Source organism: Stenotrophomonas geniculata, from assembly GCF_034508895.1.
Lineage (GTDB): Bacteria > Pseudomonadota > Gammaproteobacteria > Xanthomonadales > Xanthomonadaceae > Stenotrophomonas > Stenotrophomonas geniculata.
In genome coordinates this window covers 4,354,200-4,411,337 of record NZ_CP140571.1, presented here as the reverse complement: position 1 = coordinate 4,411,337, position 57,138 = coordinate 4,354,200, and the positions used below count along the sequence as shown (strand labels likewise).

The window sequence follows — 57,138 nt, the reverse complement described above, 5'->3', positions numbered from 1 at the left end:
TCTATTGAAGTGAGGCCATCGCTGGATGCGCTGCAGGCGCTGGACTGGGGCAAGGGCGACGGCCTGCTGCCGGCCGTGGTGCAGGATGCCGATACCCTGCAGGTGCTGATGCTGGGCTATGTCAGCGCCGAATCGCTGGCCGCCACGCTGGCCATCGGCCACATGACCTTCTTCAGCCGCAGCAAGCAGCGGTTGTGGACCAAGGGCGAGCAGTCCGGCAACGTCCTGGTGGTGCAGTCGATCCGTGTCGACTGCGATGCCGATACGCTGCTGGTGATGGCACGCCCGGCAGGACCAACCTGCCACACCGGTGCCGAGAGCTGTTTCGACCAGGCGCCGAAGGACTTCCTGGGCGGGCTGGGCCAGCTGGTGGCGATGCGTGAGGCGCAGCGCCCGCCGGGCAGCTACACCACCAGCCTGTTCGAGGGCGGCATCCGCCGCATCGCACAGAAGGTGGGCGAGGAGGGCGTGGAGACCGCCCTGGCGGCGGTGGCGCAGGATGACGAGGCGTTGCTGGGCGAGGCCTCGGACCTGCTGTACCACCTGCTGGTGCTGCTTCGCGCGCGCGGTCTGTCGCTGGATGATGCGCGGGCGGTGCTGGAAAAGCGCCATCGTTGAGGTGCGGTAGTGCCGGCCGTTGGCCAGCAACCACCCGACGTCCGACGAATGTGAGGTTGCCGGCCAGCGGCCGGTACTACCATCTTGAAATGCAGCCGAGCATGGCTCGGCTCTACAATACCGCGTCTCTTTCTGCTGGATCTCTCCCATGAAACTGCCTGCCGCGTGGCTGTGCTGCCTGTTGCTGACCTCGCCGGCCTGGGCCGCGGACACCGTGGTCACCGGCAAGGTCTATCTGGAGCGCGACGGCCGGCCGGGGCGCGGCGCGACCGATCCGGGCCTGGCCGGGGTGCAGGTCTCCAATGGCGAGGCCATCGTCAAGACCGCCGCCGACGGCAGCTACAGCCTGCCGGTGCGCGATGGCCAGACCGTGTTCGTGATCAAGCCCGATGCGTATTCGTTCCCGAAGGCGGCTGATGGCCTGCCCTCGTTCTGGCGCCATTACCGCCCGAATGGCTCGCCGGCGCTGAAGTACGGTGGCATCGCCGCCACCAGCGATGTCACCCGCAACTGGGATTTCGCGCTGCAGTCGGATCGCCATGACAGCCGCCGTGGTTTCCAGATGCTGGTGTTCACCGATTCGCAGACCGCCAGCCTGAAGGACATCGGCTACTACCAGCAGTCGATCGTGGCGCCGCTGGTCGGTCAGACGAGGGCGCGCATGGGCACCACCCTGGGTGACATCGTCAACGACGACCTGACCTTGTATCCGGCGATCAACAAGGTCACCACCGAACTTGGCGTGCCGTGGTTCCATGTGCCGGGCAACCACGACCTCGATTTCGATGCCGCCAGCGATGAGCACTCGCTGGACAGCTGGCGCAACATCTACGGCCCGGACACCTACGCGGTGGAAGAAGGCGGCGCCAGCTTCGTGTTCCTGGACGACGTGGTGTACGACCCCAAGGCCAAGCCGAAGTATGTCGGTGGACTGCGCGAAGACCAGTTCGCCTTCCTTGCCAGCTACCTGAAGGGCCTGCACAAGGACCGCCTGCTGGTGCTGGGCATGCACATCCCGCTGTTCGACGCCGCGCCGGGACGCGAGACCTTCCGCCATGCTGACCGTCAGCGCCTGTTCGACCTGTTGAAGGACTTCCGCAACGTGCTGGTGCTCAGCGGCCACAGCCACACCCAGCAGCACGTCTACCACGGCAAGGCCGACGGCTGGAACGGCGACAAGCCGCTGCACGAATACAACGTGGGTGCCAACTGCGGCGCGTTCTGGTCGGGCGTGAAGAATGCCGCCGGCGTGCCGGACAGCACCATGAGCGATGGCACGCCGAAGGGCTATGCATTGCTCGACGTGGCCGGCAATGGCAGCTACAAACTGCAGTACCGCGTGGCGGGCAAGCCGGCCAGCGAGCAGATCGGCCTGCATGCGCCGAAGGTGCTGCGCCAGGGGGCCTACCCGGCGTGGGGCATCTATGCCAACGTCTACATGGGTGAGGATGCCAGCGTGGTCGAGTACCGCGTCGATGGCGGCGCCTGGCAGCCGATGAAGCAGGTCAGCCAGCCCGATCCGCGTCTGATGGTGGAGAACGTGGCCGACGATCTGACTGACAGCCTGCGTGGCTACGACCGCTCGCCGGAGGCCACCGCATCGCCGCACCTGTGGCGTGGCGCGCTGCCGACCGATCTGGCGGTGGGCAGCCACAAGGTCGAAGTACGCTCCACCCAGCCTGACGGTGCGGTGTTCACCGCCACCACCCGCTACAGCCTGCAGACTGCCCAGCCCTGACCTCCGCATCACGGCCCCAGCGAAAGGACCCCGCATGGATATCCGCTTCATGGCCGGCACCACGCCGGTGACCCTCAGCCGCCACTGGTTCACCGGCGCGATGCTGCTGCAGAGCGCCACCGAGAAGGTCTGGGTGCAGCACCCGCTGCATCCGGGCACGCACTTCTCCTTCTCGCTGGTACAGTCGTGGCTGCGCCACATTGCTGGCCATGAAGTGCTGGTAGAACGCACCCGGCCGCTGCTGTTCGCCGGCTTCCGCCCGCAGCGCCTGCGCGTGCTGGTGGATGGCGTGCAGGTGGCCGAACAGGAAGGCATGTAGGCCAACCTGTCATCGGCGTGCTAGGCAAAGCCGCCCCGATGCCTGAGAATCGGGGCGATTCAATCGATCCAAGCAGGCCAGCGTGACCATCGCAGCAGCGTCCCCGGTTTCCTCCGACTCCGCCCGCGGCGGTCCTCCGCGCAGTCTGGTGGTCGCCGATGTCGGCGGCACCTTCGCCCGCCTTGCGCTGGCTGAAACCCAACCTGGCCAGGCGCCGCTGCTGGGCAGCCATCGCACCTACGCCTGCGCCGAGCACCCCAGCCTGGCAGCGATCCTGGCCGATTTCACCGCAGGCGTTGGCCAGCCGGTGCAGACTGCGGTGGTGGCCATCGCCGGCCTGCTCGATGGCGATGTACTGATCAATTCCAACCTGCCGTGGACGGTCTCGCTGTCGGCCACCCGCGCGCAGTCCGGGCTGCACGAACTGCAGCTGATCAATGATTTCGAAGCGGTGGCGCTGGCCATCCCGTACCTGCAGCCGGAAACCCTGGTGCCACTGAACGGCGACGCCGATCCGGCACAGGCGTTCCCGGCGCTGGTGCTGGGCGCGGGCACCGGCCTGGGCGCCGCACTGCGCTTTGCCGATGGCGAGCGCCCGGTGCTGGCCAGCGAGATCGGCCACGCCGCGCTTGGCGCCGGCAACGCGCTGGAACTGCAGGTGCTGGGCAAGTTGCTGCAGCGCTGGGCGCACGTGGACAACGAGCGCGTGCTGTCCGGTAGTGGCCTGATGAACCTGTATCCGTGCCTGTGCGAGCTGCGCGGCGTCACCCCGGTGTGGACCAGTACCGAAGCACTGATCGGTGCCGCCCGCAGCGGTGAAGACGCGCTGGCGGTGGAGACGCTGCAGGTGTTCTGCGCCTGGCTGGGCAGCCTGGCCGGCGACGCAGCGATCGCCGTCGGTGCACGCTCGGTGTACCTGGCCGGAGGCATTTCCGCGCACGTGCAGGATTTCCTGGCCGATGGCCGCTTCCGTGAGCGCTTCCTCAACAAGGGCGTGCTGACCGAGGTGCTGCGCCAGGTGCCGGTATGGCGCGTGGAGCACGGCCAGCTGGGCGTACTCGGTGCAGCGGTCTGGCACGCCGCACGACAGCCCACGCACGACTGATCGGCACGACCGGCATCGGGCCGGCCGTGCATTGCAGACTGGGAGGGGAAGATGGTGGATCGCAGGCAATTCCTGCAGGCCGGCGCACTGGCCGCAGGCATGGCGGCTTTGCCGGGCGTGCAGGCGCGCACGCAGGGTGGGGCCAAGGTGGTTTCGACCTGGGACTTCGGCGTGCCGGCCAACCAGGCCGCATGGAAGGTGCTGGCGCAGGGCGGCAGCGCACTGGATGCGGTGGAAGCGGGCGCACGCTGGGCCGAGAGCGAGCTGTGCAACCCCACCGTCGGTCATTGCGGCAACCCGGATCGCGACGGCGTGCTGAGCCTGGACGCGAGCATCATGGATGGCGATGGCCGTTGTGGTGCGGTGGCCGCGCTGGTCGACATCCCGCATCCGGTGTCGGTGGCCCGCAAAGTGATGGAGAACAGCCCGCATGTGCTGCTGGTAGGCGAGGGCGCGCAGCAGTTCGCGGTGCAGCAGGGTTTCGAGCGCAAGCACCTGCTGACGCCGCAGGCCGAGGCGGCCTGGCGCGAGTGGCTGAAGACCGAGAAGTACCAGCCGCAGATCAATGCCGAGCGCCGGGGTATTCCCGGCAACAGCGACAACCACGACACCATCGGCATGCTGGCACTGGACGCCAAGGGCCATCTGGCCGGTGCCTGCACCACCAGTGGGATGGCCTGGAAACTGCACGGACGCGTGGGCGACAGCCCGATCATCGGTGCCGGCCTGTATGTCGACAACGAAGTGGGTGCGGCCACCGCCTCGGGCGTGGGTGAGGAGATGATCCGCAACGCCGCTTCGTTCCTGGTGGTCGAGCTGATGCGCCAGGGGCGCTCGCCGGCACAGGCCTGCCGCGAGGCAATCGACCGTGTGGTGCGCAAGCGGCCGGAGGCGAGCAGGACCCTGCAGGTGTGCTTCCTGGCCATGAACAAGCAGGGTGAGGTGGGCGCCTACGCGTTGCATCGCGGCTTCGTCTACGCCGTGTGCGATGCGCAGCGCCAGGATGACCTGCGCGATTCGCCGTCGATCTATGCGAGCACCCAGGCGTGAGCACGCGGCTGACCCTGGAGATCGCCAGCAACTCGCTGGCCTCGGCGTTGGCGGCGCAGGCCGGCGGGGCCGACCGCATCGAGCTGTTCGACAACCTGGCCGAGGGTGGCACCACGCCGTCGTTTGCCACCATCGCAATTGCCCGCGAACGCCTGTCGATTCCGCTGTTCGTGCTGGTGCGGCCACGCCCGGGCGACTTCCACTACGACGCGCTGGAAACCGAACTGATGCTGCGTGACATCGCGCAGTGCCGCGCGCTGGGCTGCGATGGCGTGGTGATAGGCGCACTGGACGTGCAGGGCGGCGTTGACGTGGCGTTGTGCCGTGAACTGATGCAGGCGGCCGGGCCGTTGCAGGTGACCTTCCACCGCGCCTTTGATGCTGCCCGCGACCTGCCGGTGGCGCTGGAGCAGGTGATCGGGCTGGGCTGCCAGCGCGTGCTGACCTCCGGCGGCCAGGTCAGCGCCGAGGCCGGTGCCGATGTGCTGGCGGCGCTGGTCACCCAAGCGGCCGGGCGTATCACGGTGATGGCAGGTGCCGGATTGGCCCCGGGCAACATCGCAACCGTCGCGCGGCAGACGGGCTGTACCGAACTGCACGCGTCCGCAAAAGGCCTGCGCCGCTCGGCCATGCAGTTCCAGAACCCGGCCCTGCGCGGCCTGGACCCGGACTGGAGCCAGACCGCCACCGCGACCGTGGCCGCGCTGCGGCAGGCGCTGGACGGCGCAAGGTAGCCCGCCTCTTCTGTAGAGCCGAGCCCACGCTCGGCTGCTCTTTGGGCCCGGGGTCGGATCCCTTCGCAGAAGGGCTCCGACCCCGGGCCTGCCCATCGTTGCGGCCGAAGAAGTGACGCTTACAGCACGTTCGAACGGCTAGGGCGGCAGGCCAAGTCGTTGAAATGGATACGCTGGTGGGCCGTCGCATGGCGGCGCAGTCGGTGATTGCCGATAGTGGTTCATACCGTCGTTCGCCAACGAATTCCCGCATGTTTCGACTGTTCCTGCTGCTTGTCTGCGCGGTGCCAGCCATTGCAATCGGCGCACGTGAAGGGCATGCACCGGAGTGGGTGCGGGAGGTGGCTGCCGACAAGGACCTGCAGGTTGACCCCGAAATGGTTGGTGTGAGGCTTGAGCCCACCGCGCGGGGCGCGTTCCTCGACACGCGTGCACATCGAATCGGGGCGAGGCGTTTTCGCGCGCTGTATCAGGTATTCGATTCCAACGCGGACAACCCGATGGGCCTTTGCGGCGCTGGGCGCGAGATCCATCTCTTCGTCTATGAAGTGATGCCGCTGGAGCCCGTGGAGCGGGGCAGGATACGGATCAGCAGCTGCCTTGAGGCCCTGTCTCTGGCCAGCCAGAACTCAGGGCGACCCCACAGTGAATCCGACTTTTCCTCGGTCATCTGGCAGGGCGACGGGATCACCATCGAGTGGTGGGGTATCGGACCCGGAGGCGATGCGTCGAGCCACTACACCCTCCGAAATGACCACTTCGTCCCGACTCAATCGGGTGAGGGGAATCGCTGAGGGCGGACAAAACCGTTCCGCGCGCGATTGTCGCGATCGTGTCATTGACGTGTGTGCCGTTCTCTCAGCAATGTTTCGCAACCCTTTGATTGTTAGGGATGACGGCGGCCGGTAGCGGCATTCCGCGGGCTGTTGCTGCGTCGCCGCATGCCGGGTGTGATTCAGCTGTGCTTTAGTTTGGATCGATCCACAGGGGAGGGTGCTGCGACGGTCCTGAACCGATCCAGGCGCCCGGATCACTGGTAGTGCCGCACCACCACCCGTCCATGCGTCCACACTTTCGAGAGCAACCACCCATGGCTCAGATCGTCCGCAAGCGTCGTCACCTGCTGTCCCAGGCCCTGGTCCTGGCCCTGCTTCCCCTGGCTGCCAATGCGCAGGAAGCCTCAAGCTCGTCCACCAAGGATCTCGATGCGGTCACCGTCACCGGCTCGCGCATCAAGCGCGCCAGTGTCGAAGGCCCGGCACCGGTCAATGTGATCACCGCCGCGCAGATCCAGAAGGAAGGCTTCGTCAGCGTGTACGACGCGCTGAAGACCCTCACCGAAGCGACCGGCACTGTTGAAGCCGCCTCGCAGTGGGGCTCGCATACGCCCAATGCCAGCGGCCTGAACCTGCGCGGGATGGGCCCGAACCGCTCGCTGTTGCTGGTCAACGGCCGTCGCGTGGCGGACTACCCGCTGCCGTATGGCGGTGAAACCAACTTCTCCAACTACGGCAACATTCCGGCCGCGGCGGTGGAGCGCATCGAAGTGCTGACCGGTGGCGCCTCGGCCATCTATGGCTCCGATGCGATCGCCGGCGTGGTCAACGTCATCCTCAAGACCAACTACGACGGCGACGAAGTGCGCGTGCGCGGCGGTACCTCCACCGAAGGCGGCCGCGATACGTGGGATCTGTCCTGGGCCGGCGGCAAGACCGGCGACAACTGGAGCGTGACCTACGCGCTGCAGTACACCAAGCGCGACCCGCTGTTTGGCCGTGACCGCCCGCAGATGGACGACGCCGATGATGCACCGTATCCATCCTGGAACATGGAACAACGCAAAGTCGGCTTCCGTCCCACCGCCGGCCTGGCGCTGATCGATCCGACCACCGGCCAGCGCCTGGCGCCGCCCACCGGCACCTGCGAGAAGTTCGATGGCGAGTACTACACCGCGGATCGATTGGTCTACAACTACGCCGCCAACACCATCACCAACACCGGCCGCCTGTGCGGCATGCGTGCGGACTATGCGAACTGGCTGCTTACGGGCGGTGCCGAGAACGTGTCCGGCAACCTGTATGCCACCTTCGACTTCAGCAATGACCTGCAGGCCTGGACCAACCTGGCCGTCTACCGCTCCGAAGCGATCTGGGGCACCAATCCGCCGAGCGTGTCGCTGATCGACGACGACAACGGCTACTACTGGGATGCCAACCGCAACCGCCCGATCCTGGGCGTGCGCCAGTTCACGCCAAATGAAGTCGGTGGCCTGGATACGCTGCGCAACACCAACCGCGAACTGTCCTGGGACTGGAGCGCCGGCCTGCGTGGCCGCCTCGCTGACCGCTTCGACTGGAGCGCCACAGTGGGGCGTTCCTACTACCGCGTGGAAGAACGGCAGAACGTGGTCGACAAGCAGAAGTCGTATGACTACTTCCTGGGTCCGAAGCTGGGCACCACCGCCGATGGCGAGGCGATCTACGCACTGAACGAATCGCGCTGGTGGAATCCGCTGACGCCGGACCAGTACTGGCAGATGGGCACGGTGGCGAGGAACCGCGCGTCATCGTGGGTCAACCAGGCTTCGGCGGACATCACCGGCGAGCTGTTCCAAGGGTGGGCGGGTCCGATTTCGTTCGCGGCAGTGGCCGAAGTCGCGCAGCAGGGCTATCACCTCAGCCCCGATCCGCGTGCAGGTATCGACTTCGACCTGCAGAACGTTGATCGCGGCGGCGGCGAGCGCACCCGCTATTCGGCCGGCGTCGAGTTCAAGATCCCCCTGCTGGAGAGCGTGACCGCCACTGCGGCCGCGCGCTATGACCGTTATGGCAACTACAAGGCTGACAACAGCGGCGAAGCGCTGGACATCGGCAGCCAGAAGGAAACCACCTGGAACGTCGGCCTGGAATGGCGCCCGGTGGAGTCGCTGCTGGTGCGTGGCTCCTACGCCACCAGTTTCCATGCGCCGGACATGCACTACCTGCTGGGCCAGCCGAGCAGCTCCGAAGTGCAGACCTATGACCGCCTGCGCTGCATCCAGAGCGGCGCTTACCTGGTCAACAACTGCGGCGTGGGCAACACCGACGTCTGGTACACCTTCGACGTGAACCGCCGCGGCACGCCACTGCTGCGTTCGGAAACCGGCGATTCGTGGACGGTCGGTTTCGTCTGGGATGTGATGCCCAATCTGTCGGTCAGTGCCGACTACTGGGCGATCAAGCTGGAAGACATGATCGTCGACGTCGGCGCCGACGAGGTGCTGGCCAGCGAAGCCGGCTGCCTGACCGGCAAGAACATCGACGGTACACCGTGGGCCAATCCGGCCGGTGGCGAATACTGCGCCGGCATCCTGGCCCGCGTGAACCGCGACAGCAACGGCCGTCTGGTATCGATCGAGCGCGGGCCGTTCAACCTGGCCAGCCGCGAAGTGCGTGGTATCGACCTGACCGCGCGCTATCGCCTGGAAACCGCGCAGTGGGGCAGCTTCCAGCTGGGCCTGAACTACACCAACCAGATCTCGACCAAGGAACAGCGCTACGCCAACGACCCGAACCCGGAGCGTCGTGACCGCGACCTGCGCAGCAAGCTGCGCGCGAGCCTGGCCTGGCAGCGCGGCAACTGGAACGCCAATGTCTATGCCGACCGCATCGGTTCGGTGCCGGGCGTGCGCTACCACTGGGGCACCGATCGCCTGAACAACCCGGGTGGCTGCCTGCCGTTCGCTGATGGCTATGTGCCCAGCGACAGCCCGTCGCTGAACTGCCTGGAACCGGCAACACGTCCGGATGGGTCGCCCAACCCGAACCCGAACGCCGGCCAGCAGACCACGCGCTACTACGGGCGGGTCGGGCCGTTCATCACCTGGAACTTCAACATCGGCTACCAGGTGACCGAACGCGCCAAGGTCAACGTCTACGTCAACAACGTGTTCAATTCGGCCAGCTGGAACCACAAGGATCCGTACAAGCTGGACTATGACTTCGCCCCGACCCGCCTGCTCGGCGCGGTGGGCCGCGAGTTCGCGCTGGAGTACGTGTTCACCTTCTGAGGCGGACTGCGGGCGGTACGCCGGGCCTGGCCCGGCGATACCGGCTGGACGTGGCGGCTGGATTTGACCTTCCCACGATGGCAAGGTTTAGCCTGTCCGCATCCAGAAGGAACCCCGGGAATCCGATCATGAGCACGCCCCGCGCCATTGCAGCCCCCGCAAGCCCCGCCACCATCAGCCTGCCCATCGAGGGCATGACCTGCGCCAGCTGTGTCGGCCGGGTCGAGGCCGCGCTGTCCAAGGTCGAAGGTGTGGGCAGTGTTTCGGTCAATCTGGCCACCGAGCGCGCGGATATCCGCCCGTCGGGCCCGGTCGATCGGGCCGCGCTGATCCAGGCGGTGGAGCGGGTGGGCTATGACGTGCCCGCCGCTACCGTTGAACTGGCCGTGGAAGGCATGACCTGCGCTTCCTGCGTGGGCCGCGTGGAGCGTGCGCTGCTGGCGGTGCCGGGCGTCAGCCAGGCCAGCGTGAACCTGGCCACGGAGCGTGCGACCGTGCGCGGCGTGGCGGGCGTGGACGCGCTGGTGGCGGCCATCGACAAGGTCGGCTACGCCGCACACCTGATCGAGGCCGGCGTGCAGTCCGACGATGAGGCTGCAGAAAAGAAGGATGCCGAGCGCGCCGGACTGAAACGCGACCTGATCGTGGCGTCCGCGCTGGCGCTACCGGTGTTCGTGCTGGAGATGGGTTCGCACCTGATTCCCGGCATGCACGAGTGGGTGATGGCCACCATCGGCATGCAGGCCAGCTGGTACCTGCAGTTCGTGCTGACCCTCCTGGTGCTGGCCATTCCCGGCCGCCGTTTCTACCAGAAGGGCTTCCCGGCACTGCTGCGGCTGGCGCCGGACATGAATTCACTGGTGGCGGTGGGCACCGCCGCGGCGTTCGGTTATTCGGTGGTAGCGACCTTTGCACCGCGGCTGTTGCCACCGGGCACGGTGAACGTCTACTACGAGGCGGCGGCGGTGATCGTCGCGCTGATCCTGCTCGGCCGCTTCCTTGAAGCTCGGGCCAAGGGCCGTACCTCCGAGGCGATCAAGCGCCTGGTCAACCTGCAGGCCAAGGTCGCCCATGTGATCCGTGACGGCCGCACCGTCGACATCCCGGTCAATGAAGTGCAGAGCGGCGACGTGGTGGAAGTGCGCCCGGGCGAGCGCGTGCCGGTCGACGGCGAGGTGGTCGAGGGTCGCAGCTACATCGACGAGTCGATGATCAGCGGCGAGCCGATTCCGGTCGAGAAGCAGCCGGGAAGCAGCGTTGTCGGTGGCACGGTCAACCAGAAGGGCGCACTGACGGTGCGAGCCACGGCGGTGGGCGCGCAGACGATGCTGGCGCAGATCATCCGCATGGTCGAACAGGCGCAGGGCTCGAAGCTGCCGATCCAGGCGGTGGTCGACAAGGTCACGTTGTGGTTCGTGCCGGCGGTGATGCTGGCCGCGCTGGCGACCTTCGCGGTCTGGCTGATCTTCGGTCCATCGCCGGCGCTGAGCTTCGCGCTGGTCAATGCGGTGGCGGTGCTGATCATTGCCTGCCCCTGCGCGATGGGCTTGGCCACACCGACCTCGATCATGGTCGGTACTGGCCGTGGCGCTGAAATGGGTGTGCTTTTCCGCAAGGGTGAAGCGCTGCAGCTGCTGAAGGACGCGCAGGTGGTGGCGGTGGACAAGACCGGCACGCTGACCGAAGGCCGCCCGCGCCTGACCGACCTGGAGATCGCCGACGGTTTTGATCGCAGTACGGTACTGGGAGCGGTGGCGGCAGTGGAGTCGCGCTCGGAGCATCCGATTGCCCGCGCCATCGTGGATGCGGCCACCGAGCAGGGCATCGCGTTGCCGGCGATGGCCGATTTCGAATCGGTCACCGGCATGGGCGTGCGTGCCAGCGTTGATGGCGCGCGCGTGGAGGTGGGGGCGGATCGTTTCATGCGCGATCTGAGGGTGGATATCACGCCGTTCGCGGCGCTGGCCACCCAGCTTGGAACGCAGGGCAAGTCGCCGCTGTATGCCGCCATCGACGGTCGCCTGGCCGCGATCATCGCGGTATCCGATCCGATCAAGCCGAGCACGTCGGCCGCGATCGCGGCACTGCACCAGCTCGGCCTGAAGGTGGCGATGATCACCGGTGACAACGCCGGTACCGCGCAGGCGATCGCGCGCGAGCTGGGCATCGATGAGGTGGTGGCCGAGGTGCTGCCGGAAGGCAAGGTCGAGGCCGTGCGCCGCCTGAAGGCCACGCATGGCCACGTCGCCTTCGTCGGCGATGGCATCAATGATGCGCCGGCACTGGCCGAAGCCGATGTCGGCCTGGCCATCGGTACCGGCACCGATATCGCGGTGGAGTCGGCCGATGTGGTGCTGATGTCGGGCAACCTGCAGGGCGTGCCCAATGCCATCGCGCTGTCCAAGGCGACGCTGGGCAACATCCGGCAGAACCTGTTCTGGGCGTTCGCCTACAACACCGCGTTGATTCCGGTAGCGGCCGGCGTGCTGTACCCGGTGTGGGGCGTGCTGCTGTCGCCGGTGTTCGCGGCCGGTGCGATGGCATTGTCCAGCGTGTTCGTGCTGGGCAACGCGCTGCGACTGCGCCGCTTCCAGCCGCCGATGGCGGATGCTGCCGCTGCCACCCACTGAAGGAGATCCGCATGAACATCGGTGAAGCTGCCAAGGCCTCCAGCGTGTCGGCGAAGATGATCCGCTACTACGAGCAGATCGGCCTGATTCCCGCAGCTGATAGAACCGAGTCGGGCTACCGGGCGTATTCGCAGGCGGACATCCACCGCCTGCGTTTCATCCGCCGTGCGCGCGATCTCGGCTTCCAGGTGGCCGAGATCACCGATCTTCTGGGCCTCTGGAATGACACCTCGCGGCACAGTGCCGACGTGAAGCATCTGGCCGAACAGCACATCGCCGATCTGGAACAGCGCATCGAGCACATGCGGCAGATGGCCGACACGCTGAAGTCGCTGATCAGCTGTTGTGCGGGAGACGAGCGCCCTGAGTGCCCGATCCTGCAGCGGCTGGGTGAGGACGATGAGACACCGGTGCCGGTTGATACCGCGAAGACCGGTGCAGTGCGGCGACGCGCACAGAAGCATTGAATCGATATCGCGTGAACCAAAAAGCCCGCCCTGTGACAGTGCACGGGGCGGGCTTCGTTGTGGACGCAGGGCAGGGGTCAGACGGTACGCGGCGGGAAACCGGCATCGTTCACCGCGGCGAACACCTGTTCCTGCGACGCGGTGGTCTGCACCTTGACCAGGCCGGTCGGCGGGTCGGCAACCACGCTGGCGTTCGGATCGATCTGCTGGATCGCGCGGGTCACGCTGCGCGCGCAACCACCGCAGGTCATGCCTTCAACATGGAATTCCATCTGTAGCTCCTTCGGTGCTCTTGGGGTGGAGTCAGTGTGCACCTTCCAACGATGGCAGGGTCAAGCGCCGGGCTGAACGACAGGCAAGGCGCCGACAAAAAACGGCAGCCACCTGTACCAGCGTGGCTGCCGTGGAGGAACGTCCCCGCCGGAGCAGGGCGTGGGCTGCGCCGGGCGTACCCGCGCAACCCGTGGTGCTTCAGAACTTCCAGGTGGCGCCGAAGTACAGCTGGCGGCCTGCGTAGGTGTTGGAGACGAGGCGGGCCTTGGTGTCATTGCCCAGGTGCACGCGCTGCTCGGACTTGGTGGCATTGATCACCGAGGCGGTCAGGGTCCAGTCCGGGGTCAGGTTGTAGGCAACATTCAGGTCCAGCTGGTCATACGGTTCGGTGTAGACGGTGAGGCCATTGTTGAGCCCGCCGACCACCTGGCCGCGACGGTTGAACGAAGCGCGCGCGAGGAACTTCTCGTTCTCGTAGAACACCGTGACGTTGGCCTGGTTCTTGGCGCTGCCAACCAGCGGCGAGGAGCCGATTTCCTGGCCGTCCAGAACAATCGAGGCCAGGTTGGTGTCGTTGTAGGTGTAGTTGGCCTGCACGCCGAAGCCGAAATCGAAGGTGTACTGGCCATACAGCTCGACGCCCTGCGACACACCATCGCGGCCATTGGCCTGGGTCTCGTAGCGCTGCACGTTCACCGCTTCACCGTTGATGACCATCGGCGTGTCGCGCACCACCGGCAAAGTGAAGTTGTCCACGTTCTTGCGGAACAGGCCGACGCCGGCGACTGCGCCCGGCTGGAAGTACCACTCCAGGCCCAGGTCGAACTGGGTGGCCTTGAACGGTTCCAGCTGCTTGTTGCTGCCCTGGCCCACCCAGCCTGCGGTCGAAGCGCCACCGGCAACGCGGCGATCATTGACGTACTCTTCGCTGTAATAGCTCAGTGCGCCCGGTGCTGCGATGTCGGTGTAGCCGGGGCGGGCGATCACCTTCGATGCGGCGCCACGCAGCACCAGCGTGTCGGTGATGTCCCAGGCGATATTGAAACTCGGCAGCACGTCGGTGTACGTGCGATCCACGCCGATCAGGCTGTAGGTCTTGCTCTGCGCCAGGTCGTGCGGCAGGCGCACGAAGCCGCTCTCGCAGCTGTAGGTCGGGTAGGCTGCAGCGGCCGGATCGGTACACGCCATCGGCGCGCCGGACGCGTTGTCCAGGAAGTAGTCGTTGAACTTCTCGATCGAGTCGGAGGACTGCGCGAACTGCTTGGTGCGCACCACGCGCACGCCAACGTTGCCGCGCAGACGCTCGGTGCGGAAGTTGGCCTGGAAGTAGCCCGAATAGATCTTCTCGTTGACGTTGTAGACGAAGTCTTCCTCGGTACGGTTGTGCGAACCGCCGTAGGTCTTGTTCAGGTAGTCGATGTAGGCCGGGTAGTTGATGCCCGGGAACACGTTGGCATTGAAGCCACCAGCGATGTTGCTGATCGGGTTGGACAGGAAGAAGCCAGGCTGCGCATCGCCGGCAGTCGGATCGCAGCCGCTCTGGTAGCGGCTGTTGTCATAGTCGGCCGGGTCACGGCCCGGGCACACCCAGTAGGTGTTGCCGGTGTTGCGGTGGACCTTGCCATCACGGTACTTGGCACCGAACTGGATGGAGTCCAGCCAGCCGGATTCAAACAGCTTGGTGACGTCGGCCTGGAAGTAGTTCTGCTTGACCTCGGTGCGCTTCCACGACGAATCGGTCGAGCCGGTGTCGACTTCGGCGATGCCGTTCATCAGCTGCTGCTGCAGGTCGGGCGAGAAGGTGGCCGAAGGCGTGCCGGTCAGATCCCAGGCGCTGTACAGATTGCCCGACAGGTAATCGTTGCCGACCTTGCGGCGCGGCTTGGCCGACATCCGGAAGTTCATCGACGGACCACCTTCGGACCAGGTGCGGCCGCCGGTGAACGAGGCCTTCCACAGCGGGCTGATGTCCCAGTCGATGGTCAGGTCAGCGGTCTGCGACAGCGCCTTTTCCTTGCTGTAGCCACCGGTCAGCTGCGGCGTCGGAACCGTGCAGTCGTCCGGGCCCCAGCCACCGGGCTTGAGGCCGGCGGCCTTGGCCTGGTCTTCATTGCAGTAGTAGGTTTTCCCCGCCAGCTTTTCGAACTGGGCGCCGGTAACGGTGTTGCCGCTGGGATCGAAGTCCAGGCCGTTGAGCAGGCGTCCACCGGCCCAGTTGCCATCGCCATTGAAGCGGGCCATGCTCCATTCCGGAATCTTCAGCATGTTCTGGGTGTAATCACCCTGCAGTTCGAAGCGGAAGTAGTTGGCCGTCATCGTGACGTTGTCGACCGGCTTGAACTGGAAGGTCAGCTGGCCGCCTTTGCGCTCGCGCTTTTCTTCCTTCACCGCGAAGTTGACCGACGTCGGCATGAAGAAATCGCTGTAGTTGCCGCCGGTCTGGTTGTTGAAACCGGACTTGCCCCACCAGTAGTGGATGCCATCCTGCGCCTGCACGTTGCCATAGGCATCGCGCGCCTTGCCGGCGCCATACCACTGGTAGTCCTCGGTGCTGGCTTCCATGGTACGGGTGGTGCGCTTCTGCTGCGTCACGCCGATCAGCACGCCGAAACGCTCATCCTTGCTGTGCCACGAATACAGGGCCGAGGCTTGCGGGTCGATATCGTGGTGGGTATCGGAGGAGGTGCCCTCAAGCGTGACGAAGCCCGAGTTGGACTCCATGTCGAGCGGACGACGGGTGTGCAGAATCACCGTGCCGCCGATGCCGCCTTCGTCGATGCGTGCTTCCGGCGACTTGAACAGCTCCGCGCTGGACAGCATGTTCGACGGCAGCAGGGTGTAGTTGAACGAACGGGTCGCTTCGTCGTTGGTTTCCGACGTGGCGACGTAGTTGCCGTTCAACTGGGTCAGGGTCAGGTCTGGTGCCAGGCCACGCACGCTGACGGTCTTGCCTTCGCCGCCACTGCGGGTGATGACCACGCCGGGCACGCGCTGCAGTGCGTCGGCCACGTTCTTGTCGGGGAACTTGCCGACGTCTTCGGCGGTGATCACTTCGACCACGGCGTTGGCGTCGCGCTTCTGCTCAAGGCTCTTTTCAATGGCGTAGCGGTAGCCGGTGACCTGGACGCTGTCCAGGTTGGTGGCGTCCTGCGCGCCGGTGGAAGCGGCCTGCTGCGCGGCGGCGCCAGCCGGAATGACGGCGGCGGCCAAGGCCAGCGCGATGGCCAACGCCAGTGCGTCCTGGCCATGCGTACGTGTTGAATGCTTCATTCCCATCTCTCCCTCTCTCCTGGATTGATCCGGTGACGTGGCACGGACAACTTGAATCGATCTAATTTGAAGTGACATTGTCGCTATTGCCATGCAGTGGCAGTAGCACCGTGCGCGTGGCCTGGTACGTCCTGTTGCTGCTCCCCCAACTCCCGGCCATCGCAGCGTCGTTCTTGGATCGATCTAAGCGATGGGCGGGCGTTTTTTAGCATGGGTCGCGCGCGGGCGCATGCTGCTCCGCAATATGGTACTGGCGTGGCGAAGGGATGACGGTTTGCTGAAAACAGTGAAATCGTTTTCGTGCGCAGGGGAAGGGTGGGTCGGCAGGGCTGCGCCCTGCACCTGCTTCAAGCCAGGGCGTCGTCTACAGCCAAAGCCAAAGCCAAAGCCAAAGCCAAAGCGGCTCTGGGTTGTCTGTGGCTTGGCGGGGCGGTGTCGGATTGCGGGGACGCCGTAAACCCGTCCATGGGGGCTTGGCCGCAGCATCCATGCCGCGGACACCCCGCAATCCGACACCGCCCCACCTTCGACAGTTTCCCGGTGACGGTTGGATGGGTATTGGTAGACCCGAGCCATGCGTGGATGAACGTCAATCGAAATCGAATATTTCGACATCGGAACGAATTGAGCCGAGCACGGCTCGGCTCTACAAAAATGCAGGCAGATCGCGGAAATCTGTCGAAGGCGGGGTGGGTCCGGTTGCGGGGGTGTCCGCGGCATGGATGCCGCGGCCAAGCCCCCAGGGACGGGTTTACGGCGTCCCCCGCAACCGGACCCAGCCCGACTCCCCGCAGGAAACCAGCTTCTGCTGTTGCTGTTGCTGTTGCTCCAGCTCGGAGCAGGTGCAGGGCGCAGCCCTGCCGAACACCCCCTCTCATGCTGCGCCGCAGAATGCATTCGGCTGAACCAGCATGCTCTACTTGAATCGATCTAAATTCACGGTCGCGTGGGTCGGGCGTCATTCCAGGGGGAGCTCTCTGCCGGTCACGGCGAAGCTCAGCGGAACGGTGCAGGACGACCCCGGCCGTCTGCCTCCGTGTCATCGACTACAGGAACCCGACATGCGTCCAGTGCCGTCCGCTCCCGCCGTCCCATTGTCTTCGCGCCCGCTGGCGCGGCTGGCCTGCCTGCTCGCACTGTCGGCGTCGCCGATGCTGCTGCAGGCCGCGCCGGCAGCACTGGAGCGCGAGGTCAACACCTTCATCGGCAGCAAGGACGACGGCAACACGTTCCCGGGCGCGTCGGCACCGTTCGGCCTGATCCAGGTCAGCCCGATCGGCAGCCACTACTCGGGCTGGCGCTATGACGACGAGAAGATCCGCGGTTTCGGCCACTCCTTCATCTCCGGCGCAGGTTGCTGGGAGCAGGGCGGCCAGGTGTCGGTGCTGCCGGTGACCGGTTCGATCGGCCCGGGCGGCGATTTCGATACCGGCAACGCCAAGCAGTTTGACCACAAGGCGTATGCCTCGTCGTACACCCATGACGGCGAGGTCGGCCAGGCCGGCTATTACAAAGTGCGGCTGACCAGCTACGGCGGAATCGACGCAGAATCGACCGCACGTACGCGCGCCGCAGCCGAGCGCTACACCTTCAGCCAGCGCCAGGGCGATGGCCACGTGCTGGTCAATGTCGGCCAGGCCAACGAGCGCCATTCGGTGATCGGCAGCGTGGTCGATGTGGTCGGCGACCGCGTGGTGGAAGGCAAGCTGGTCACCAAGAGTTTCTGTGGCGGCCACCAGTACACCACCTGGTTCCGCATCGAGTTCGATCGCCCGTTCAAGGCGCATGGCACTTGGGGCGAGGGTGGTGGCCTGCCGGGCGCACGCCACAGCATGGAAGGCGAACAGAAGCCGAATGGGGCCTGGCTCAGCTTTGATCTGGCCAAGGGCCAGTCGGTGACGGCGGTCAGCGCGATCTCGCACGTGGATGCCGAAGGCGCGCGCATCAACCTGCGCGCGGACGGCATGCAGGATGGGGCGCTGCTCGGTTTCGACCGCATGCGTGCGTTGTCCCAGCAATCCTGGCGCGAGCAGCTGGGCCGGGTGCGCGTGCAGGGTGGCAACGCCGACGACCGCGCGGTGTTCTACAGCGCGGTCTACCACGCGCTGCTGCAGCCGATGACCGGCAACGACGCCGACGGCCGCTACCGCGGCTATGACGATGGTATCCACCGTGCCGACGGCTGGACCTACTACGAGTACTTCTCGCTGTGGGATACCTACCGCGCGCAGAACCAGTGGCTGGCGCTGACCCGCCCGGACGTGGCACGCGATATCGGCCGTACCCTGCTGGCGATCGACGAGCAGGGTGGTTGGCTGCCGCGCTGGGGCTATGCCAACTTCGAGACCAACATCATGACCGGCGACCCGGTCACCCCGTTCATGGTCGACCTGTGGCGCTTCGGCGCCCTCAAGGGCCGTGAATCGCAGGCCTGGGATGCGCTGCGCCGCAACGCCTTCGGCACGCCGCCGTTGAACTCGCGCATGGCCGGCCGTTCCGGCAACCCGACCTATCTGGACAAGGGCTACGTGGTCTACGACCGCGCGTTCCCGTCCAAGGGCATGGACGTCGATCCGCACCATGGCGGTTCGGCCACCTTGGAATACGCGCTGGCCGACTGTGCGCTTTCGCAGATGGCCGATGGCCTCGGCCACGCGCAAGACGCGGCGACGCTGCGTGAGCGCGGCCGCAACTGGCGCAAGGTGTGGGACCCGCAGGTGCGTGACGCCGAGACCGGCTTCACCGGTTTTCCGCGCCCGCGCACTGAAGATGGCCAGTGGTACACGCCGGCCGATGGCCACTACAGCCCGCGCTCGCATCACGGTTTCCATGAAGGCACAGCGTGGCAGTACCAATGGCTGGCGCAGCAGGACGTGCCGGGCCTGGTCGAGGCGATGGACGGCCGCGAACAGGCCGGCCGCCGCCTCGATGCCTTCTTCGCGATGGACGCGCTGCAGGCCGACCCGCTCAATGCCGCCCGCAAAGAGTGGGTGGTCGGGCCGTACAGCTATTACAACCAGTTCCGCTACAACCCGAACAACGAGCCCGACCTGCACTCGCCGTGGCTGTACACGCTGATCGGCCAGCCGTGGAAGACCGCTGCCGTGGTGCGCGCTGCGCAGCAGCTGTTCACCAACGCCCCGAACGGCGTGACCGGCAATGACGACCTCGGCACGATGTCGGCCTGGTACCTGTTCAGTGCCATCGGCGTGTACCCGGCGGTGCCGGGCAGCGGCCAGTTCCTGCTGCACACCCCGCGCTTCAGCAAGGTGGAAGTGGACATGGGCAATGGCCGCACGCTGCGCATCGACGCGCCGGGTGCCGATGGCCGCCGCCTGCAGTACGTCCAGGGCGTGAAGGTCGATGGCCAGGCACATGCGCCGGTGTGGCTGGACTGGAACCAGCTGCAGCAGGGCCCGCGCCTGCAGTTCGCGCTCGACGCGAAGGCGCCGGAGCAGGGCTGGGGTACGGCGGTGAAGGACCTGCCGGTGTCCTGGTGCGCGGCACCGGGCAGCCAGCTGCGCTGAGCCGGACTGTGCCGTTCGCGGTCACCCAGCGAACGGCACGGCACGACACGGCCCTGATCCATTAGGCTTGAGCCTCCAGCGGAGTCCGGGAAGACGATGAACGACAACGGCAGCAGTCCCAGCAAGCGCGCCGGCAAGGCGGTGACGGTGACCGACATCGCGCGTGCCATCGGCGTGTCACGGGCAACCGTGTCGCTGGTGCTGCGTGGCAGCCCACTGGTCAACGTCGATACCCGCGCCAAGGTCGAGGCCGAACTGCGTCGCCAGCGCTATGTCTACAACCGCGCGGCGGCCAACCTGCGTCGTCGTACGTCGTCAAGCATCGCGCTGGTGATCAACGATCTGTCCAACCCGTTCTTCGCCGAATTTGCCTCCGGCGTGGACGAGGCGTTGGGCGGGCGCGGCTACGTGACCCTGCTGGGCAGTACCGGTGAATCGCCGGAGCGCCAGCAGGCGGTGCTGTCCACGCTGATGGAACACACCCCGGCCGGCTTGATCCTGTCGCCGGCCGAGGGCAGCGATACCGCGCAGTTGCGGCAGGCGTTGGGTGCCAATGCCAACGTGCTGCTGTTCAATCGTGAACTGGACGGCGCCGACTGGGACTTCCTGACCCTGGACAACCAGCACGGTGCCTATCTGGCCACGCGCCACCTGATCGAGCGCGGCCATCGCCAGATTGCCTTCTTCGGCGGCCATGCTGCATCGAGCTCGTGCCACCAGCGCCGCGCCGGTTTCCAGCAGGCGCTGGCCGAAGCCGGCCTGTCACTGCCCCCGGGTTGGATGATCGAGTCGGCGCCGAACCGCCTGGAAGCCGCGGCGCGTACCGATGAATTGTTTGCCGACGGCCATCGCCCGAGTGCGGCGGTCTGCTACAACGACACCGTCGCGCTGGGCCTGATGCTGGGCTTGAATTCACGTGGCATCCGTCCGGGCGGTGATTTTGCCGTTACCGGTTTCGATGATATTTCCGAGGCGTCGGTCGCGGTACCGCCACTGACCACGCTCACCGCCGATCCGCGCGAGCGGGGTCGGCAAGCTGCCGCGCTGCTGCTGCAACGATTGGACGAACCGGACGCGCCGCCACGGCGCACGGTCGCGCCGGTGCAGCTGCGCATCCGCGAAAGCAGCGCCGCACGACCGAACTGATTTCTTCCATATATCCCTTCCACGCAACAACGACCTTCCGCGCATCGAGGCGCGTACCGCATGCCGATCTCCGCAACGCCCCGTCCAACGGGATCTTCGGGCAACGCACCCGCCGTCACCAACGGCAAGGCGCTGGCTGTCGTCACCACGATCTTCTTCATGTGGGGCTTCCTGACCTGCCTCAATGACATCCTGATCCCGCACCTGAAGGCGGTGTTCGAGCTGAACTACGCCAAGGCGATGCTGGTGCAGTTCACCTTCTTCGGCACCTATTTCCTGATGTCGCTGCCGGCGGGTCGCCTGGTGGCGGCGCTGGGCTACAAGAAGGGCATCGTGGCCGGCCTGGTGATCGCCGGTATCGGTGCGCTGGGCTTCTGGCCCGCGGCCGAGCTGCGCGTGTACGGCGCCTTCCTTGGTGCGCTGTTCGTGCTGGCTACCGGCATCACCGTGCTGCAGGTGGCTGCCAATCCCTACGTCGCGCTGCTGGGCCCGGAGCAGACCAGTTCCAGCCGCCTGACCCTGGCGCAGGCACTGAACTCGCTGGGCACGGCCATCGCCCCGATCTTCGGCGGCATGCTGATCCTGTCCAACACGGTCAAGAGCGCTGACGACATCGCGGCGCTGCCGGCCGCCGAACAGCTGGCCTACCGCGCCGCCGAGGCGCAGGCGGTGCAGGGCCCGTACGTGGGCCTGGCGGTTGCGCTGGTGCTGCTGGCAATGTTCGTGTTCCTGTTCCGCCTGCCGGCGCTGAGCGACGCCACCGAGCAGGCCGACCAGGGCCACCATCACAGCTACCTGGATGCGCTGCGCAAGCGCCACCTGCTGCTGGGCGTGCTCGGCATCTTCTTCTACGTCGGTGCCGAAGTATCGATCGGCAGCTTCCTGGTCAATTACCTGTCGATGCCGAACATCGGTGGCTTCAGCGAACAGGAGGCCACCCATTACGTGTCGGCCTACTGGACGATGGCGATGATCGGCCGCTTCGCGGGCTCCGCGCTGCTGGCGCGCTTCTCGCCGAGCCGCCTGCTGGCGATCTTCGCGCTGGTCAACGTGGCCCTGCTGGTCACGACCATACTGAGCTCCGGCAACATCGCGCTGTACTCGGTGGTGGCGATCGGCCTGTTCAATTCGATCATGTTCCCGACCATCTTCGCACTGAGCATCGAGCGCTTGGGCCCGCTGACAAACAAGGGCTCCAGCCTGCTGATCATGGCCATCGTCGGTGGCGCCGTGGTGCCGTACCTGCAGGGCGTGCTGGCCGACCACATCGGCGTGCAGGCCAGCTTCATCCTGCCGCTGCTGTGCTACGGCTACATCATCTTCTACGGACTGGTCGGCGCACGTACGCCGGCTTCCGCAACGCAGGGAGGCTGAGTCCGGAATGGGTTCCATCGTTTGCTTCGGCGAAATTTTGATCGATCTACTAGCGCAGCCGCCGGCTTCGACCGACACCCCGCGCGCGTTCCTGCAGTACGCCGGCGGCGCGCCGGCCAATGTTGCGGTGGCGGCAGCGCGCCTTGGTGCGAAGACCCAGTTCGTCGGCATGCTGGGCCGCGACATGTTCGGTGACTTCCTGGCCGAAAGCCTGGTCGAACACGGCGTCGGCACGGATTACATCGTGCGCACCGATGCGGCCAAGACCGCACTGGCCTTCGTCGCGCTGGATGCCAGCGGCGAGCGCAGCTTCAGTTTCTACCGCCCGCCGGCGGCCGATCTGCTGTTCCGTGACAGCGACTTCCAGGCCGCGTGCTTCGACAGCGCGCAGTGCTTCCATGTCTGCTCCAACAGCCTGACCGAGCCGGCCATCGCCGAAGCGACCTTCGCCGGCATGGATCGTGCGCGTGCAGCCGGCGCGGTGGTCAGCCTGGACCTCAACCTGCGTCCCGCCTTGTGGCCGGCCAACGAGGACCCGACGCCGCGCCTGTGGCAGGCGCTGGAACGCGCCGACCTGGTCAAGCTGTCGCGCGAGGAGCTGGATTACCTGGCGGCACCGCTAGGTGCCGATGGCGAGGCAGTGGTGCTGAAGCGCCTGCTGGCCGCGCAGGCGCGCTGGGTAATCGTTACCGATGGTGCGGCCACGCTGCACTGGTATACGCGCGACGACCACGGCACGGTCACCAGCTTCCGTGTGGCCACCGTCGATACCACGGCCGCCGGCGATGCCTTCGTCGGTGGCGTGCTGGTCGGACTGCTGGAGCGTGGCGGGGCCGGTGCAGGCTTTGCAGCGTTCTGCCAGGACCCGGAGGCGATCACCGCCACGCTGCGCTTCGGTGCCGCGGTCGGCGCTCTGGCTGTTACCCGCAAGGGCGCGTTCGCCGCGATGCCCTCGCTCGATGAAGTGCAGCAGCTGCTGCAGGCCCAGGACATTGCCGCATGAGCACCTCGCCCGATTTCCGTTCACCCGCGTTCCTGCGTGCGCATATCGCCGACACGATGGCGTTCTACCACCCGCGCTGCATCGATCCGAACGGCGGCTTCTTCCACTACTTCCGTGATGACGGCAGCATCTACGATGCCAGCCACCGCCACCTGGTGAGCAGCACCCGTTTCGTCTTCAACTACGCGATGGCATACCGCGAGTTCGGCAACGCCGAGTACCGCGACGCGGTCGAGCATGGCGTGCGCTATCTGCGCGAGGTGCATCGCAATCCGGCCACCGGTGGCTACGCCTGGACCCTGCGCGACGGCAAGGTCGAGGACGACATGAACCACTGCTATGGCGTGGCGTTCGTGCTGCTGGCCTACAGCTGTGCGCTGAAGGCCGGCATCGAGCAGGCGCGCGCCTGGATGGACGAGACCTGGCAACTGCTGGAAGCGCGCTTCTGGGAGCCGCAGCACGGCCTGTACAAGGACGAGGCCGACGGCCAGTGGAACTTCACCGGCTATCGCGGCCAGAACGCCAACATGCACATGTGCGAGGCGATGCTGGCGGCGTTCGAGGCCAGTGGCGAACCGCGTTACGTCGAGCGTGCGCTGCAGCTGGCCGACAACATGACCCGCCGCCAGGCCGCCAAGGCTGGCGGCCTGGTCTGGGAGCACTACGATTCCAACTGGGAGATCGACTGGGACTACAACCTGGACGATCCCAAGCACCTGTTCCGCCCGTGGGGCTTCCAGCCGGGGCATCAGACCGAGTGGGCCAAGCTGCTGCTGATCCTCGATCGCCACGTGCAGGCCGACTGGCTGGTGCCGACCGCGCAGCATCTGTTCGACGTGGCCGTGGCGCGCAGCTGGGACGACGCGCGAGGCGGCCTGTACTACGGCTTCGCACCGGAATCGCGCCGGCAGCCGGGCATGGAGGGCGCGCCGATCGGTGGCGACAGCTTCGTCTGCGACGACGACAAGTACTTCTGGGTGCAGGCCGAAACGCTGGCCACCGCCGCACTGATGGCCAAGCGCACCGGTGATGACCGCTACTGGCAGTGGTACGAGCGCATCTGGGCGTACGCGTGGGAGCACTTCGTCGACCATCAGTACGGCGCCTGGTTCCGCATCCTCGATGCCGACAACCGCAAGTACAGCGACGAGAAGAGCCCGGCCGGCAAGGTGGATTACCACACCATGGGTGCGTGCTACGAAGTGTTGAACGTCGTGCGTTGAGGTCTGCCGCGCTGCGCGCTCGCCGGACGTGGTCCGGCGCTACCGTGGCGTGTTGAATCGGTAGCGCCGGGCCATGCCCGGCGGAAAAACAGGAGCATCCCGTGCATCGCCTTCCCCTCGTTGTCCGCCTGCTCCTGCTGCTGATCGCGGCTTCCGCCTTCCCGGCAACTGCGGCGCCACTACAGGCACAGTGGGAATTCCGCATGCTGCCCGGCGACGCGCAGGGCGCGGCCCATCCCGGTCTGCAGCAGTGGCGTGCGGCCCAGGTGCCCGGCAGCGTGCACACCGACCTGCTGGCCCACGCGCTGATCCGCGATCCGTACGTTGGCGCGCCGGAGGCCGAACTACAGTGGATCGGCCTGGCGGCCTGGGAGTACCGCGCGCGCTTCGACGTGGATGCGGCGACGCTGGCCAAGCCCAATGCCGAACTGCGCTTCGACGGGCTGGACACTTATGCCGAAGTCAGCCTCAACGGCAAGCCGCTGCTGCGTGCGGACAACGCGCACCGCACGTGGCGTGCGCGCGTGGATGGGCGCCTGCGCGCGAACGGCAATGAACTGCAGATCGTGTTCCGTTCGCCGATCCGCACGCTGCTTCCGGGCGTACAGGCGATGCCGCACAAGATCGCCGGCAACTATCCTTCGCCGTATGGCGACGAGCCGAAGGACGCGATGGTCGGCAACTTCGCGCGCAAGCCGGCTTACCACTTCGGCTGGGACTGGGGCCCGCGCTATGTCACCGCCGGCGTCTGGCGCGGTGTCGACCTGCAGGCCTGGGATACGCATCGATTGGCTGATCTGGCGGTGCGCACTGATGCATTGAGCGCGCAGCAGGCGAAGCTGACGGTGCTGCTGCAGGTGGAGCAGGGCGCGGCGGCGGGCTCGGCCGTGGTGAATGTGGATGTGCAGGATCCGCAGGGCCGCAGCGTGGCCCAGGCGAAGCGCACGGTGCTGCTGAAGCCCGGCCAGAACGCCGTCGAAGTACCGGTCGAACTGGTCAAGCCGCAGCGCTGGTGGCCGGTCGGCCACGGTGCACAGGACCGCTACACCGTGCAGGCCCGCCTGGATGATGGCGCCGATGCAACGCGGGCGCGCGAGCAGCGCATCGGCCTGCGCACGGTTGAGCTGCGCCGCGAAGAGGACGGCAAGGGCGGGCAGGGCTTCGCCCTCGTCATCAACGGCGTGCCGATCTTTGCCAAGGGCGCCAACGTGATTCCGTTCGATGCCTTCCCCGCACGCGTCGATGCCGCACGCCTGCGCCAGGTGCTGACCGCCGCGCGCGATGCCAACATGAACATGCTGCGCAACTGGGGCGGCGGCTACTACGAGGATGATGCGTTCTTCGACATCGCCGATGAGCTGGGCCTGCTGGTCTGGCAGGACTTCATGTTCGGTGGTGGCATGCAGCCGGGCTACGATCCGGCGTTCCGCGCCAGCGTGGTGGCCGAGGCGCGCGACAACGTGCGCCGCCTGCGGCACCACCCCAGCATCGTACTGTGGTGTGGCAACAACGAGGAAGAGACCGCCTGGAAGGACTGGGGCCATGGTCGCGACCTGAAGGCGGCCGACCCGGCGTTTGCAGCGAAGGTGTGGCAGGGCTATGTCGACCTGTTCGGCAATGACCTGCGCCAGGTAGTAGGTGAGGAGGGGTTGGGCGTGCCGTACTGGTCCAGCTCGCCCAGCAACGACCTGGATGAGAAAGCCAACGATTCCACCCGTGGCGACAAGCACTACTGGCAGGTCTGGGGCAATCCGGCGCTGCCGGTGCAGGCCTACCTGCGCGAGACGCCGCGCTTCATGTCCGAGTACGGGCTGCAGGCGTGGCCGTCGGTGGCGACGGTGGACCAGATCGCCACCCGCGCCGAGCAGCGCATCGACAGCCCGGTGATTCGCGCGCACCAGAAGTTCATGGCGGGCGAGGGCAACAGCCGCCTGCTGCACTACATCGAACTGGGTTACGGCACGCCGAAGGACTTCGAGGACTTCGTCTACCTGAGCCAGGTGATGCAGGCCGATGGCATCGCGCTGGCGGCATTGCATCACCGCGCCTCGCGGCCGTACACGATGGGCTCGCTGTACTGGCAGCTCAACGACGTCTGGCCGGGCGCTTCCTGGTCCAGCGTGGACTATTTTGGCCGCTGGAAGGCACTGCATTTCGCCGCGCGGCGCTTCTTCGCGCCGGTGACGGTGGCGGCGCTGCGTGACGAGGGCAGCACGCGGGTGCGCCTGATCGATGATGGCGCCGCGCAGGATGCGCGTTGGCGGCTGCGGGTGATGGACATGGACGGCAAGGTGCTGCGTCGACGCGAGGACGCGGTGACGTTGACGGCGGCAGGCGTCACCTCGATCGGTGATTTCCGCGACGCGGAGCTGCTGGCCGGTGCCGACCCGAAGCGCACGGTGGCCGTGTTCGAGCTGCTGCAGAATGGGGCGGTGAGCGCGCGGCAGGTGGTCGGATTCGTCGAAGCCAAGGACCAGGTGTTGCCGCGGCAGAAGCTCAAGGCCACCTTGTCCATCGAAGGCGACCACTATCGACTACGGCTGGAAAGCGCGGCGTACGTGCGCGCGGCGTGGATTGATTTCGGTGCGTTGGATGTGCAGGTCGAAGACAACCTGCTGGACCTGCTGCCGGGCGAAACCCGCGACATTGCGGTGCGCGGCCCGGTGGATCTGACGACGCTGCGCGAAGCGCTGAAGGTGAAAACCCTCAACGACCGTTGAGGGCATCCGCCGGGCATGGCCCGGCGCTACCATTCATGGACCACGGTAGCGCCGGGCCATGCCCGGCGTGGGTGTGGACCGTTGAGGTGGGTGCGGACCGTAGGTCCGCACACCCTTACAGCTGGATCTGCTGGAAATTCTCGACCCGCTCGTGGCCGTTGGCGGCCTGGCCGGTACGCGGCAGCGGGTAATCGTCCAGGCGGTCGATCAGGCGGGTCTGCAGTCCAGCTTCGCGGGCGGCATCCAGTTCTTCCACCACATCGGACAGGAACAGGATCTCGCCGGCCTGCACGCCAATGGCCTGCACGATGCGGCGATAGCTGTCGGCCTCACGCTTGCCGCCGATCTCGGTATCGAACCAGCCCGACACCAGCGGGCTGAGGTCACCGGCGTCGCTGAAGCCGAAGAACAGCTTCTGCGCCGGCACCGAGCCGGAGGAATACACGTACAGCGGCAGGCCGGAGGCGTGCCAGCCCTTCAGCACCGGCGCCACTTCCGGGTAGAAGTGCGCGGTGTAATCGCCGCGACGGTAGCCCTCGTCCCAGATCAGGCCCTGCAGCGCCTTCAGTGCGGTGTGCTTGCGGTCCTGGTCGATCCAGCCCTGCAGCGTCTCGGCCACCAGGCTGTCCTGGCAGGCACCGCCGATCTCGGTAGCCACCGCATCCAGCCAGCGGCGGACCTCCGGCTGCTGGCCATGTTCGGCGACGAACGCCGGCAAGGCCTTGCGGGCATAGGGGAACAGCACGTTCTTGACGAACGAGATGCTGCTGGTGGTGCCTTCGATGTCGGTCAGGATGACGCGGGGCTGCATGGATCAGGACGCCTGGGTAGGTACGTAACGGGGGAATTTCTGCGCGATGTCGGTACCGGTGAAGTGACCGACCCAGCCATCCGGCTCGGTGAAGAAGCGGATCGCCACGAAGCTCGGCTCCTCACCCATGTCGAACCAGTGGGTGGTGCCATCGGGCACGGCGATCAGGTCGTCCTTCACGCACTCGATCTCGTAGACCTTGTCTTCCACGTGCAGGGTGAACAGGCCGGACCCGGCGACGAAGAAGCGCACCTCGTCTTCCTTGTGGAAGTGCTCGTCGAGGAACTTCTTGCGCAGCTCGGCGCGGTTCGGGTTGTCCGGGGCGATCGAGGCCACGTCCACGCTCTTGAAGCCGTTCTCGGCGACCAGGCGGTCGATGTCGGCGCGGTACGCCGCGAATACTTCCTCCTGGCTGGCACCGGGCGCGACCGGTGCGGTGGCCTGCCAGCGTTCGAAGGTAACGCCGATCTTCTGCAGTTCGGCAGCGATGAGCGCACCGTCCTGGGTGTCCAGCAGCGGCGATTCGGGGCGGGTGTCGTCGTAGATGCGCAGTCGGCTCATGGCGGCAGCTTGAACGTCTCGGGGGGAAGACAGGGTAGCAGGGTGGGGGCGAGGCGCAGATTCCGGATCGGCATCTGCACCTGCGCGCCGGTTCAGCCGCGCAGCCTGCGCAGTTCCAGCTCGCAGTGGAACAGGAACTCGAAGGCTTCCAGGTGGCGGCGCGCCTCGGCCATGTCGCGACCCCAGGCGTACAGGCCGTGGCCATCGATCAGGTAGCCCCACAGGTTCTGCTGGTCGAGCAGGTCATCGACCTGCTTTGAAAGCACGTTCATGTCCTGGGTGTTGGCGAACACCGGTACGTCGATGGCCATCTCGTGGGTGCTGTTGCCGGCGAAGGCCTTCAGCAGTTCATAGCCTTCCAGGCGGATGTGGCCCTGCGGCGCGTACAGGCGCGAGGCGATGGTCTGCACCGGCGAATGGGTGTGCAGCACGCAACCCACTTCGGGGAAGCGGCGGTACAGCTGGGTGTGCAGCAGGGTTTCGGCGGACGGGCGCAGCGGGCGGCCGACGGCCTGGCCGTCGAAGTCCACCACCATGATGTCGTCCTCGATCAGGCGGCCCTTGTCCTTGCCCGAGACGGTGATCGCAGCGTGGCGGTCGTCCAGGCGGTGGGAGAAGTTGCTGCTTGTGGCCGGGGTCCAGCCGGCGTGGGCCAGTTCGCGGACGTTGTCGATCAGCAGCTGGGCCAGTTCGCTCAGGCGCGCGGTGTCGTACGGGAAGGTGGGGGCGTTCATGCCGGCGATTTTACTGGATTCGGCCAACGGCTGAGCCCCTCGTGGCTGAGAGGTGGTTGGTTGGTCACGGAAAGCGGTTCATGGAGGTGGCGGGGCGGGTGGGCCGTGCAGGGGACGCTGCAAGTCCCCCTCCGGGGCCCGGCCCAGCCGCTGGCGGCTGTGCGTTCAGGCGCTTGCGAAGCAGTGCTTCGCAAGCAAAGCGCCTTCACCCCTGTAAGCTCGATGGCGCCATCCATGGCGCCAACGCCCCTGCACGGCCCACCCGCCCCGCCTCTGACAGGTTCCGGCGTGCGGCCGGCCACGGAGGAAGAAGGAAAAGCGGAAAGCGGGTCGCTTCGCTGCGCTTGCTCGGAGCGGAGCATGGCTCCGCTCTACAGAAACATTCATTCAGGAACATTCGTTCATGAGAACGTTTCATCCGCGCATGGCGTGGATCTACTGGATGTGCCAGCAGACTGTCGGAGGTGGGGCGGGTTGGGGTCGCGGGGGTGTCCGCGGCATGGATGCCGCGGCCAAGCCCCAGGGACGGGTTAACGGCGTCCCCCGCGACCCCAACCCGCCCCGCCAAACCCTCAATCCAGCTGTTGCCGCTGCCGTTGCTCCGGCTTAAAAGGCGGGTGCAGGGCCGCAGGCCCTGCAATTCAGAAAACCTTACTTACCCCGCAGGCGGCTGTGCCTGAACCCGTAGCAGAAATAGATCACGAAACCGACGAACGTCCACACGCCCATCAGCATCCAGTTGTGCATCGTCATCGCCGACAGCAGCGCCAGACAGCTCAGTACGCCCAGGCTGCAGATCAGCCAGGCCATCGGCATGCGGAACGGGCGCGGCAGGTCCGGCTGGGTGCGGCGCAGGATCAGCACGCCGGCACACACGGCGGCGAACGCGATCAGTGTACCCATCGAGGTCAGCTCACCGAGGATGTCCAGCGGGAACAGCGCCGCCAGCAGCGCGATGCCGATGCCGGTGATCACGGTGTTGATGTGCGGGGTGCGGTACTTCGGATGGATCTTGGTGAACACCGGCGGCAGCAGGCCGTCGCGGCCCATGATCATGAAGATGCGCGGCTGGCCGATGATCATCACCAGCACCACCGAGGACAGGCCGACCAGCGCGCCGACCTCGACCACCCAGCGCAGCCAGCCTAGCTGCGGATGCGCCGCCACGGCAGTCACCACCGGCTCGTCGGTGCCGAGCAGCTGGAACGGCACCAGGCCGGTCATCACCGCGGCCATCGCGATGTAGAGCACGGTGCAGATCACCAGCGACAGCATCATGCCGAACGGCATGTCGCGCTGCGGATTCTTCGATTCCTGCGCCGCCACCGACACCGCCTCGAAGCCGATGTAGGCGAAGAACACCATCGCCGCGCCACGCAGCACGCCTTCCATGCCGTACTTGCCGGGGCCTTCGTTGGCGGGGATGAACGGCGTCCAGTTGCTGGTGTCCACGTACTTCCAGCCGACCACGATGACCAGCAGGATGAGGCCGGTCTTGAGCACGACCATCGCCATGTTCATTGCCGATGACTTGCTGATGCCGACGTAGCACAGCCAGGTCAGCAACAGTACCAGTGCCGCGGCGGGCAGGTTGGCGATCGCACCGGTGGGGCGCAGCTGTGCGTCCAGTGGCGCACTGACCAGCGCCGCTGGCAGATGGATGTCGAACTGGCTGAGCAGGCTGAGGAAGTAGCCGGTCCAGCTGACCGCCACCGCCGAGGCGGAGACGCCGTATTCGAGCACCAGCATCCAGCCGATGAACCAGGCCGAGAGCTCGCCGAAGGTGGCGTAGGTGTAGGTGTAGGCGCTGCCGGAGACCGGCACCATCGAGGCGAACTCGGCATAGGCCAGCGCGCAGAAAGCGCAGCAGATGGCGGCCAGCACGAAGGACAGCATGATGGCCGGGCCGGCGTGGTTGGCGGCGGCCTGGCCGGTGATGACGAAGATGCCGCCGCCGATCACCGCGCCGATACCCAGGGCGGTCAGGCCCCAGGGGCCGAGGTGGCGGCGCAGGCTCAGGCCGTTGGCGTCTTCATGGGCGGCATGCGGGTGCTTGGTGGCCCACAGTTGCTTGAACATGTGTGGTGGTCTTGTCGAAGCGCGCCATGACCGGCGCGCGGGGAAAACGGACGGGCCGGCGCGAGGCCGGCCCGTAGGCGGATCAGGGCGATTTGGCCAGCTTGCTGTTGCGGATGCCGTAGCCCAGGTAGATCAGCAGGCCGAGCAGCGTCCAGCCCACGAACAGGTGCCAGTGCACCACGAACGCCTGCCAGAACAGGAACAGGCAGGTGGCCGCGCCCAGCGGGCAGATGATCCACACCATCGGCACGCGGAACGGGCGATGGATCTCCGGCTTGGAATAGCGCAGCACGAGCACGCCGATGCAGACCGTGGCGAAGGCAAGCAGGGTCCCCATCGACACCAGTTCACCCAGCACGTTCAGCGGCACCAGGCCAGCCAGTGCGGCGGCGATCACGCCGACCACGATGGTGGCGACGTACGGGGTGCGGAAACGGGCGTGGACCTTGCCGAAGAACTTCGGCAGCAGGCCGTCGCGGGAGATCGTGTAGGCGATGCGGGTCTGGCCCATCATCATCACCAGCACCACCGAGGACAGGCCGGCGATGGCGCCGATCTCAACGAACGTCTTCAGCCAGGACAGGGTCGGGTAGGGCTCCAGCGCGGTCGCCACCGGCTTGTCGGTGCCCAGCAGGTGGTACGGCATCATGCCGGTCAGCACCGCACAGACGATGATGTAGACGAGGGTGCACACGGCCAGCGAGCCGAGCAGGCCGATCGGCATGTTGCGCTGCGGATCCTTGGTTTCACCGGCGGCGGTGGAGACCGCATCGAAGCCGATGTAGGCGAAGAACACGATGGTGGCCGCGCGGAACACGCCGCTCCAGCCGAACTCACCCGGCACGCCGGTGTTTTCCGGGATGAACGGCTGCCAGTTGGCCGGGTCGATGTGGGCCGCACCGATGCCGATGAACAGGCAGATGACGGTGACCTTGATCGCCACGATGATCGCGTTGACGAAGGCCGACTGGGTCACGCCCACGTACAGCAGGCCGGACACCGCCGCCACGATCAGCACCGCTGGCAGGTTGAACAGCTTGCCGGAGGCGATGAACTCGCTGCCTGTCCAGGCGATGGGCGCGGCACTGAGTGCATCCGGGAACGGCATGTGCAGCGTGGTGGTGATGAAGCTGATCAGGTAGGCCGACCAGCCCACCGCGACCGAGGCCGAAGCGAACAGGTATTCCAGCACCAGGCACCAGCCGATGAACCAGGCCATGCCTTCGCCGAGAGTGGCGTAGGAGTAGGAGTAGGCGCTGCCGGAGACCGGCATCATCGCCGCGAACTCGGCGTAGCACAGGCCCGCCAGGGCGCAGGCGAAACCGGCGATCACGAACGACAGCATGACGGCCGGGCCGGCGTGGTTGGCCGCGGCCTGGCCGGTCAGCACGAAGATACCTGCGCCGATCACCGCACCCACGCCAAGCAGGATGAGGTGTTTAGCCGTGAGGGTCCGTTTCAACGTGGCTTCGCCGTCCAGGCTGCCTTCGATGGGTTCGCCGGCATCGACGTGCCCGGCCGGTTCAACCGGCTTGACCCTCAACAGAGCTTTCAGCATGCAGTACTTCCTAGTGATCGGATGGGGTGGGCCGCCGATACGTTGCCGGCAACCCTGGAATGGTGAAGGCCGCGCGAACGGCCCGCTGTACCTTAGCCAAAGCTGAAGCCAACGCACAAGCGCAATCGCAACAATGAACGGCGATAATGAGCAGTATTTTTCCAAACGCCGCCCATTCATGAGCCAGACCGCCGAAACCCTTGCCGTGCTTGACGATCGCCTGCGTGGCCTGCTGCGGGACTATGCCCGCCGCGAGCCTGCCCACGACGCACTGGCTGCCGAATTCGGCACATTGCTGGACGATCCGGAAGATCCGTTCCGCCGCGAGCGCCTGGCCGGCCACTTCACCGCCAGCTGCTGGCTGGTCAGTGCCGATGGCCAGCGCCTGCTGCTGACCCATCACCGCAAGCTGCAGCGCTGGCTGCAGCTGGGCGGCCACGCCGATGGCGACCGCGACCTGGCCCGGGTGGCGCTGAAGGAGGCCGAGGAGGAGTCCGGCCTGAGCGGCCTGGTGCTGGAAGACCCAGCCATCTTCGACATCGACAAGCACTGGATTCCGGAGCGCAAGGACGTGCCGGGACACTGGCACTACGACGTGCGTTTCGTGATCCGGGCGCTGGGTGGCGAGGCCTTCGTGCTCAGCGAGGAGTCGCTGGAGCTGGCGTGGCGGCCGGTGACCGAAGTCGCCGCCGATCCGGAATCGGATGAGTCGATGCAGCGCATGGCGCGCCGTTGGTTGGCGCGCTAGCAACCTGTAGAGCCGAGCCGATGCTCGGCTCGATACGGGCCGGAACCGCAGCCGAGCATGGGCTCGGCTCTACAAGTGCAAGGCGGGACGCGCGTCAATACAGGATGCGCGTCCGCAGCGTGCCTGGAATCGCGGCCAGCTCGTCGCGCACGGCGGCGGCCTGCGCCTCGCTGGCGGTAATGTCGATCACCACGTAGCCCACCTTCGGGTCGGTGCGCAGGAACTGGCCGTCGATGTTGACGTTGTGGCGCGAGAAGATCTCGTTGACCCTGGACAGCACGCCCGGCACGTTCTGGTGGATGTGCAGCAGGCGCAGGCTGTCTTCGTGTTCGGGCAGGGTCACTTCCGGGAAGTTGACCGCCGACAGGGTGCTGCCGTTGTCGCTGTAGCGCACCAGTTTGGCCGCCACTTCCACGCCGATGTTGTCCTGCGCTTCCAGCGTGCTGCCGCCTACGTGCGGGGTCAGGATCACGTTATCGTGGCGGGTCAGCGGCGATTCGAAGATATCGCCGTTGCCCTTCGGCTCGACCGGGAACACGTCCAATGCAGCGCCGCCGACGTGACCGCTGGCCAGTGCGGCATCCAGTGCATCGATGTCGACCACGGTGCCGCGTGCGGCATTGATCAGGTGCGCGCCCTTGCGCATCTTGGCCAGCTCGGTGCTGCCGATCATCCACTGCGTGGACGGGGTCTCCGGCACGTGCAGGGTGACGATGTCGGCGCGCGCCAGCAGGTCGTCCAGGCTGGCCGCTGCACGGGCATTGCCCAGCGCCAGCTTGGTTTCCACGTCGTGGAAGATCACCTGCATGCCCAGCGATTCGGCCAGCACGCCGACCTGGGTGCCGATGTGGCCGTAACCGATGATGCCCAGCGTCTTGCCGCGCACTTCATGGCTGCCGCTGGCCGACTTCGACCAGCCGCCGCGATGGCATTCGGCGTTCTTCTGCGGAATGCCGCGGGTCAGCATGATCGCCTCGGCGATCACCAGCTCGGCCACGCTGCGGGTATTGGAGTAGGGCGCGTTGAACACCGGAATACCGGCCAGCTCGGCCGCGTCCAGGTCGACCTGGTTGGTGCCGATGCAGAAACAGCCCACCGCGATCAGGCGCTTGGCCTCGGCCAGCACCTCGGCGCTGAGCTGGGTGCGCGAACGGATGCCGACAATATGTGCCTCGGCGATGCGCGCCTTCAGTTCGTCCTCGGGCAGCGCCTTGGTGTGCGCTTCGATCTGGCTGTAGCCGGCCGCGCTGAATACCTCCACGGCGGTCTGGCTGACCCCCTCCAGCAACAGCACGCGGATATCCTGCTTCGGGAACGAGGTCTTCTTCGGCGACATGGGGCAACACGGCCAGTGGGACAGGGGCTGACCACTATGCCAGATCGAAGCCCCCATGGTGCAGTGCGCAATTGGTTGCATCCGTAGCTATCTGCAGCGTGGTGGGGCTGGACGCTGGCGCGTGCCGCTGGCACGCTTGCCCGTTCTTCACGCACCGCGCTGGACCGTCATGACCGATTCCCGCATTGCCTCGCTGCAGCAGGCCTGTCCCGGCCTGAAGCTGAAGACCGACCCGGCCGACCTGGAGCATTACGGGCGCGACTGGACCCGGCGCTGGACGCCGGCGCCGCTGGCGATCGCACTGCCGGCCACGGTCGAGGAGGTGCAGGCGGTGATGCGCTGGAGTGCAGGCGAGGGTGTGGCCGTGGTGCCGTCCGGCGGCCGCACCGGCCTCTCAGGGGGCGCGGTGGCTGCCAACGGCGAGCTGGTGCTCAGCCTGGAACGGATGAACAAGGCACTGGCCTACGACGCGGTCGATCGCACCCTGGTGGTGCAGGCCGGCATGCCACTGGAAGCTGTGCACAATGCCGCGCTGGACCACGGCCTGATCTACCCGGTGGATTTCGCCGCGCGCGGGTCCTGCACGATCGGCGGCAACATCGCCACCAATGCCGGCGGCATCCGTGTGATCCGCTACGGCAACACCCGCGAATGGATCGCCGGGCTGAAGGTGGTCACCGCCAGCGGCGAGTTGCTGGAGCTCAACAAGGGCCTGATCAAGAACTCCAGCGGCTATGACTTCCGCCAGCTGCTGATCGGCTCGGAGGGCACGCTGGGCGTGATCGTCGAAGCCACGGTGAAGCTGACCGACCCGCCGCCGGCCAGCAACGTGATGCTGCTGGCACTGCCCAGTTTCGAAGTGCTGATGCAGGTGTTTGCTGCGTTCCGCGCGCGCCTGCAGTTGCAGGCCTTCGAGTTCTTCACCGACCGGGCGTTGGAGCACGTGCTGGCGCACGGTGCGCAGGCGCCGTTCGACGAGGTGCATCCGTACTACGTGGTCACCGAGTTCGCCGCCGGCGACGACGCTCAGGAAGCGGCGGCGATGGCGGCCTTCGAGGACTGCATGGGCAACGGCTGGGTCAGCGATGGGGTGATCAGCGCCAGCGACGCCCAGGCCGCCCAGCTGTGGCGCCTGCGCGAAGGCATCACCGAGTCGCTGGCGCGCTACAAGCCCTATAAGAATGATGTCTCGGTGCGGATCTCGTCGATGCCGGCGTTCCTGGCTGAAACCCAGGCATTGATCGGGCAGGCATACCCGCACTTCGACGTGGTGTGGTTCGGCCATATCGGTGACGGCAACCTGCACATCAACGTGCTCAAGCCGGATGACACCAGCGACGCCGATTTCGTGGCGCAGTGCGAGCAGGTGACCAAGTTGTTGGCGCAGGTACTGGCGCGCTTCGACGGCAGCATTTCGGCTGAACACGGCATCGGCCTGGTCAAGAAGGGCTACCTGGACAGCACCCGCGGCCCGGCCGAGATCGCGCTGATGAAGGCGGTCAAACGCGCGTTCGATCCCCAAGCGCGGCTGAATCCCGGCAAGCTGTTCGACGTTTGAGCCGGACAAATCCTTCACGCACCCGTTACGCTCCACGCTTCCTCACAACCGGCTTCGAACCGATGACCCGTCCGCTTCTGCTGCTCGCCCTGCTGTCCCTGCCGCTGGCCGGCTTCGCTTCCAGCTTCGCCGGTACGTCGGCCGGTTCGGCCACGGGTGCGTCCTCCGGTTCCTCGGGCAGCAGCTCGGGTGATGACAAGGTGGTGCTGGCTGCACGCGACGATGCGGCTGCATTCGTCGCCAGCGATGGCGAGATTCGTGGCGCCCGCCTGCAGGCCGCACTGGTCCACCTGCGTGAGCAGAGCGCCGTCGCACAGCAGCAGAGCGATCTGGAACTGGCCCGCGCGCTGCTGGCACGTTGATCCAGGCTGCATGACCTCGGCGTCATCGCCTTCTGTAGAGCCGAGCCATGCTCGGCTGCTGTTGCGATCCGCATGCGCCGGGCATTCAGCCGAGCATGGCTCGGCTCTACAGAGGCACAGCGGGCGGTGCGGGTGGATCGCCGCATTGGCGTGGCTGCTCATCCCTTCCGCGCACGCGGCTGATCGCCTGCTGCTTGATCCGTCCGGTCTCGACCCGGCGCAGCAGCAGCTCGCCAGCCAGACCCTGGCCGACGTGCAGTCCCTGCTGCCCGATGGCCTGCTGCGTGCATTGCCGTCACAGGTCCAGGTGCGTTGGCGTGATGACCTGCCGGCCGATGTGCACGGCCGGGCCTTCGCCGGGCGCATCGCCCTGCGTCGCGAGCTGCTGGATGATGCCGTGCCCGGCGCGCGTCGCGCACGCCGCAGCGCGCTGGTACACGAACTGGCCCATGTCGCCGACCGTACGGGGGCGAACTGGTCGCGCAGTGTGCGCTGGCGTGATCTGGCCGGATGGCAGCGCAAGCCCTGGCATCTCGGCCGTGGCGACAACGACTTCCGTGACCGCAGTCCCGATGCGTATGAACTGAAGGACCCGGCCGAGTACCTGGCGGTGAACGCCGAGCATTTCCTGCTGGACGCTGAGTTCGCCTGCCGGCGTCCGGCGCTGGCGCAGTGGTACCAGGTCCATTTCGGAACCCCGCCATCGCTGCCGCAGTCGCACTGCGCGACCGCGTTGCCATTGCTGCAGGCCGAATCGGAGGAGGGTGCGGCATCGCTGCTGCAGCTCGACCCCGCGCGTGTCCATGCGGTGGATTACCTGTTCGCCGAAGGCAGTGCGCAGCCGATGAGCCGCTGGGGCCACAGCATGCTGCGGCTGGTGATCTGCCGGCCAGGCCGTGCGCCGGGGCCGGACTGTCGCCTGGACCTGGAATACCACCGCGTGCTGTCGTTCCGCGCGTTCGTCGGCGATGTGCAGATTTCCAACTGGCGTGGCCTGACCGGTGGCTACCCGTCGCGCCTGTTCGTGCTGCCGCTGCAGCAGGTGGTGGACGAGTACACCAAGGTGGAACTGCGGGGGGTGCAGTCGCTGCCGTTGCAGTTGTCGCCCGGCGAGATCGCCAGCCTGCTCGAGCGCACTGCACAGGTGCACTGGAGCTATGACGGGCGCTATTACTTCGTCGGCAACAACTGCGCGGTGGAAACCGCAAAGCTGCTGCAGGCGGGTGTGCCGCGCCTGGGTGAGGCGGGCTTGGCCCAGCTGAGTCCGCGCGGGTTGAAGCGTCGGCTGTCCAGGCTGCATGTGCTGGACGAGCAGGTGCTCACGGACCGCAATGCAGCGCAGGCGCAGGGCTACTACTTTGCTTCGGCGCGCGATCACTATCAGCAGTTGTTCGCCGTGGCGAGTTCACAGCTGGGGCTGCCGGTGCGCGATGTGCGCGGCTGGCTGAAGCTGCCCGCACCGCAGCGTGCGCCGTGGCTGCTGCAGGGTGACCTGCGTGCCAGCGCCGGGCTGCTGCTGCTGGAGCAGGCGGCGCAACGCCGCGCCGAACTGCGCGCGCGCGATGTGCTGAAACGGCGCCTTCTGGCCGCACCGGCCAGTGCCGAGACGCGCGGCCTGCGCCAGCTGCTGGAGCAAGGTGGGCAATGGTTGCGCCCGGGTACGCTACTGGCGGACGGTGGCTATGGGTTGCCGCTGGTCGATGAGCAGGCGGTGCTGGCCAAAGCGGTTGCCACCGCCAGCGCACAGGCGGTGCCGGCCTGGCAGGCGCTGCGCGTGCAGCTGCGCCAGCAGTTGCCGGCAGGCCAGCGCAACGAGATGGATGCGATCGATGCCAACCTTGCCGCACTCGGCGCGCGCCTGCGGGAACAGGCGGCCGCACCCGCTACTGGCGCGGCAGTTCGATGACGAAACGGCTGCCACCGGCGTTGCCCGCCGTGCAGTAGACGCGGCCGCCGTGCGCGTCGGCGATGGCCTTGACCACCGCCAGGCCGAGGCCACTGCCGCCGCCCTGGCGTGAACGCGAACCGTCGGCACGCATGAACGGGCTGAAGATGTCGGCGTGCAGCTCCGGATCGATGCCCGGGCCCTCATCCTCGATTGCTACCTGTACATGGCCTGGCGTGTCATGCACGGCAATCCGTACCTTGCCCGGGCTGGCATAGCGGCGCGCGTTTTCCAGCAGTGCCAGCAGCGCCTGGCGCAGGCGCGTGGGATCACAGTGCGCGTTGTGTTCCTCGCGGCTGGTTTCCAGCTCCAGCACGAAGCCTGCAGCGCGGAACTGCGGATCGACCAGGGTCATCACCGAATGCACCTCGGCCACCACGTCGGTGCGCGCGCGACGCACGTCCAGCCGCGCATTGTCGGACAGGCTCAGCACGCGCAGATCTTCAATCAGGCGGGACAGCCCTTCGACCTGGGCAAGCAGGCTGCGGAACTGCGACTCGTCCGGCTGGAACACGCCCTCGGCCAGCCCCTGCAGGCGGCCACGCAGGATTGTCACCGGGGTCCGCAATTCATGGGCAATAGCCGCATGCCACATCGCGCGCTCGCTCTCCATGTGCTGCAGGCGGCGCGCCATCGCATTGAAATCCTCGACCAGGGTTGCCACTTCGCCCGGTGAGTTTTCCTCGACGCTGGCGCGCGCACCGAGGTCGCCGCCGGCGAGCGCGCGCACGCTGTCGACCAGCGAATTCAAGGGCGACAGGATGCGATGCGCCAGTCGGAACGAGGCGGCGATGGCCAGTGCCAGGCCGGTCAGGATCACCCCGACCATCCATGCCAGCTCCGGGCCGGTCGGCAGCCAGCTTTCCGGTTCCTCGGCACTGCCGGGGAAGAACTCGACCAGCACCGCGTACAGCAGCCATGACGACAGGATCATCATCACAATGACGCCGATCACCATCAACGACATCGAGACGATGATGTGTCGGCTGAGCCCGGAGCGGCGCAGGTGCGCCATCAGCGGTCGGCCATCAGCCGGTAGCCGACACCGCGCACGCTGGCCGGAACATTGACCATGCCTACTTCGTCCAGTTTGCGGCGCAGCTTGCTGACATGGCTGTCGACGGTGCGTTCCAGCGCTTCGCTTTCCGGCAGGCATTCGTGCATCAGTTCGCTGCGGCTGAAGATGCGGGTCGGCGCCAGCGCCATGCAGTGCAGCAGCTTGAACTCGGTGAGCGTGAGCAGCACTTCGTGGCTGTAGCCTTCGCCCTCCACATGCACGGCATGGGTGGCCGAGTCGATCAGCAGCGGGCCCGCCCGCAGCGCGGTCGGTGCATCCACGCGCGAGGCGCGCAACGTACGCCGCAGCACGGCGCGCACGCGTGCTGCCACTTCGGCCGGATTGAACGGCTTGACCACGTAGTCGTCGGCGCCCATGCGCAGTGCGGTCAGCTTGTCCAGGTCCTGGTCCAGTGCGGTCAGCATGATCACCGGCGTTTCGCCGCGCTGGCGCAGCTGCGTCAGCACGCTCCAGCCATCCAGGCGCGGCAGCTGCACATCGAGCAGGACCAGGTCGGGGCGGGCGCTGCGGTGCAGGTCCAGTGCGCTGTGGCCGTCGGCGGCGCGCAGTGTACGCAGTCCTTCGCGTTCCAGATAGGCGGTGAGAATATCGGCGATCTCGGCCTCATCCTCGACGATCAGGACGAGGGCGGCGAGGGCAGGGGCGGCATGCATGCAGGGGCGGGGCCTTAAGGTGCTTGCCTCCATCGTATCTCCACAGTTCCTCCATCGAAACCCCATCATTGCCACGCACACTTCACGCTTCAGAACCTATCAGCCGCCTGCGCGGCATTGTGCACAGCAATGAGAACCTTCAGGACTCCGGCCACGTTGATCGCGGCCCTCGCCCTGGCCATGACGGCCTGCTCAACCCCCGAAGCTACGCCGGAAGCCACACCGCGTGTCAGCGTGGTCACCGTCGGCCCGCAGGTGGTACAGCGCGATGACGAACTGCCCGGCCGCGTGGCTGCCGTGCGCACCGCACAGATCCGTGCCCAGGTGGGCGGCATCGTGCAACGCCGCCTGTTCGACCAGGGCGCAGAAGTGAGCGCCGGCCAGGCGCTGTTCCAGATCGATCCGGCAGCATTCCGTGCAGACGTGGATTCGGCACTGGCAGCACTTCAGCGCAGCGAAGCGGCGCTGGGCCGCAGCCGCGTGCAGTCACAGCGCCTGCATGCACTGGCGGCCGCGCAGGCGGTCAGCCAGCAGCACCGCGACGATGCCAGTGCCGAGTACGAACAGGCCCGTGCCGCGGTGAACGAGGCGCGCGCGATCCTGGCCCGTCGCCAGCTTGACCTGCGCTATGCCACGGTCAGTGCACCGATTGCCGGCCGCATCGACCAGGCGCTGGTGACCGAAGGCGCACTGGTGGGCGTGGCCGATGCCGAGCCGATGGCGGTGGTGCAGCAGATCGACCAGGTCTACGTCGATGTGCGCCAGCCGGCGGCCCAGCTGGAATCACTGCAGCGCAGCGCTGCCGGTGGCGGCGAGCTGCCGGTGACGATCATCGGTGCGGCCGGCAAGCCGCTGTCCGAGCGCGGCCAGATGCTGTTCTCCGGCATCAACGTCGATGCGCGTACCGGTGATGTGATCCTCCGCATTCTGGTCGACAACCCGCAGCGCCAGCTGCTGCCGGGCATGTACGTGCGCGCGAGGGTGCCGCGTGGTGCGCCGGCCAGTGCACTGACCGTGCCACAGCAGGCCGTGCTGCGCAGCGCCGGTGGCCAGGCCTATGCCTGGGTGATCGGTGGCGATGGCAAGGCGGTAATCCGCACGCTGGAGGTCGACGGCAGCGTTGATCGCCAGTGGCTGGTGCGCACGGGCCTGAAGGCGGGCGAAAAGGTAGTGGTCGAGGGCCAGGAACGCCTGCAGGAAGGCGTGGTGGTCGATGCGCGCGATTGGCAGATGCCGGTCGCCAGCGCCGGCGCGGTGCAGGCCGGCAGCAAGGGCTGAGCCTCTACCGGGCTGGTCCCTCCAGGGAAATCCAACATGGCACGTTTCTTCATCGATCGCCCGGTGTTCGCCTGGGTGCTGGCGATCTTCATCATCCTGGCTGGCGTACTGGCAATCCCACGGCTGGCCGTTGAGCGCTATCCGGCGGTGGCGCCACCCAGCGTCAGCATCTATGCCAGCTACCCCGGTGCCAGCCCGCAGACGCTGAATGACGCGGTGGTCGGCCTGATCGAGCGCGAGCTGTCCAGCGTCAAGCACCTGCTGTACTTCGAGTCGTCGGTGGACACCTCCGGCGAAGCCTCGATCACTGCGACCTTCAAGCCGGGTACCAACCCGGAGCTGGCGCAGGTGGACGTGCAGAACCGGATCAAGGCGATCGAACCGCGCCTGCCGCGCAGCGTGCGCCAGAACGGCCTGTTCGTGGAGGCCGCCGATTCCGGCTTCCTGATGCTGGTCGGCCTGCGTTCGCCGGATGCCAGCGTCAGCGAAGCGGCGCTGGGCGACTTCATGGCGCGCAACATCATCGAAGAGCTGCGCCGCATCGATGGCGTCGGCCGCGTGCAGCTGTTCGGCGCCGAGCAGGCGATGCGTGTGTGGCTGGACCCGACCCGGTTGACCGGCTACGGCCTGACCATGGGCGACGTCGCCGCCGCCATCGAGCAGCAGAACCTGGAGATCTCGCCGGGACGCATCGGCGATTCGCCGGGTGTGCCGGGCCAGCGCATTACCGTGCCGTTGAGTGCCGACGGCCAACTGTCCACGCCGGAACAGTTCGCTGCCATCGTGCTGCGCGCCGGGGCCGACGGCTCGCGGGTGCTGCTGGGCGATGTCGCCCGCGTCGAGCTGGGCGCCCAGAGCTATGCCTGGGGCACCCGCGAGGACGGCCATCCGGCCACCGCCGCCGGCGTGCAGCTGCGTCCTGGCGCGAACGCGGTGCGCACCGCGTCGGCGGTGCGTGAGCGCATGGCCGAGCTGGCACCGCTGCTGCCGCGCGGCGTGGAAGCGAGCATTCCGTTCGATACCGCGCCGTTCGTCAAGATCTCGATCCAGAAGGTGGTGCAGACGCTGCTGGAGGCGATGCTGCTGGTGTTCGCGGTGATGTACCTGTTCCTGCAGAACTGGCGCTACACGCTGATCCCGGCGCTGGTCGCACCGATCGCACTGCTGGGCACCTTCGCTGTGATGCTGGCGCTGGGCTTCTCGATCAACGTGCTGACCATGTTCGGCATGGTGCTGGCAATCGGCATCATCGTCGACGACGCGATCGTGGTGGTCGAGGGCGTGGAACGGATCATGGCCGAAGAAGGGCTGCCGCCGCGCGAGGCCACCATCAAGGCGATGCGTGAGCTGACCGGCGCAGTGATCGGCATCACCCTGGTGTTGACCGCGGTGTTCATCCCGATGGCGTTGGCCAGCGGCTCGGTGGGCGCGATCTACCGCCAGTTCACCGTGGCGATGGCGGTGTCGATCCTGTTCTCGGCGCTGCTGGCATTGAGCCTGACGCCGGCGCTGTGCGCGACGCTGCTGCGCCCGAACAGCCATGGCCATCATGGTCGTGGTGGGCTGTTCGGCGCCTTCAACCGTGGCTTCGAGCGGATGACCGGGCGTTACCAGCGTAGTGTGGCGTCGGTGCTGCAGCGGAGCGGGCGGGTCATGGGCGTGTTCGCCGCGCTGGTGGCGGCGTTGCTGCTGGGCCTGCACTGGCTGCCGGGCGCATTCCTGCCGGAAGAGGACCAGGGCTACTTCATGACCTCGATCCAGCTGCCGGCCGAAGCGACGGCCGAGCGCACGCTGGCCGTGGTCGAAGCCTACGAAAGGCATGTGGCGTCACGCCCGGGCATCGGCTCCAACCAGTCGATCCTCGGCTACAGCTTCTCCGGGTCCGGCCCGAGCGCGGCGCTGACCTACACCATGCTGAAGGACTGGGGCGAGCGTGCAGGAGCCACCGCGGCCGGCGAAGTGGAGGCCGCGCAGAAGGCGATGGCGACGATTGCCGAGGGCGAGGTGATGAGCGTGATGCCGCCGGCCATCGACAGCCTGGGACGCTCCTCCGGCTTCTCACTGGCGCTGCAGGCGCGCACCGGGCAGAGCCAGGCAGAGCTGCGCGCGGCCCTGCAGCAGCTGCTGAAGCTGGCCGAGGCCAGTCCGCTGCTGTCGGAGGTGCATGCCGATGGCCTGCCAGCAGGCACCAGCGTGCGGCTGGACATCGACCGTGCCAAGGCCGAGGCGATGGGCGTGGGGTTCGAGCAGATCAGCAGCACGCTGTCGGCGGCGATGGGCTCGCAGTACGTCAACGACTTCCCCAACAAGGGCCGGCTGCAGCAGGTGATCCTGCAGGCCGATGCACCGCACCGGATGGAGCTGGAGGATGTGCTGAAGCTGTACGTTCGCAACAGCGAAGGCGGCATGGTGGCGTTGTCGGAACTGGTGACGCCGCACTGGACCGAGGCGCCGTTGCAGCTGCAGCGCTATCTCGGCTTCCCGGCGCTGAACCTGTCCGGCGCACCGGCCTCCGGCGTGTCGACCGGCCAGGCCATGGCGGAGATGGAGCGGTTGGCGCAGAAGCTGCCGTCCGGCTTTGCCCTGCAGTGGACCAGCCAGTCGCTGCAGGAGCGGGAGTCGGGGGCGCAGGCACCGTGGCTGCTGTTGTTGTCGATGCTGGTGGTGTTCCTGGTGCTGGCGGCTCTCTATGAGAGCTGGTCAATCCCACTGGCGGTGATGCTGGTGGTGCCGCTGGGCCTGCTCGGTGCGGTCGCCGCGGTGCTGCTGCGGGGCATGCCCAACGACGTGTTCTTCAAGGTCGGCATGATTACCGTGATCGGGCTGTCGGCGAAGAACGCGATCCTCATCGTCGAGTTCGCGCGCCAGCTGCAGCAGCAGGGTCGCGGCCTGGTCGAGGCGGCATTGGAAGCGGCCAGGTTGCGCCTGCGGCCGATCGTGATGACCTCGCTGGCATTCGCGCTGGGCGTGGTGCCGCTGATGCTGGCGCAGGGCGCGTCGAAGGAAACCCAGCAGGCGATTGGAACCGGTGTGTTCGGCGGCATGGTCAGTGCGACCGTGCTGGCGGTGTTCTTCGTACCGGTCTTCTATGTAGTAGTGCAGGGCGCGCGGCAGTGGATCGCGCAACGCCTGCGCAGGCGCCGGCCGATGCCGGAAGGATCCGTGGATGGAACGGGACATCGTTGAAGACCTGCATGAGCGGCAGTTGGCGGCGCTGGAGCAGCGCCTGCGGCAGGCGTTGCTGGATGACGACCACGATGCGCTCACCGCGCTGGTATCGCCGGCCTTGTTCATGATGGACGGGCAGGGCGGGCGCTTGCTCGATCTGCCCTGGCTGGGCGACTGGCTGGCCGGAAACCTGCAGGTGCGCGGCCTGCAGTCGTACGCGGTGGAAACGCTGCTGTGCGGACGCCTGGCATTGTTGTCCAGCGACGTGCGCTTGTCGGTGCGCGCGCAGGGCCAGGAGCGCGAGCTGAAACTGCGGCTGCTGCGGGTGTGGACCTGCAGTTCCGGCGAAAGCGGTGCGCAGCTGTTGTCGATGGCGGTACTGGCCGCATGAGTGCGGTCAGGCCGCTTTCAGGCCCCGCTCACCGGCAGATGGTAGGGTCGAGCCTCTCTGTAGTGTCGACAAGGAGTCGAGCCATGCGTGTAGTTCCCAGTCTGTTGGCAGCCTCCCTCGGGGTGGTGCTGGCGGCGTGCCAGCCAGCCCCGCCGCCCGCCGCAGGCGGCAATGATGCCCCGCCTGCCACGCCGCAGCCAAGTGCCAGCACCGAAGGTGGCAGCGAGACCACCTACCAGTGTGGTGATCTCAGCGTGCGCGCGACCTTCAATGGCGAGGATGCAGCCACGGTGGTGATCGGCGACCGCACCTTCGCCATGACCTCCGAACGCGCGGCGTCCGGCGCCAAGTATGGCGATGGCCAGGGCAACAGCTTCTGGACCAGGGGCAGTGATGACGGCCTGCTGAGCCTGAAGGGCGAAGCCGATCGCGAGTGCCATGCGGTCGAAGCCGCTGAAGGCGATGGCAGTGCCGGCAACGCCGCGTTCCGTGCCACCGGCAACGAGCCGGGGTGGCTTGCGGTCGTTGATGGCGACACGCCGGGCCTGCAGGTGGAAGTCGACTATGGCGAGCGCCGCTTCGATGTCGCCAAGCCCACCGAAGGTGCTGATGGCTGGAGTGGCAAGGCATCCGATGGCACCGACGTCAAGCTCAGCTTCCAGCGCACCACCTGCCAGGACGACATGAGTGGCGAGGCGTTCGAGGCCAAGGTGATGCTGACTGTCGGCACGCGCCAGTACCACGGCTGTGGCAATTTCGGCGCGAAGCAGCTGTAAGCCCTCTGTAGAGCCGAGCCCACGCTCGGCTGCGTTGTGCTCTGCACAGGCACTGCAGCTGAGCGTGGGCTCGGCCCTACACCACTGCTGTCAACGATGCGCTGCTTGCTGCCTGCGGCGAACTTGCCGCAAGCAGGGACAGGCAGCCGATCAGCGCAAGGCGCTTAGTCGGCACGGCCAGCGAATTCGCCGGTGGCGGTGTTCACCAGCACGCGTTCGCCGTTGACGATGTACTCCGGCACCATGATCTCGATGCCGGTGTTGAGCTTGGCCGGCTTCGGGCGCTTGGTGGCGGTGCCACCCTTCAGCTCCGGCGGCGTCTCGATCACTTCCAGCACCACCGAGGCCGGCAGCTGGATCGCCACCGGCTGCTCGTCGATGACCTGCACGTAGATGCCGGTCAGGCCGTCGGTGATGTAGCCGGCGTCATCGCCGATCACGTCCGCGTCCAGGGTGTAGGGGGTGTAGTCCTCGTCATCGAGGAACACGAAGGCATCGCCATCCTTGTACGAATAGGTGGACTGGCGGCGCAGCAGTTCGACCTCGACCAGGTTGTCGTCGGCATCGAAGCTGGCGTCGAGCTTGTTGCCGCCCGGCACGCTGTACATGATGAAGCGGAAGCGGACGTTGCCGCCGCGACCCTGCGGCGAGCTGCGTTCGATGTCGCGGATCTGGTACACGCCGTTGTTGTACTCGACGACGTTGCCCTTCTTGATGTCGTTGGCTTTCATGGTGATCTAGGTCGTTGGGGGAGGACGCCGTCCCGGCGCCCGGGGGAATCACTTCGGAGCGAGGCGGGTAGCGCCGTCCAGGCGGATGGTCTCGCCGTTGAGATAGGTGTTGCCGAGGATGAAGCCGACCAGGCTGGCGAAGTCTTCCGGCTTGCCCAGGCGCGACGGGAACGGGATCGAGGCGGCCAGCGACTGCTGCACGGCTTCGGGCATGCCATCGACCATCGGCGTCCAGAACACGCCGGGTGCAATCGTATTGACGCGGATGCCAAAGCGCGACAGTTCGCGCGCCATCGGCAGCGTCATCGAGACCACGCCGCCCTTGCTGGCGGCATATGCGGCCTGGCCGATTTGGCCTTCATAGGCAGCGATGCTGGCGGTGTTGATGATCACGCCGCGCTCGCCGTCGGTACCGGCTTCGTTGTGCTGCATGCGATTGGCCGCGGCCTTGGCGACGTTGAAGCTGCCGACCAGGTTGACCATCACCGTGCCCTGGAAGCCAGCCAGCGGCATCGGGCCTTCCTTGCCGAGCACGCGGCCGGCGCCGAGGATGCCGGCGCAGTTCATCGCCACGTTCAGGCCGCCGAGGAAATCGTGGGCCTGGTCGATGGCCGCAGCCACGGCCGCCTCATCGCTGACGTTGACGTTGAAATAGCGGGCCTTGTCGGTACCCAGCCCGGCAACGGCGGCTGCACCCTTGTCGTCGTTGAGGTCGAACAGGGCCACCTTGCCGCCCTGGGCGACGAGGTGCTGGGCCACGGCCAGGCCGAGGCCGGAGACGCCGCCAGTGATCACGGCACGTACGGAAGACAGCTGCATTGAACGGTCCTGCAGGTTCGAGAACCGCCGATTCTAACGGAAGCCGCGACCGCCGCTGTTGTGCACTGCGCCGCCTTTGCGGGGCGGCGCAGTGCGGTGGTCAACCGGCCGCGGCCAGCGCCTGGCCGGTGCGGCTGGCGGTGGCGCGGCCGAGCAGGCCGGCCAGCCAGCGGCCGGTTTCGGCCAGGGCCGGCAGGTCCACGCCGCTGTCCAGGCCCAGGCCCTGCAGCAGGTAGACCACGTCTTCGCTGGCCACATTGCCGCTGGCGCCCTTCGCATACGGGCAGCCACCGGCGCCGGACACAGCGCTGTCGACCACGCGCACGCCTTCTTCCAGGCAGGTGGCGATGTTGGCGATGGCCTGGCCGTAGGTGTCGTGGAAATGCACGGCCAGCGCCGCCATCGGGATCTCGGCGGCGACCGCCTGCAGCATCGCCCGTGCCTTGCGCGGGGTGCCGACGCCGATGGTGTCGCCCAGTGAGATTTCGTAACAGCCCATCTGGTGCAGGGCGCGCGCCACCCGCACCACGTCGGCCAGCGGTACCTCGCCCTGGTAGGGGCAGCCAAGCACGGTGGAGACGTAGCCGCGCACGCGCACGCCATCGGCGGCGGCGCGGCGCAGGATCGGCTCGAACCGGGCCAGCGATTCGTCGATGCCGGCATTGGTGTTGGTGCGGTTGAACGCCTCGGACGCGGCGGTGAACACTGCCACTTCCTCCACGCCCACCGCACGGGCACGGTCGTAGCCCTGTTCGTTCGGCACCAGTACCGGGTAGTGGATGCCCGGCCGGCGCTGGATGCCGGCATAGACCTCGGCGGCGTCGGCCAGCTGCGGGATCCACTTCGGGCTGACGAAGCTGGTCGCCTCGATGCTGCGCAGGCCGGTGGCCGACAGGCGGTTGATCAGTTCGATCTTGTCGGCGGTGGAGACCGACTGCTTTTCGTTCTGCAGGCCGTCACGCGGGCCGACTTCGACGATGCGGACGTAGTCGCTCATGCGGTTGCCCCATCGGCAGGGCGGTGGCAGACCGCCTCGATGTTGTTGCCATCCGGGTCGAGCACGAAGGCACCGTAGTAGTCGGGGTGGTACCACGGGCGCAGGCCCGGGGCGCCGTTGTCGCGGCCGCCGGCGGCGAGCGCGGCGGCATGGAAGGCGTCCACCTGGGCGCGGCTGGCGCAGGCAAAAGCCACTTGCACGCCGTGGCTGGCAGTGCCGCCATTGCCAAGCCAGAAGAACGGCTTGCCGTCGTTGCCGAAGCCGATGTGGTCGTGGGCGCCGGTCTGTTCGGCGGTCGCTTCCATCACCACGCCGATCTGCAACGGCGCCAGTGCCTGCAGGAAGAAGGCCTTGCTGCGCGCCAGGTCGGCGCTGGTCAAACCAAGATGATCGAGCATGTTCAGGCTTCCGTGACCCAGTGGGGGGCGCGCTTGTCGAGGAAGGCGCCCAGGCCTTCCTGGCCTTCGGCGGACACCCGCAGGCGCGCGATCAGGGCGGCATTATCGCGATCCAGGGTGTCGCGGTCATGGCTGTCGCGGACCTGGCGCACCAGCTGCTTGGCGGTGGACGAGGCGATCGGGCCGGCCTTGTCGAGCAGGGCCAGCTGGCGTTGCACGGCCTCGTCCAGGCGTTCAGGCTCGACCAGCTGGTGGACCAGGCCGATGCGCAGCGCGGTGTCGGCGTCGAAATGCTCGCCGGTGGCGAACCAGCGGCGGGCCTGGCGCGGGCCGATGGCTTCGATCACATAGGGCGAGATCACCGCCGGCAGCAGGCCGAGGCGGCTTTCGGTCAGGCCGAAGCGGGCCGAGGTGCTGGCGATGGCGATGTCGCAGCAGGCGACCAGGCCGACGCCGCCGCCGAAGGCCGCGCCGTGGACCCGGGCCAGGGTCGGCTTGGGCAGTTCGTCCAGGGTGCGCATCAGCCGTGCCAGCGCCAGCGAGTCCTCGCGGTTGTCGGCCTCGCTGGCCGCCGCCATGCCGCGCATCCACTGCATGTCCGCACCAGCCGAGAAGGAGGTGCCGTGGCCGGCCATCACCACGGCCCGGACCGAATCATCGCGGCCGGCGGCCTCCAGTGCGGCGGTCAGCCGGGCGATCAGGCTGGCGTCAAAGGCGTTGTGCAGCTCCGGCCGGTTCAGCCAGAGGGTGAGGGCGGCGCCGCTGCGCTCGATCTGCAAAGCATCGTTCATGGGATTCCAGGGTCACTCCGTGCCTGTATGGATCATAGCGGGCCATTGGTCATGGGCCATGACGCGACGCGGGAATGTTAGAATCGAGAACCATTTACATCCAGCAGAGAACACGCTAGATGACGCTGTCCGAACTGCCGCTGCACGCCTCGGCCGTGGTCGAGTCCGTGCAGGACCTGCATGCCAACGATGCCATCGCCCGTCGCCTGCGCGAGCTGGGTTTCGTGAAGGGCGAGGAAGTACGCCTGGTGGCCAAGGGCCCGGTGGGGGGAGAGCCGCTGCTGGTGCAGGTCGGGTTCACCCGTTTCGCGCTGCGGATCAGTGAAGCCAAGCGGGTCGTGGTCGACGCCGCCAGCCAGGAACGACGCGCATGACTGCTACTGCCACTACCGCCCCCCTGCGCGTTGCGCTGGTCGGTAACCCCAACAGCGGCAAGACCGCTCTGTTCAACCAGCTGACCGGCAGCCGGCAGAAGGTTGCCAACTACACCGGCGTCACCGTCGAGCGCAAGGAAGGCCGCCTGCGTGCGCCGTCCGGCCGCGAGTTCGCGGTACTCGACCTTCCGGGGGCCTACAGCCTGCATCCGGCCAGCCTGGACGAGGCGATCACCCGTGACCTGTGCCGGGGCTTCTATCCGGGCGAAGCCGCGCCGGATGTGCTGCTGTGCGTGATCGACGCCACCAACCTGCGCCTGCACCTGCGTTTCGCGCTGGAACTGCGCGAGCTGGGCAAGCCGATGGTGGTGGCGCTGAACATGGTCGATGCGGCCCAGCGCCGCGGCATCCAGGTGGACGTGGCCGCGCTGGAGCGCGAGCTGGGCGTGCCGGTGGTGGAGACCGTGGCGGTGCGCAAGCAAGGCGCCAAGGCCCTGGTCGAGCGCCTGGACGCGATGGTGCCGCACCTGGATGCCCCTGTGCCGGGCCCGGAAGGCGGCATCGACTACCACGCCAAGGTGCGCCAGATCCTCTCGGTGGCCGTGCGCATGCCCGCACGTACCGCGAAGATCGATGACGCGCTGGACCGCTGGCTGCTGCACCCCGTGTTCGGCCTGGTCAGCCTGGCGGTGGTGATGTTCCTGATCTTCCAGGCGGTGTACGCCTGGGCGACGCCGTTGATGGACGGCATCGAAGCCGGCTTTGCCTGGCTGGGCGAGTTTGTCGGCAGCGTGCTGCCGGAAGGTCCGCTGGCCAGCCTGCTGACCGACGGCATCATCGCTGGTGTCGGTGGCGTAGTGGTGTTCCTGCCGCAGATCCTGATCCTGTTCTTCTTCATCCTCGTGCTGGAGGAGTCCGGTTACCTGCCGCGCGCGGCGTTCCTGCTCGACCGCATGATGGCCGCCGCCGGGTTGTCCGGCCGCTCGTTCATCCCGCTGCTGTCCAGCTTTGCCTGCGCAGTGCCGGGCATCATGTCCACGCGCAGCATCCAGGACCCACGTGACCGCCTGGCCACGATCCTGGTGGCGCCGTTGATGACCTGTTCCGCACGCTTGCCGGTGTACGCGCTGCTGATTGGTGCGTTCATTCCGCAGAAGACGGTGTGGGGCGTGTTCAACCAGCAGGGGCTGGTCCTGTTCGGCCTGTACGCCGCCGGTATCCTCAGTGCGCTGGCGATGTCGTGGATCATGAAGAAATGGCGTCGCGACAAGAGTGAGCATCCGCTGATGCTGGAGCTGCCGTCTTACCGCCTGCCGCATGCGCGTGACCTGGCCGTGGGCCTGTACGAGCGTGGCATGATCTTCCTCAAGCGCGTCGGTGGCATCATCCTGGCGCTGACCATCCTGCTGTGGGTGCTGCTGTCGTTCCCGGCGGCTCCCGCTGGCGCCACGATGCCGGCCATCGACTACAGCTACGCCGGCCAGATCGGCCATGCGATGGCCGTGTTCTTCGCGCCGCTGGGCTTCAACTGGCAGATCTGCATCGCACTGATCCCGGGCCTGGCCGCGCGCGAAGTAGCGGTATCGTCGCTGGCCACGGTCTACGCGCTGTCCGCGGCCGATGACGATGCCGCCAGCCAGGCGCTGACCCCACTGATCAGCGACGGCTGGTCGCTGGCGACCGCGCTGTCGCTGCTGGTCTGGTACATCTACGCCCCGATGTGCATCTCGACGCTGGCCACCATCAAGCGTGAGACCAATTCGTGGAAGCAGATGGGCTTCGCTGCGTTCTACCTGTTCGCCGCGGCTTATGTGGCTGCGCTGATCACCTACCAGGTGACCAAGGCGCTGGGAGGCGGCTGATGGATACCGGCCTGCTGATCCAGTACCTGATCATCGCGGTGGCCGTGCTGGTCAGTGCCTGGGTGGTGCTGAAGAAGCAGTTCCCGGGCACCGTGCGCACGCTGCGCGGGGCCTTGGCGCTGGCCCTGCTGAAGCCGGGTCGCCCCGGCTGGATGCAGGCGCTGGGGCGGAAGATCGCGCCGTCGGCGACTGGAGGTGGTGGTGCCTGTGGTGGTTGTGACAGCTGCGGGCCAACTCCACCGAAGCAGCACTGACGCTGCTTTTCCTGCGCTGGTGGGTGCGAACCCTGGTTCGCACGCTTGCGGGGTTCATTCCACGCATGGCGTGGATCTGCTAGACCTCTTTGCGGATGATCGCCCGGAAGCGACCATCCTGATTCAATCGCCGCACCGATTCCCGGTTTCCATGGGTTGCCGCAAAGCCGGCCACGTCGGCAAGGGCAAAGAGCAGCAGGCCTTTCAGCGCGTCGCGGTTGCCGGCCTGCAGCAGATCTTCAAGATCCTGCTGGATGAAGGTCCGGCGCAGGCCCGGCGTTTCTTCGATCCGCCAGTCGACATGGGGCGTGGGAATGCTGGAGCGGTACCTGAAGGCCGTTTCAAGATCGTCAGGCGCGAGCGGATACTCGAGCAGCTCTGGAAAGTAGAGTCCAGCATTCACATAGAAGCCCCGGTTTTCGTTGGCGCGTTGGTGATTCACGACAAGCAGGGCGGCATCCAGCAAGCGGTAGCGGGTCGTAGACGTTCCGGCAAAGCCGGTCTTCCTGGCGCACTTGCTGAAGACGGTCGAGGATTTCATGGGTTCTGCCTGGGCCGGAAGACGGGCCACAGCCTTGAGGCGCAGTGCCCGACGGTCAATTGGCAAACGCGACATCCGGAACACTGGCCAGCATTTCATCCACGCATGGCGTGGATCTACCGGGCGCGTGAGCCCAGCTCTGCTGCCAGCGCCAGCCACCGATTGCGTTGCTCCGGCGAGCTGCTGCGTACCGCACCGAGGCGGCTGACACGCACCGGGCGGATGCCGCAGAACTGCAGGATGGTGGCGCGGATCTGGCTGATGCCCGGGTCGCGGTAGATCCAGCGGTAGTACCAGGGCGGTGTATCCAGGGTGGTGATCACCCGTGCGCTGCGTCCGGCCAGCAGCCGGTCCCACCACACCGAATCGCGCCGGTAGCGGAAGGCGTAGCCCGGCAACAGCACGCGATCGAAGAAGCCCTTCAGCAGGGCCGGCATCGCGCCCCACCAGGTGGGGTAGACCAGGACCAGGTGATCGGAGGCTTCAATCGCGTCGGCGGCGTCCTGCAGATCCGTTTCCAGCGGCTGGATCTGGCGGTAGCCGTGGCGCAGCACCGGGTCGAATTCAAGATCGCCCAGTGCGATCAGGCGTACCCGGTGGCCGGCGTTTTCAGCGGCGGTGGCATAGCGCTGGGCGAGCGCGCCGCACAGGCTGTCGCGGTCGGGATGGCCGAGCAGGATCAGGACGGAACGGGACACGGCAACCTCGGGCAATGGAAAGTGCGCGAGGTTGGGGTCTGCCCCAGGGGCAGAGTCAAACCGGGGTGGTGCAGCCGCTGGGATCCAGGATGCAGTCGCCGCTGCCGGAGTGCAGCCACTGCTGCAGTTCGGCGCTGACCTGCTGCAGGGCGAGCTCGACCTGCGCCAGCCGAGCCCGTTCGCTGGCAATGCGTGTGCGCTGCTGTTCCAGCAAGGCCAGCACCGCAGGCCAGTCGAGCCGTCCGTCGCGGCGCTGCAGGCGCGAGATCGCGGCCAGGCTGATGCCCAGCCCCAGTGCCTGTCGGATCAGCTGCACCCAGGCCACGTCCTGTTCGCTGTAGTCGCGATAGCGGTTCAGGCGTGGCACCGGCGGCAGCAGTCCGCGCGCCTCGTACAGGCGGATGGCCTTGGCGCTGGCACCGGTCAGGCGGCTGACTTCGGAGATGCGCATCGGCTCAGTCCCGCACCAGCCCGCCATCGACCACCAGATTCTGGCCGGTCACCGCACGCGACCACGGGCTGGCGAAGAACAGCGCGGCATCGGCGAACTCGGTCGGCGTTGTGACGCTGCGCAGCGGGGTGTTCGCAGCGATGTAGTCGAACACCGCTTCAGGCGTAGCGGCACTGGCATCGGTGGTGCGCAGCAGGCCGCCGGACAGCATGTTTACCGTGATGCCATGCGGGCCGAGGTCGCCGGCCAGGGTGCGGGTCAGCGACAGCAGTGCGGCCTTGGCGGCGGTGTAGTCGTGGTAGGGCACCACCGGGTTCTGGAACAGGTTGGTGCCGATGTTGATCACGCGGCCGAAGCGGCGGGCCTGCATGCCGGGCAGGGCGGCCTGCACGGTGTTCAGCGCGCCGCGCACGCTGCCCTCGAACTGCGCCTGGAAGGCCGGCCAGCCGATATCGGCGGCGCCGTCGCGGGCATCGCCATTGAACGAGAACGCCGCCAGCGCGTTGTTGACCACGGTTGTCACGCCTTGCCCGAAGTGGGCCAGTGCCTGCTGCAGCATCGCATCGACCTGGCCGCGGTCGGTGACGTCGGCCGGCAGTGCGATCGCCTGTCCGCCCAGCTCGGCAGCCAGGGCACGTGCGGCGCCTTCGCTGCGGTGGTAATTGACGATGACGCGCGCGCCCTGTGCGGCGAAGGCGCGGGCGATGTGCTGGCCAAGGCCGCGGCCGGCGCCGGTGACCAGCACCAGCTGTTCGCTGATCTGCATGAGGGAGCTGCCATCCATTGCATGAAAGGGCATGCAGCGTAGCAGCGATGGCGCTTGCCGGAGCGGGCGTGCTGCCGCTAGCCTGCAGGCATGAACCAGACTCCCCTGCGATTGCTCATTCACGGTGCCTCCGGGCGCATGGGCCAGGCCCTGCTGCGGCTGGCCGCCGAACATCCCGAAACCCTGCAGATCGTGGCCGCAGTGGCCGGCCGTGCGCCGGCGCAGCGCGTGGTCGACGGCGTGCCGTTCTTCGGTGCCAGCGAACTGCCAGGCGCGCCGGTGTTCGACGTGGCGATCGACTTCAGCCTGCCGGAGGGTTTCGACCCGATGCTGGCGTTGTGCGTGGAGCGGGGTGCCGGGCTGGTGTCGGGCACCACCGGGATCTCCAGCACGCAGCGCCAGGCGCTGGACGCGGCGGCTGCGAAGATCCCGCTGGTCTGGGCCTCCAACTTCAGCCTGGGCGTGGCGGTGCTGGATGAGTTGGTAGAGCGCGCGGCGCAGGCGTTGGCCGGCTGGGACTGTGACATCGTCGAGTCGCACCACACCCAGAAGAAGGATGCGCCGTCGGGCACCGCGCTGACCTTGGGCGCGGCCGCGCAGCGGGGTGGGGCGGAACCGCACTACGCCAGCCTGCGCGCCGGTGACATCGTCGGCGAGCATCTGGTGCAGTTCACCGGGCTGGGCGAGCGCATCGAGCTGGTGCACCGGGCCACCAACCGCGACATCTTCGCCCGCGGCGCCCTGTTCGCCGCCCGCCAGCTGCACGGCCGCGCGCCGGGCAGCTACCGGGTGCGCGATCTGCTGGACGGGCCGCGTTAACCGGTAGCGCCGGGCCGTGCCCGGCGTCGGTGTCGGTTCCGCCGGGCATGGCCCGGCGCTACCAGCGGGCGCCGCATACGCCGCCGGATTGAAATGAATGCGCAATCGCCTGTTCATGAAGCGCGATAACCGCTGGCGCGAGCGCCCCGGCAGCGCTACAATTCGCACTCGCCGAATCACGAAAGCCGGACCGGTCCCAGACCGTACGTCCGCGCTTTTTTGCAACCGGATTTCCGTGAAGCGCAGGCGTGACTTCGGCAGCCCCCTCGGTAGCCAAAGTGAGATTCCCGTGACCCAAGCCGCAATCCTCGTCCTCGAAGACGGCACCGTATTCGAGGGCGAATCCGTAGGCGCGCCCGGCCTGTCCGTCGGTGAGGTGGTGTTCAACACCGCCATGACCGGCTACCAGGAAGTGCTGACCGACCCGTCCTACGCCCGGCAGATGGTCACGCTGACCTATCCGCATATCGGTAACACCGGCATGACCGACCAGGACAATGAAGCGTCCAAGGTGTGGTCGGCCGGCCTGATCGTGCGCGACGTTCCCCGCCGTCCCAGCAACTGGCGCAGCCAGGTGTCGCTGCAGGACTGGCTGATCCAGCGCGGCGTGGTCGCCATCGCCGGCATCGACACCCGCAAGCTGACCCGCATCCTGCGCGAGAAGGGCGCGCAGAACGGTGCACTGATGGCCGGCGACATCGACGTGGAAAAGGCACTGGAAGCCGCCCGCAAGTTCCCGGGGCTGAAGGGCATGGATCTGGCCAAGGTTGTCACTACCGAGAAGACCTACACCTGGACCGAGGGCCAGCTCGACCTGGATGCCAACGCCTTCGTCAGCGTGCCGTCCCGGTTCAAGGTCGTGGCTTACGACTTCGGCGTGAAGACCAACATCCTGCGCATGCTGGCCGAGCGTGGCTGCGAAGTGACCGTGGTACCGGCGCAGACTCCGGCCGCCGAAGTGCTGGCGCTGAAGCCGGACGGCGTGTTCCTGTCCAATGGCCCGGGTGACCCGGAACCGTGCGACTACGCCATCGAAGCGATCAAGACCTTCATCGACGTGAAGATCCCGACCTTCGGCATCTGCCTGGGCCACCAGTTGCTGGGCCTGGCCTCGGGCGCGCAGACCATGAAGATGGGCCACGGCCACCACGGTGCCAACCACCCGGTGCAGGACCTGGACAGCGGCCGGGTGATGATCACCTCGCAGAACCACGGCTTCGCGATCGATGAAGCGACCCTGCCGCCGACCCTGCGCGTGACCCACCGTTCGCTGTTCGACGGCACCAACCAGGGCGTGGCCCGCACCGACGTGCCGGCGTTCTCGTTCCAGGGCCACCCGGAAGCGTCGCCGGGCCC

49 protein-coding genes (3 of these 49 only partly in view) are annotated in these 57,138 nt (G+C 66.9%); 30 read left to right on the top strand and 19 right to left on the bottom strand.

Annotation, left to right across the window (positions count from 1 at the left end):
* Positions 1–8, top strand: the end of a protein-coding gene (hisF, locus tag RI032_RS20305) for an imidazole glycerol phosphate synthase subunit HisF (RefSeq protein ID WP_053499875.1). 769 nt of this gene lie to the left of the window's left edge; 8 of the gene's 777 nt are visible here — the last part of the coding sequence; its start codon lies beyond the left edge, outside the window; it ends in the stop codon at positions 6–8.
* A protein-coding gene (hisIE, locus tag RI032_RS20300) for a bifunctional phosphoribosyl-AMP cyclohydrolase/phosphoribosyl-ATP diphosphatase HisIE (protein ID WP_075674606.1) crosses the window boundary here: on the top strand, positions 1–618 show its 3' portion. It extends 3 nt beyond the left edge of the window; only the last 618 of its 621 coding nucleotides appear in the window; its start codon lies off the left edge, out of view; the stop codon is at positions 616–618. The genes hisF and hisIE overlap by 11 nt, the downstream gene beginning before the upstream one ends.
* Before the next feature lie 148 nt (positions 619–766).
* On the top strand, positions 767–2,356 hold the full coding sequence (locus RI032_RS20295; RefSeq protein ID WP_322547622.1) for a calcineurin-like phosphoesterase family protein: 1,590 nt from the start codon (positions 767–769) through the stop codon (positions 2,354–2,356).
* Between the two features lie 34 nt (positions 2,357–2,390).
* Positions 2,391–2,675 (top strand): hypothetical protein, encoded by a 285-nt coding sequence (locus RI032_RS20290; protein WP_005409434.1) that lies wholly within the window; start codon positions 2,391–2,393, stop codon positions 2,673–2,675.
* Between the two features lie 82 nt (positions 2,676–2,757).
* Positions 2,758–3,780 (top strand): glucokinase, encoded by a 1,023-nt coding sequence (locus RI032_RS20285; RefSeq protein WP_322547621.1) that lies wholly within the window; start codon positions 2,758–2,760, stop codon positions 3,778–3,780.
* A 51-nt stretch (positions 3,781–3,831) separates the two neighbouring features.
* Positions 3,832–4,830, top strand: coding sequence for a glycosylasparaginase (locus RI032_RS20280; protein ID WP_322547620.1), 999 nt, complete (start codon positions 3,832–3,834; stop codon positions 4,828–4,830).
* Positions 4,827–5,564 carry a copper homeostasis protein CutC gene (locus RI032_RS20275; protein ID WP_134958389.1) on the top strand — a complete coding sequence of 246 codons (738 nt, stop codon included), beginning with the start codon at positions 4,827–4,829 and terminating at the stop codon, positions 5,562–5,564. The genes RI032_RS20280 and RI032_RS20275 overlap by 4 nt, the downstream gene beginning before the upstream one ends.
* Before the next feature lie 164 nt (positions 5,565–5,728).
* The gene (locus RI032_RS20270) at positions 5,729–6,358 is read left to right on the top strand and encodes a hypothetical protein (protein WP_322547619.1); all 630 of its coding nucleotides are present in this window, start codon (positions 5,729–5,731) and stop codon (positions 6,356–6,358) included.
* 296 nt (positions 6,359–6,654) lie between these two features.
* Complete coding sequence (locus RI032_RS20265) at positions 6,655–9,612, top strand: TonB-dependent receptor plug domain-containing protein (protein ID WP_322547618.1); 2,958 nt, start codon at positions 6,655–6,657, stop codon at positions 9,610–9,612.
* A gap of 128 nt (positions 9,613–9,740) precedes the next feature.
* Positions 9,741–12,242, top strand: a complete 2,502-nt coding sequence (locus RI032_RS20260; protein ID WP_322547617.1) for a heavy metal translocating P-type ATPase — start codon at positions 9,741–9,743, stop codon at positions 12,240–12,242.
* A gap of 11 nt (positions 12,243–12,253) precedes the next feature.
* Positions 12,254–12,709: a Cu(I)-responsive transcriptional regulator gene (gene cueR / locus RI032_RS20255; RefSeq protein WP_010482574.1), complete on the top strand. Its 456-nt coding sequence runs from the start codon at positions 12,254–12,256 to the stop codon at positions 12,707–12,709.
* A 77-nt stretch (positions 12,710–12,786) separates the two neighbouring features.
* Here the strand turns inward: cueR and RI032_RS20250 are convergent, their stop codons facing one another.
* Positions 12,787–12,981 carry a heavy-metal-associated domain-containing protein gene (locus tag RI032_RS20250; RefSeq protein ID WP_010482571.1) on the bottom strand — a complete coding sequence of 65 codons (195 nt, stop codon included), beginning with the start codon at positions 12,979–12,981 and terminating at the stop codon, positions 12,787–12,789.
* A 199-nt stretch (positions 12,982–13,180) separates the two neighbouring features.
* Entirely contained in the window at positions 13,181–16,258 is a 3,078-nt protein-coding gene (locus tag RI032_RS20245) for a TonB-dependent receptor (protein WP_057504288.1), read from the bottom strand.
* 1,055 nt (positions 16,259–17,313) lie between these two features.
* On the opposite strand from RI032_RS20245, the gene RI032_RS20240 reads away from it, so the two are divergent.
* The 6 genes from RI032_RS20240 to RI032_RS20215 all read left to right on the top strand — a co-directional run bounded on the left by RI032_RS20240 (position 17,314) and on the right by RI032_RS20215 (position 27,245).
* Entirely contained in the window at positions 17,314–19,779 is a 2,466-nt protein-coding gene (locus RI032_RS20240) for a GH92 family glycosyl hydrolase (RefSeq protein WP_425603811.1), read from the top strand.
* A 96-nt stretch (positions 19,780–19,875) separates the two neighbouring features.
* Positions 19,876–20,925, top strand: coding sequence for a LacI family DNA-binding transcriptional regulator (locus RI032_RS20235; RefSeq protein ID WP_010482566.1), 1,050 nt, complete (start codon positions 19,876–19,878; stop codon positions 20,923–20,925).
* Between the two features lie 60 nt (positions 20,926–20,985).
* Positions 20,986–22,299 (top strand): L-fucose:H+ symporter permease, encoded by a 1,314-nt coding sequence (gene fucP / locus RI032_RS20230; RefSeq protein ID WP_322547616.1) that lies wholly within the window; start codon positions 20,986–20,988, stop codon positions 22,297–22,299.
* Between the two features lie 7 nt (positions 22,300–22,306).
* A complete protein-coding gene (locus tag RI032_RS20225; RefSeq protein ID WP_322547615.1) occupies positions 22,307–23,302 on the top strand; it encodes a carbohydrate kinase family protein in 996 nt (331 codons plus the stop codon).
* A complete protein-coding gene (locus RI032_RS20220) occupies positions 23,299–24,525 on the top strand; it encodes an AGE family epimerase/isomerase (protein ID WP_191863917.1) in 1,227 nt (408 codons plus the stop codon). Before RI032_RS20225 ends, RI032_RS20220 begins: the two co-directional genes overlap by 4 nt.
* 101 nt (positions 24,526–24,626) lie before the next feature.
* Entirely contained in the window at positions 24,627–27,245 is a 2,619-nt protein-coding gene (locus RI032_RS20215) for a beta-mannosidase (RefSeq protein ID WP_322547614.1), read from the top strand.
* A gap of 115 nt (positions 27,246–27,360) precedes the next feature.
* Here RI032_RS20215 and mtnC read toward each other — a convergent pair whose 3' ends face one another.
* From mtnC to RI032_RS20190, 5 genes are all read right to left on the bottom strand, one after another.
* Positions 27,361–28,056, bottom strand: a complete 696-nt coding sequence (mtnC, locus tag RI032_RS20210) for an acireductone synthase (protein ID WP_049481467.1) — start codon at positions 28,054–28,056, stop codon at positions 27,361–27,363.
* A 3-nt stretch (positions 28,057–28,059) separates the two neighbouring features.
* A complete protein-coding gene (locus RI032_RS20205; protein ID WP_019336326.1) occupies positions 28,060–28,617 on the bottom strand; it encodes a 1,2-dihydroxy-3-keto-5-methylthiopentene dioxygenase in 558 nt (185 codons plus the stop codon).
* Between the two features lie 92 nt (positions 28,618–28,709).
* Positions 28,710–29,351 (bottom strand): methylthioribulose 1-phosphate dehydratase, encoded by a 642-nt coding sequence (locus tag RI032_RS20200; RefSeq protein ID WP_257472662.1) that lies wholly within the window; start codon positions 29,349–29,351, stop codon positions 28,710–28,712.
* A gap of 651 nt (positions 29,352–30,002) precedes the next feature.
* On the bottom strand, positions 30,003–31,430 hold the full coding sequence (locus tag RI032_RS20195) for an amino acid permease (RefSeq protein WP_010482555.1): 1,428 nt from the start codon (positions 31,428–31,430) through the stop codon (positions 30,003–30,005).
* Positions 31,431–31,512: 82 nt separating this feature from the next.
* Complete coding sequence (locus RI032_RS20190) at positions 31,513–32,988, bottom strand: amino acid permease (RefSeq protein ID WP_010482554.1); 1,476 nt, start codon at positions 32,986–32,988, stop codon at positions 31,513–31,515.
* A gap of 133 nt (positions 32,989–33,121) precedes the next feature.
* Here RI032_RS20190 and RI032_RS20185 point away from each other — a divergent pair, with 133 nt between their 5' ends.
* Positions 33,122–33,736, top strand: coding sequence for an NUDIX hydrolase (locus RI032_RS20185; protein ID WP_082587827.1), 615 nt, complete (start codon positions 33,122–33,124; stop codon positions 33,734–33,736).
* A 94-nt stretch (positions 33,737–33,830) separates the two neighbouring features.
* On the opposite strand, the gene serA is transcribed toward RI032_RS20185, so the two are convergent.
* Positions 33,831–35,072, bottom strand: a complete 1,242-nt coding sequence (gene serA / locus RI032_RS20180; RefSeq protein ID WP_010482552.1) for a phosphoglycerate dehydrogenase — start codon at positions 35,070–35,072, stop codon at positions 33,831–33,833.
* Positions 35,073–35,241: 169 nt separating this feature from the next.
* Here serA and RI032_RS20175 point away from each other — a divergent pair, with 169 nt between their 5' ends.
* The 3 genes from RI032_RS20175 (at position 35,242) to RI032_RS20165 (ending at position 38,898) form a co-directional block, all read left to right on the top strand.
* Positions 35,242–36,630, top strand: coding sequence for an FAD-binding oxidoreductase (locus RI032_RS20175; protein ID WP_053442937.1), 1,389 nt, complete (start codon positions 35,242–35,244; stop codon positions 36,628–36,630).
* A 62-nt stretch (positions 36,631–36,692) separates the two neighbouring features.
* Positions 36,693–36,992, top strand: coding sequence for a DUF2388 domain-containing protein (locus RI032_RS20170; protein ID WP_260364556.1), 300 nt, complete (start codon positions 36,693–36,695; stop codon positions 36,990–36,992).
* Between the two features lie 10 nt (positions 36,993–37,002).
* A complete protein-coding gene (locus tag RI032_RS20165; RefSeq protein WP_425603810.1) occupies positions 37,003–38,898 on the top strand; it encodes a DUF7844 domain-containing protein in 1,896 nt (631 codons plus the stop codon).
* Here the strand turns inward: RI032_RS20165 and RI032_RS20160 are convergent.
* A complete protein-coding gene (locus tag RI032_RS20160) occupies positions 38,876–39,952 on the bottom strand; it encodes an ATP-binding protein (protein WP_019338525.1) in 1,077 nt (358 codons plus the stop codon). The two genes, RI032_RS20165 and RI032_RS20160, sit on opposite strands and share 23 nt — an antisense overlap.
* The gene (locus tag RI032_RS20155) at positions 39,952–40,668 is read right to left on the bottom strand and encodes a response regulator (RefSeq protein ID WP_020424480.1); all 717 of its coding nucleotides are present in this window, start codon (positions 40,666–40,668) and stop codon (positions 39,952–39,954) included. Before RI032_RS20155 ends, RI032_RS20160 begins: the two co-directional genes overlap by 1 nt.
* A gap of 129 nt (positions 40,669–40,797) precedes the next feature.
* Here RI032_RS20155 and RI032_RS20150 point away from each other — a divergent pair, with 129 nt between their 5' ends.
* The 4 genes from RI032_RS20150 to RI032_RS20135 all read left to right on the top strand — a co-directional run bounded on the left by RI032_RS20150 (position 40,798) and on the right by RI032_RS20135 (position 46,281).
* Complete coding sequence (locus RI032_RS20150; RefSeq protein ID WP_057502912.1) at positions 40,798–41,946, top strand: efflux RND transporter periplasmic adaptor subunit; 1,149 nt, start codon at positions 40,798–40,800, stop codon at positions 41,944–41,946.
* A gap of 36 nt (positions 41,947–41,982) precedes the next feature.
* The gene (locus tag RI032_RS20145) at positions 41,983–45,132 is read left to right on the top strand and encodes a multidrug efflux RND transporter permease subunit (RefSeq protein ID WP_313208084.1); all 3,150 of its coding nucleotides are present in this window, start codon (positions 41,983–41,985) and stop codon (positions 45,130–45,132) included.
* On the top strand, positions 45,113–45,505 hold the full coding sequence (locus RI032_RS20140; RefSeq protein WP_043399008.1) for a DUF4440 domain-containing protein: 393 nt from the start codon (positions 45,113–45,115) through the stop codon (positions 45,503–45,505). The genes RI032_RS20145 and RI032_RS20140 overlap by 20 nt, the downstream gene beginning before the upstream one ends.
* An 83-nt stretch (positions 45,506–45,588) precedes the next feature.
* Positions 45,589–46,281, top strand: a complete 693-nt coding sequence (locus tag RI032_RS20135) for a COG3650 family protein (protein ID WP_322547612.1) — start codon at positions 45,589–45,591, stop codon at positions 46,279–46,281.
* Positions 46,282–46,445: 164 nt separating this feature from the next.
* Here RI032_RS20135 and yeiP read toward each other — a convergent pair whose 3' ends face one another.
* The 5 genes from yeiP to RI032_RS20110 all read right to left on the bottom strand — a co-directional run bounded on the left by yeiP (position 46,446) and on the right by RI032_RS20110 (position 50,017).
* Positions 46,446–47,012, bottom strand: coding sequence for an elongation factor P-like protein YeiP (gene yeiP, locus RI032_RS20130; protein ID WP_005409468.1), 567 nt, complete (start codon positions 47,010–47,012; stop codon positions 46,446–46,448).
* 48 nt (positions 47,013–47,060) lie between these two features.
* Complete coding sequence (locus RI032_RS20125; RefSeq protein WP_049453502.1) at positions 47,061–47,831, bottom strand: SDR family oxidoreductase; 771 nt, start codon at positions 47,829–47,831, stop codon at positions 47,061–47,063.
* Positions 47,832–47,931: 100 nt separating this feature from the next.
* Complete coding sequence (locus RI032_RS20120) at positions 47,932–48,828, bottom strand: hydroxymethylglutaryl-CoA lyase (protein WP_008268685.1); 897 nt, start codon at positions 48,826–48,828, stop codon at positions 47,932–47,934.
* Positions 48,825–49,226, bottom strand: coding sequence for a VOC family protein (locus RI032_RS20115; protein ID WP_322547611.1), 402 nt, complete (start codon positions 49,224–49,226; stop codon positions 48,825–48,827). Before RI032_RS20115 ends, RI032_RS20120 begins: the two co-directional genes overlap by 4 nt.
* Positions 49,227–49,228: 2 nt before the next feature.
* The gene (locus RI032_RS20110) at positions 49,229–50,017 is read right to left on the bottom strand and encodes an enoyl-CoA hydratase/isomerase family protein (protein WP_010482535.1); all 789 of its coding nucleotides are present in this window, start codon (positions 50,015–50,017) and stop codon (positions 49,229–49,231) included.
* Between the two features lie 119 nt (positions 50,018–50,136).
* Between RI032_RS20110 and RI032_RS20105 the strand changes: the two genes are divergently transcribed.
* The 3 genes from RI032_RS20105 to RI032_RS20095 are packed head-to-tail and all read left to right on the top strand — an operon-like array spanning position 50,137 to position 52,507.
* Positions 50,137–50,391, top strand: coding sequence for a FeoA family protein (locus RI032_RS20105; RefSeq protein ID WP_134959020.1), 255 nt, complete (start codon positions 50,137–50,139; stop codon positions 50,389–50,391).
* The gene (gene feoB / locus RI032_RS20100) at positions 50,388–52,253 is read left to right on the top strand and encodes a FeoB small GTPase domain-containing protein (protein WP_043399001.1); all 1,866 of its coding nucleotides are present in this window, start codon (positions 50,388–50,390) and stop codon (positions 52,251–52,253) included. The genes RI032_RS20105 and feoB overlap by 4 nt, the downstream gene beginning before the upstream one ends.
* Positions 52,253–52,507, top strand: coding sequence for a DUF6587 family protein (locus RI032_RS20095; protein ID WP_191863216.1), 255 nt, complete (start codon positions 52,253–52,255; stop codon positions 52,505–52,507). Before feoB ends, RI032_RS20095 begins: the two co-directional genes overlap by 1 nt.
* A gap of 79 nt (positions 52,508–52,586) precedes the next feature.
* Here the strand turns inward: RI032_RS20095 and RI032_RS20090 are convergent, their stop codons facing one another.
* The 4 genes from RI032_RS20090 to RI032_RS20075 form a co-directional block, all read right to left on the bottom strand.
* Positions 52,587–53,048: a DUF4304 domain-containing protein gene (locus RI032_RS20090; protein ID WP_134959021.1), complete on the bottom strand. Its 462-nt coding sequence runs from the start codon at positions 53,046–53,048 to the stop codon at positions 52,587–52,589.
* A gap of 116 nt (positions 53,049–53,164) precedes the next feature.
* A complete protein-coding gene (locus RI032_RS20085) occupies positions 53,165–53,746 on the bottom strand; it encodes an NAD(P)H-dependent oxidoreductase (protein ID WP_109814002.1) in 582 nt (193 codons plus the stop codon).
* A gap of 55 nt (positions 53,747–53,801) precedes the next feature.
* The gene (locus RI032_RS20080) at positions 53,802–54,197 is read right to left on the bottom strand and encodes a MerR family transcriptional regulator (RefSeq protein ID WP_049409020.1); all 396 of its coding nucleotides are present in this window, start codon (positions 54,195–54,197) and stop codon (positions 53,802–53,804) included.
* A 4-nt stretch (positions 54,198–54,201) separates the two neighbouring features.
* Complete coding sequence (locus RI032_RS20075) at positions 54,202–54,963, bottom strand: 3-oxoacyl-ACP reductase (RefSeq protein ID WP_425517854.1); 762 nt, start codon at positions 54,961–54,963, stop codon at positions 54,202–54,204.
* A gap of 138 nt (positions 54,964–55,101) precedes the next feature.
* Here RI032_RS20075 and RI032_RS20070 point away from each other — a divergent pair, with 138 nt between their 5' ends.
* Both RI032_RS20070 and carA read left to right on the top strand, forming a co-directional pair.
* On the top strand, positions 55,102–55,782 hold the full coding sequence (locus tag RI032_RS20070) for a 4-hydroxy-tetrahydrodipicolinate reductase (protein ID WP_322548284.1): 681 nt from the start codon (positions 55,102–55,104) through the stop codon (positions 55,780–55,782).
* 289 nt (positions 55,783–56,071) lie between these two features.
* On the top strand, positions 56,072–57,138 hold the 5' portion of the coding sequence (carA, locus tag RI032_RS20065) for a glutamine-hydrolyzing carbamoyl-phosphate synthase small subunit (protein ID WP_010482524.1). Its footprint extends 61 nt past the window's final position; 1,067 of the gene's 1,128 nt are visible here — the first part of the coding sequence; it begins with the start codon at positions 56,072–56,074; its stop codon lies beyond the right edge, outside the window.

What these genes read in the sequence shown, in the direction of transcription:
- RI032_RS20295 (WP_322547622.1), top strand. Translation starts at nt 767, where the DNA reads ATGAAACTGCCTGCCGCGTGGCTGTGCTGCCTGTTGCTGACCTCGCCG.
- RI032_RS20290 (WP_005409434.1), top strand. Translation starts at nt 2,391, where the DNA reads ATGGATATCCGCTTCATGGCCGGCACCACGCCGGTGACCCTCAGCCGC.
- RI032_RS20280 (WP_322547620.1), top strand. Translation starts at nt 3,832, where the DNA reads ATGGTGGATCGCAGGCAATTCCTGCAGGCCGGCGCACTGGCCGCAGGC.
- RI032_RS20270 (WP_322547619.1), top strand. Translation starts at nt 5,729, where the DNA reads ATGGATACGCTGGTGGGCCGTCGCATGGCGGCGCAGTCGGTGATTGCC.
- RI032_RS20265 (WP_322547618.1), top strand. Translation starts at nt 6,655, where the DNA reads ATGGCTCAGATCGTCCGCAAGCGTCGTCACCTGCTGTCCCAGGCCCTG.
- RI032_RS20260 (WP_322547617.1), top strand. Translation starts at nt 9,741, where the DNA reads ATGAGCACGCCCCGCGCCATTGCAGCCCCCGCAAGCCCCGCCACCATC.
- cueR (WP_010482574.1), top strand. Translation starts at nt 12,254, where the DNA reads ATGAACATCGGTGAAGCTGCCAAGGCCTCCAGCGTGTCGGCGAAGATG.
- RI032_RS20250 (WP_010482571.1), bottom strand. Translation starts at nt 12,981, where the DNA reads ATGGAATTCCATGTTGAAGGCATGACCTGCGGTGGTTGCGCGCGCAGC.
- RI032_RS20245 (WP_057504288.1), bottom strand. Translation starts at nt 16,258, where the DNA reads ATGGGAATGAAGCATTCAACACGTACGCATGGCCAGGACGCACTGGCG.
- RI032_RS20240 (WP_425603811.1), top strand. Translation starts at nt 17,314, where the DNA reads ATGCGTCCAGTGCCGTCCGCTCCCGCCGTCCCATTGTCTTCGCGCCCG.
- RI032_RS20235 (WP_010482566.1), top strand. Translation starts at nt 19,876, where the DNA reads ATGAACGACAACGGCAGCAGTCCCAGCAAGCGCGCCGGCAAGGCGGTG.
- fucP (WP_322547616.1), top strand. Translation starts at nt 20,986, where the DNA reads ATGCCGATCTCCGCAACGCCCCGTCCAACGGGATCTTCGGGCAACGCA.
- RI032_RS20225 (WP_322547615.1), top strand. Translation starts at nt 22,307, where the DNA reads ATGGGTTCCATCGTTTGCTTCGGCGAAATTTTGATCGATCTACTAGCG.
- RI032_RS20220 (WP_191863917.1), top strand. Translation starts at nt 23,299, where the DNA reads ATGAGCACCTCGCCCGATTTCCGTTCACCCGCGTTCCTGCGTGCGCAT.
- mtnC (WP_049481467.1), bottom strand. Translation starts at nt 28,056, where the DNA reads ATGCAGCCCCGCGTCATCCTGACCGACATCGAAGGCACCACCAGCAGC.
- RI032_RS20205 (WP_019336326.1), bottom strand. Translation starts at nt 28,617, where the DNA reads ATGAGCCGACTGCGCATCTACGACGACACCCGCCCCGAATCGCCGCTG.
- RI032_RS20200 (WP_257472662.1), bottom strand. Translation starts at nt 29,351, where the DNA reads ATGAACGCCCCCACCTTCCCGTACGACACCGCGCGCCTGAGCGAACTG.
- RI032_RS20195 (WP_010482555.1), bottom strand. Translation starts at nt 31,430, where the DNA reads ATGTTCAAGCAACTGTGGGCCACCAAGCACCCGCATGCCGCCCATGAA.
- RI032_RS20190 (WP_010482554.1), bottom strand. Translation starts at nt 32,988, where the DNA reads ATGCTGAAAGCTCTGTTGAGGGTCAAGCCGGTTGAACCGGCCGGGCAC.
- RI032_RS20185 (WP_082587827.1), top strand. Translation starts at nt 33,122, where the DNA reads ATGAACGGCGATAATGAGCAGTATTTTTCCAAACGCCGCCCATTCATG.
- serA (WP_010482552.1), bottom strand. Translation starts at nt 35,072, where the DNA reads ATGTCGCCGAAGAAGACCTCGTTCCCGAAGCAGGATATCCGCGTGCTG.
- RI032_RS20175 (WP_053442937.1), top strand. Translation starts at nt 35,242, where the DNA reads ATGACCGATTCCCGCATTGCCTCGCTGCAGCAGGCCTGTCCCGGCCTG.
- RI032_RS20170 (WP_260364556.1), top strand. Translation starts at nt 36,693, where the DNA reads ATGACCCGTCCGCTTCTGCTGCTCGCCCTGCTGTCCCTGCCGCTGGCC.
- RI032_RS20165 (WP_425603810.1), top strand. Translation starts at nt 37,003, where the DNA reads ATGACCTCGGCGTCATCGCCTTCTGTAGAGCCGAGCCATGCTCGGCTG.
- RI032_RS20160 (WP_019338525.1), bottom strand. Translation starts at nt 39,952, where the DNA reads ATGGCGCACCTGCGCCGCTCCGGGCTCAGCCGACACATCATCGTCTCG.
- RI032_RS20155 (WP_020424480.1), bottom strand. Translation starts at nt 40,668, where the DNA reads ATGCATGCCGCCCCTGCCCTCGCCGCCCTCGTCCTGATCGTCGAGGAT.
- RI032_RS20150 (WP_057502912.1), top strand. Translation starts at nt 40,798, where the DNA reads ATGAGAACCTTCAGGACTCCGGCCACGTTGATCGCGGCCCTCGCCCTG.
- RI032_RS20145 (WP_313208084.1), top strand. Translation starts at nt 41,983, where the DNA reads ATGGCACGTTTCTTCATCGATCGCCCGGTGTTCGCCTGGGTGCTGGCG.
- RI032_RS20140 (WP_043399008.1), top strand. Translation starts at nt 45,113, where the DNA reads ATGGAACGGGACATCGTTGAAGACCTGCATGAGCGGCAGTTGGCGGCG.
- RI032_RS20135 (WP_322547612.1), top strand. Translation starts at nt 45,589, where the DNA reads ATGCGTGTAGTTCCCAGTCTGTTGGCAGCCTCCCTCGGGGTGGTGCTG.
- yeiP (WP_005409468.1), bottom strand. Translation starts at nt 47,012, where the DNA reads ATGAAAGCCAACGACATCAAGAAGGGCAACGTCGTCGAGTACAACAAC.
- RI032_RS20125 (WP_049453502.1), bottom strand. Translation starts at nt 47,831, where the DNA reads ATGCAGCTGTCTTCCGTACGTGCCGTGATCACTGGCGGCGTCTCCGGC.
- RI032_RS20120 (WP_008268685.1), bottom strand. Translation starts at nt 48,828, where the DNA reads ATGAGCGACTACGTCCGCATCGTCGAAGTCGGCCCGCGTGACGGCCTG.
- RI032_RS20115 (WP_322547611.1), bottom strand. Translation starts at nt 49,226, where the DNA reads ATGCTCGATCATCTTGGTTTGACCAGCGCCGACCTGGCGCGCAGCAAG.
- RI032_RS20110 (WP_010482535.1), bottom strand. Translation starts at nt 50,017, where the DNA reads ATGAACGATGCTTTGCAGATCGAGCGCAGCGGCGCCGCCCTCACCCTC.
- RI032_RS20105 (WP_134959020.1), top strand. Translation starts at nt 50,137, where the DNA reads ATGACGCTGTCCGAACTGCCGCTGCACGCCTCGGCCGTGGTCGAGTCC.
- feoB (WP_043399001.1), top strand. Translation starts at nt 50,388, where the DNA reads ATGACTGCTACTGCCACTACCGCCCCCCTGCGCGTTGCGCTGGTCGGT.
- RI032_RS20095 (WP_191863216.1), top strand. Translation starts at nt 52,253, where the DNA reads ATGGATACCGGCCTGCTGATCCAGTACCTGATCATCGCGGTGGCCGTG.
- RI032_RS20090 (WP_134959021.1), bottom strand. Translation starts at nt 53,048, where the DNA reads ATGAAATCCTCGACCGTCTTCAGCAAGTGCGCCAGGAAGACCGGCTTT.
- RI032_RS20080 (WP_049409020.1), bottom strand. Translation starts at nt 54,197, where the DNA reads ATGCGCATCTCCGAAGTCAGCCGCCTGACCGGTGCCAGCGCCAAGGCC.
- RI032_RS20075 (WP_425517854.1), bottom strand. Translation starts at nt 54,963, where the DNA reads ATGCAGATCAGCGAACAGCTGGTGCTGGTCACCGGCGCCGGCCGCGGC.
- RI032_RS20070 (WP_322548284.1), top strand. Translation starts at nt 55,102, where the DNA reads ATGGGCCAGGCCCTGCTGCGGCTGGCCGCCGAACATCCCGAAACCCTG.